This is a genomic window from Sphingobium sp. SA916 (genome assembly GCF_002894065.1).
In the GTDB taxonomy this organism is placed as follows: Bacteria; Pseudomonadota; Alphaproteobacteria; order Sphingomonadales; family Sphingomonadaceae; genus Sphingobium; species Sphingobium fuliginis.
Map to the genome: position 1 here is coordinate 1 of NZ_LXYF01000049.1, position 52894 is coordinate 52894.

A 52894-nucleotide genomic window follows, 5' to 3' on the forward strand; every position below is an offset into this window, starting at 1 on the left:
CTGGGCCGGTCGGACCGCCGGGGCCCACGGGACCGGAGGGGCCGGTCGGGCCTGCTGGGCCGGTTGGGCTGGTGGGACCGGCGGGGCCGCCCGGACCCGTGGGGCCGCTGGGACCGGAGGGACCGGACGGGCCGGATGGACCCGAGGGACCGGACGGGTTGGTCGGGCCGGTGGGACTTGTCGGACCTGTCGGGCCGCTGGGACCGGAGGGGGACTGGCCGCCGCCCGCCCCTATGTCGAAGCCCACGCCGTCGGCGCAGGCGCTGAGCAAAAGAAGAGGTATCGCCGTGGCGCACAGCAGATAGTGCCGTCCCGACCGGACCGATCCATAACGTGGCATTGCAAGACTCCCTGTTTTCCTGCGAGCAGATCGCAACGGGAGCAAGTTAGGCCCGGCAGTCCTTATCGCCGCGTCAAGAAGAAACCGGTCTGGTCAGAACGGCCGGCTTTGCCGATATTGGTCCCGGTTCAGCGCGCAAAAGCCTGTTGCCGCCTGCGCAAAGCTGGTCGAAAGATCAGGGAATCCGCATATCCGGCGGCTTTTGGCGGCATCCTTAAGGTCCCTCGTCCGCAAAGCCGGGTTCAGGGCAAGCAAATCGTCCTTCGCGGAATTGCTTCCGATATGGTCCATTTTCCTTCGAAGCGGCGACGGAAGGCATGGGTTGCGGCTGCGGTCGGCGCGCATCCATGCGGGCCGCGCCGATCGTGGTTCGATCGCCGGAAGATCAGAGATCGGAGGATCGGACCGTCAGCGGCGGCTTAGAGCCAATCGACATTCAGATGATGACGAGCCGAGCCGAAGGCCACCGAAGGTAAAAGGGTGGTTTTCCGTGACCCGGAGCGCAGCCTACTCAAGGTAGGTAAGCACCGGAAGCACGGAAAAGCGTCATTTGCAGGCCGTCAGGGCTGAATGTCGATTGGCTCTAGCGCCACCGGGGCCCTTCGATCCAGCTCACCAGGCTGCGGCGGACGCCTCTGGTCACCGGCAGGACGCGATGCTGGAGGAAGGAGGGGAAGATCAGCATGCTGCCGCGTGGCGCGAAATTGACGCCCGGCTGCTGAAGGCCGAAAAATTCGAAGGCGCCGCCCTCATACTCATCCGGGTCGGACAGTTGCACCACCACCGACAGCTTGCGGTCGAAGGGGCGGGAGGATTCCAGCCACACATCCTGATGCCAGTCATATTTGCCCTGAGCCCGCCCATGATATTCGGTATATTGCAGTTCATAGGGGCCGGCGATGTCGATCCCGAAATTGGTGCGGTTGGAAGAATGGACGAACTGCATCAGCCGGTCGACAATGTCCTTGTCGCGATGAACGTCCAGCCAGCTTATGGTGGACGAGCGATATGCATGATCGCTGCGCACCGCCTGCGCGAAGCCGACGGTCGCGCTTTCCGGCTGATAGAGCGCCGCGCGCTTGACGATGGCGTCGCATTCGGCCCCGGTCAGGGCCGAGGGCCATACCTCCCACACATTGTTCATGTCTTGCTTCCCATTTTCTTGTTTTTGCGTATTCGCAAAAGGACGGATCAAAATGCCCGCCCCACCCCGAAGAAAAACCGCGCCTTGCGGCTGAGGGTCGGGTCGGGCCGCTTGACCGGCACGGCCACTTCCGCGCTGACCCGCCATTTCGCGCCCAGGCCCAGCCGCAGCCCGCCCCCCGCCGATGCAAGGCTGTAGTCCCGCGCCGCGAGGCGGTAGGCGGGCCGCGCCGTGCCATGCGCCAGCGCACCGTCAAGCGCGACGAACAGCGCGCTGGCCTTCAGCACAGGCGACCGGGCGGGCAGCGACCAAGAGAGTTCGGCGCTGCCGGCAAGGGCCTGTTCCGCCGTCAGCGTTCCGGTGCGAAAGGCCATGCCCGCGCCCCGGCCGCCCAGCGGAAAGCGCTCCGTCACCGGAAGATCGTCTTTCGAATATTGGCCCTTGACCGAAGTCCGGAGGCTGAGCCTGCTGCTGATCCCCTTCACTGCGATGGCCTGAACATTGACCTTGGTGAAGCCGGTTTCGGAAAAGCCGGTGAAGGGCCGGGCGCCCAGCGCGTCGATCCCCTGGCTGACGACCGTGGAAACCGCATAGCCGTTCCTTGCGTCGGCGCGGGACCAGGAGGCCCCCAGGCGCAGCGCCCGCGACCGGTAATCCCCGAAGCGGATGTCGAGGAAATAATTGTCGCTGTCGATGCCGTCGAGGGACGCCGTGACGGACAGTTGGGACTTTGTCGACCGCAGCACGGGATAGCTGAGCGTCAGGCCGGCCAATGTCGCCTCACCCGTCGTCCTGCTGTCGCGCGAACGGGTTTCGACATGGGCGGCCTGCGCGGCCAGGGTCAGGCCATTGCTGCCGATGGGCGTGCTGTGGCTGAGCGAATAATATTGATAGCGGTCGGGATAGAAGGGCAGGTAGCCGGCGATGCGCGTGCTGTCGCCTTCGCGCGCAAGGCCGTTGACCGTGACCGACATCTGCGCCTGCACGCCCTGCACGACATTGCTGACCCCGCTATTGTCGATCGTGAGGCCGATCTGCACCTGCTTGCGCTTGACGATGAGGTCGATCAGGAGATCGCCGGGCGCGCCCGACTGGCGCAGCCGGGCGTCGACCGTCTGCCCCGGAATGTCGCGCAGCAGCGCCAATGTCCGTTCCAGACGGCTCCTGCGCAGCGGCGCGTCCCGCATCAGCCGGCGCATATGCGCGGCGATCAGCCCGGCGGGCATGCTGGGCGACATGCCCGCGAGGCGATAATCCCTGACCCGCCCCTCGACCAGACGGACGGTCAGGACGCCGCCGCCAGGCAGCTGGGGCGGAATGGAGACGGAATAGAAGGCGATGTCGCTCTTCGCATAGGTCGCACTGATCGCATGAGCGATGGCCTGGAGCGTTTCACCGGTCAGCGGCCGACCGATAAAGGGGGAAGTGGCGGCATCGAGCCGGGATTTGGGCAGCGTCGTTCCGCTATAGATAAGCCGCGTCAGCAGCGTCTGGGCCGCGGAGGAAGCCGCGGGCGCGACCTGGACCGAGGGCGCCGGGCGCGGCGCGGCGACAGGCGGAGGCGCGATCTGCGGTTCGAGCCGGTCGGTGCGGTCGCGGTCGATGATCGGGGCGGCGCTTTGCTGGCCGGGCGCTGCGTCCTGCGCCGCCGCAGGGACCGCCAGCATCAGCCCGAGGCCCACCGCGACCGCCCGCGCCGCGCGCCTGCACCACCCCATCCCCGCCATGCTCTGCCGCCACATCGTCCCACGCCATTCCGGCCGCAAGGGGCCGCCGTGCAGGAAGGATGGGAGAAAATGACGCGGCCTTCATCTGCAACCGCGACCGGATCGGTTCTATCCGCAAGCTTTTGTAAAAGGGCTGCGCCGGGCCAAAGTCCCGCCCTTGGCGGTCCACCCCCGGCACGGCGCGGGCGGGGCGCGCGACAATTGCGACCATTTTGGCGGAACAGCCGCCCGGAGGGCCCTTTTCACGGGCGAAATGCCTGCTCGTGCGGCGGATCGGAACCCGGGCGGAGGAGTTGCCGCCGGCGGGAAAGGCGGCCCGAAGGCTCCGGTCGGGGTCATTTTCCCATCCGAAAGCGCCAATAACGCGATTTTACTGCCGATTTTCGCTGTTCGCCGGTCGCAAAGGGGCTAGTTGAGTGCGAAGAGACAGGTTAAGACCATCCGTCCACGAAAGGGAGATCATCATGAACAATACTGAACTCGCCGAAGCACTGGCCGCCGACCATGGCCTGACCAAGGCCGACGCGCGCAAATATGTCGACGGCGTCTTCTCCGCCATCGCCGGTGCCGCCGCGAAGGGCGAGGAAGTTTCGCTGAACGGATTTGGCAAGTTCAAGGTCAAGGACCAGCCCGCTCGCGAAGGCCGCAATCCGTCGACCGGCGCCGTGATCCAGATCGCCGCCTCGAAGAAGCTGACCTTTACCCCGGCCAAGGCCGTGAAGGACCAGCTGAACGGCTGAAGACGATCTTCGGCGGCCGCGCCTGGCCGCCCAAGTCTTCATCGATGCAAGATCGGAAGGATCGGCCCGGACGAACGGGCCGCCATCCCTTCCTTGATCGAATGGCGCGCCCCTGTCGTACCGGCGGGGCGCGCGCCAGTCTGGCGGGATGGACCCCCGCCCTGCCCTTTTCAGACATATGCGCGATCTTTGCCGGGTGCGTCGCACGCGGCATGGACGTTCGTCGCGAAGCGTTCGCCCTGAACGATGCGCCGTCCGTGGCAGGGCATTCCGACATGGTGCGATATGAAGCCGGCGCCGGGAATTGCGCGCAACGCAATCACATCGCCGCGCTTCGCATTTGCCATTGGAAGTCCGGCGCGCCATTTGGCGGGTGCCTTTCAGGCATCCTCTCCTAAACTCAGTAGGCCGGTCGAAAGACCGGCCTTTTTTTTGTGCAGAACAGGTTTCGCTGTCGACAAATATTGTCGCCCGCCGGTCGAACACTGGTACTGGGCAGGCGAATATAGATGAGCGCCCTGCCTATGCTGTTCAAGGCGCCCTGCCTTCGCGCCGTTGACTGGCGAATGATATGGCGAAGATGGTTCCACCCCGGCGGACGGAATTGCGCGGTCAGGCTGTCCCATCTCGAAACAAAATGAGCTTGTTTGTTCCTGTTCGACAGCATGCGGACGGGCTGTCAAGTCGTTTCGGATTTACATTTAACGCAAAACCGCGCAAAAGGCCGCTTCTATTACTCAAAGATGGGAAGCGGGGCCAATGTCTGAAAACAACCAGCCTGACATCACGACGCTCACTGTTCAGCTGGTGAGTGCCTTTGTCTCCAACAATAATGTAGCGAGCGAAGGTCTTGCCGACCTCATTCGGACCACGCGTCTGGCCTTGACTGATGATCTTGCCGCAAAGCCCCAGGAGGAGGCGGCGCCGACTTACACGCCGGCCGTGTCGGTCCGCAAAAGCCTGTCTTCGCCCGAACATATTCTGAGCATGATCGACGGCAAGCCGTACAAGACGCTGAAGCGCCACCTGGCCAGCCATGGCCTGTCGCCCAATGACTATCGCGAACGCTATGGCCTGCCGAAGTCCTATCCGCTGGTCGCGCCCAACTATTCGGAAGCGCGGCGCGCCGTCGCGACGAAGCTTGGCCTTGGCCGCAAGCCGGTGAATGCCAAGAAGCCGGCCGAAGCGGCTCCGAAGGCGGCCGCTGCTCCCAAGGCTGCGCCTGCAACGGCAGCACCTGCAAAGGCAGCGCCTGCCAAGCCGGCGGCGGCCAAGGCCCCTGCGAAGACGTCCGCTCCCAAGCCTGCGGAAGCGAAAGCCCCGGCGGCAAAGGCCCCTGAGGCAAAGGCGCCCGCAACGAAGCCTGCCGAGGCGAAGCCGGTTGCTGCCAAGGCGCCCGCCGCCAAGGCTCCGGCTGCCAAGCCCGCCGCATCGCGCAAGCGCCTCTCCATCGCTACGCCATCGGCGCCCGCGCCGAAGAAGGACGCTGCCGCTCCGGCTGCTGCCAAGCCTGCGGAAAAGGCAGCGGCGGGAAGCAAGGCGGCAACGCCTGCCAAGGCGCCCGCCAAGGCCGCTCCCAAGAAAAAGCCGGCAGCCAAGTCCGCCAAGGCGCCTGTGGCCGAAAAAGCCTGATTGTACGTCTGGCCGGTTCGGACGATCCGGACCGCCGACCAAGATCACGCCCCGAACGACGCAAATGTCGTTCGGGGCGTTTTCCTTTCAAGGATGCGGCCGATGAGGGCTGGACTTTATTGATGGCGGCGGGGTCAAGGCTATCGGAAAATCGCGCTGTGCAATCGCAATTACCGGGAGGCGGCGAGAATGGTGGCAGCGGCTTGAACTGTTGATCTATCCATCTCCATTACCACAATTGAGACGCCCTTGCCTTGCGATGCAATGTTCGAGCTTTGCCAGCAATGCAAGATGATCCGATGGGTGAAAGTCTTCGCTGGATGATATCGCTCCGTGCCTCTCGGGATAACGGGCTCTTCGATTGGGATGCCCTATAATGGTCATGGACGGGCTTTGGTCGTGCCTGACTCCGTTTTGCGATTGTCAAAGGCCGGATGCCGGTGAAGATTGCTGCACTGGATCATGAATATATCCCATGATCCTCTGCGGGGACTTTCAGTTGTCCGGTCGATCAGGCGGTGCCCTTGCCTGCTCCCGTCGGGGGCGATCGAATATAGGCCGGGCGTGTTGCGGCATCCGTTCCTGTTCCTTTGATATGATGATGAGTTTCTCCGCAGCAGGTCATCGTGGGGTGAATCGATGCCGCCCTATCCATCGCGTGCGGCTCTATGACGTTCGCGATCCCCAGCAGGATAGGAGCTACGGCAGCCGGCGCATTGTTCCTGTGGGACGGGAGAACAGATCGATGGGCCTAGTGCCTAAAATTTGGGCAGGCTGGGAAGCTCTCTGAAAGGCAAAGGGCGGTGTCGATGAGCTTGTCTATATTTGACTGCCCACCGGTGCCTGACGGGCTTCCCAGGGCAAAATAGCACTATTTCCTCTTTTGTTCCCGTTTTGCGGATCGGTTGGATGCCCTCCCCTTTCGCCTTTACCCGACGGACGTGTCCGAGAGGGGCGTCGTCTTATTTCAGGGCTTTTGTTCGGGTCCCCACTTTGGATGTTCGATTGACGCTGGCGGGCGTTACTGCATTATGGCATAAGAAAGAGCGTGGCCATTCGCCGTCGATCAGACGGAGCAGCTGCCTTCCCCACCATCATAGCATATACAACCAACTCGCCTCTTTGGTTGTAGTCCATCTTGCGCTATCCATGGGAAATGCAGGATTTTTCAGCTTCGCCGGATCATGCCCTGCTTCTTCTCGGGCAGCTCGACGGGCGGCTTTGCAACAGCCCGGCGACCGATGTCTGGCTGGCCAGGGCAAGGCTGAAGGGCGCCTCCATGCTGTCGGGCTTTGCCGGCGTGCCGGTGTCGGTTGCGGAGCTTCAGAACTGGATTTGCGGGCGGACGCCGCCGCCGCGCCATAGCGAGGGGCTCAACGATCCGCTTTCCGTCGCCGCGCTCTTCCATTTTGCGCTGTCGGCAGGCGATGACCGGGACCCGGTCGCGCGCGCGACCCTCAACATCTCCCGCACCTTGCTTGACGACCGCAAGGAGGTGGGATTGTGGGCGCCCGAGGATCTGGTCCGCTTCGGCCCGGCGTGGCGCATGGCCCAGATGCTGCTGGACGCCCCCTACGCTGCCGGCACCCTGCCGGCGGTCGCGCAGCGGCTGATCGATGCGAGGGGGAGCCTCGATACGCCCGTCACCGAGGGGCATCTGGTGACGACGGCCGACGGGCGGCAATGGCGCATCGATCCGCGACGGTTTGATATGGGCTGGGTGCTTGCCTGCCACCTTCCCGGCGCCTTCGTGGCGGCGGGGCTCAGCCTGCGTCACCTGCCCTGCCTTGTCGGGTTGCCGCGCTTCCTGCCGGACGATGCCGCTTCTTTGGCGGGAGAGATTGCCGCCATGGTCGCGCGCCAGGCGGCGCAGGGGTTGATAGAACTGGATCGGCTGGAGGCGAAGCTGGCTCGGCTGCCGGTGGAACTGGAGGTGACGCGGCGGAGCAAGGCCCCGTTGCTGATGCGGCTTGAGCTGGCCTATCCGGGGCTGAGCAAGATGGCGGTCGCGCGGCTGCTGGGCGTTTCGCACCAGGGCGCGACGAAACTGGTAGCGCAGGTCGAAAGACTGACAGGGCGGCATTAGACGGCGCTGCCCAAGGCTTCTCATCCAGTTTCTTGCCAAAAATATGTCTCGCCCAGGTTATAAGGTTTCTAGGAAAGTTAAAGAGTTACTGGGCGGGGATGCGGGAGGCGAATCGCCATAAGAGCACGAGTCGGCGTTGGATCGCTGTTCCCATAGGATCGTTGGTCCGTTCCTATAGTGTCGACGCTGGCGTTCCTGAAATGTCGGGGAAACGTTCCTAAAGGGGCGAAGGGTGTTCCCGGAGTGTCGAAGCATGCGATTTGCTGTTGTCGGTGGGTGGGGGATTGAATCATATTGGAGGGGGGTGTTGGAAAGGACGTTCAAATTCCGGGGCGGATTGAGGTCCGCTATCGGGGTGTTTGACGGGTTGTCCTTTCCCATCAGCGCTACCCGACACTTCGGGAACGCCCTCCCCGGCATTTCGGCGTTGCATGGGCATGGGGTGCGTCGGCTGAATTGCAGGGTCGGGATATGGCGCGAGTTTTGGGCCGGTTTTGGTCAAGCGGTTTGGCCTTTTGGGATGCGGCTCGGCATCGCAGGGCCGGTTTTCTGCTTGAAAGGATGTGACGACCTGCGTCCGGTTAATGCAGCGCGCTCTGGAGCGATTTCCAGGCGACCGGTTCCGAATCTGGCGGGAATCGCGGAAGACGGGGAATGTGGAGCGGCGACCTGATGGAATCGGAGCGAAACCCGCTCTGGAGCGCGCTGCGTTAAATCATACGCAGGCCGCGCGCTCCAGGCTTTTGTTGTCGTATCCTTTTAAGCGCAAAACCGGTTCCCGCTTTTGCGCACGATGCTCTAGAGGCGGTGGCGGTTCTTCTCGTGGAAGCGGCGGACGAAGCCGATGAACGCCTTCTGATAATTGACAGGCGTGCGGGTGGGGTCGGCTTCGAGCCAGTCGCGAAACTCCTGATGGAGCGTCTGATAGTCCCAGCCGGGATAGTCGGCGCGCAGGGTCGCCATGGTCGCGTCCGTGATCTCCCCGGCGCTGGCCTTGGCGGACATTCCGGCCAGGGTCCGGCGGATCATGCTGCCGGCATCGACCAGCATGTCGGCGTCGGTTGGTGCGGGGGACGGCGTTGTCTTGGGAGGGGTGGATTGCGAGGCCGTCGCCGGTCGGCGGGCGACGGTTGCCGGGAGCGGATCGGCCTGGGGGCAGCGGCGCATGCGGAGCGACGGTTCACGCTTGCCGTCGGGCTGTTCCAGTTCGACCGTATAGCCGGGCAGGGGATCGCGTTCGGCGATCTTGGCGATTTCGAATTTGAAGCGGCGATAGGCGCCTTCGGCCCCAGACTTTTCGAAGAGGGTGGGCATGGAGATGGCGAAGCCCCCCTCCCCTGCCCCGCCGGCATGTTTGCGCGCGACCTTGTAGAGCCAGCGTTCGCGGCCGCCGGTCAGGTCGAAATAGGCGCGGTCGATGCTGAGCACCCCGCCCTGCATCAGCACGCCTTCATAGAACCAGTTGCTGAGTTCGATGGTCATGCCGCGGGAGCGTTCGGTGCGTTCGTCGACCAGTTGGGTCCAGCCGTCGAGCCAGCTGAAGGTCGCTTCGCGGCGGTTTTCGGCGCGGATGTTGGTCTTGATCGTGGTGGAGACGAGCCGGTCGAGCGACTGGCCGAGCAGTTCATAGGCGCGGCCGGTCGTCGGGCGGTGGATGGCGCGCAGCAGGTCATAGGGCATGAGGTGCAGCTTGCGCGGGATGTCGTTGAGGCCGCGGCGCGCCATGTCGGCCAGGACGGAGGCGCAGTAGATCAGTATGTCGGCATCCCAGATGGTGGCCATGCCATAGTCCGGATTGGCCGAGACATGGACCCAGGCCTTGCCGTCGGGGGAGGTGTAGTCGATCGGCTTGACCCGCTTGGACTTGGCGAGGCTGAAGAAGGGGCGCTCCATCATCTCGCGCTGGTCGCGCAGGGGCATGTCCGCGATATAGGGGAGGAAGAGTTCGAACTGGTCGGTGATCTCGGTCCTGGAAGCGCGGGTCATGGGCGGGTCCTGAAGATGAGCGTCAGCCCATGGCGTGATGCGGCAGAGGAGGGGAGGGGCGCGCGGGGGCTATTCCAAGAACGTTCCGGAGAATGGACGGGAGTTATGGAATGAGGGGCGCATGTCGGGATGGGAGCCGATGCGTGGCTGCGGCCGTGCGGCGACCAGGCCAAGCTGGCGGCGCTGGCGGCGCTGGCCGGGGATGCCGGCGAGGGCGGGCTGGTGGCCGGGGGGATGGGGGATCGGCTGTTTCCCCGGGGAAACAGCGGACGTGTTTCCCATGGGGCGGCGGGGACAAGGGGCTGATGTTTCCCCGGGGAAACGGGGGGCAGGGCGGAAGCCGCCGGTTCGACCGGCCTTTCGCTTCCGTCATATGTCCTGTGCCCCCCGCTTTCCATCAGCGCTGGAGCCCCATGCCCTGCCGTTCGAGATGTTCGAGCGTGTCGCGCAGCGCGGTGGCGAGCGTTTCCATGTCCGCGCCCGAACCGGCGTGGAGGCGGATGGTGACGCCCTGGCGGTTGACCGACTGGACCGTCAGCGCCGGACGGCCATAGTGGGTGGTCCAGGTGAAGGGTTCTTCCCTGGGGGCCGACTGGGCGGCGCGGGGGGCGTCGAGCAGGCGTTTGAGCACATCCGAGGCCGGGATGGGCGCGGCGCCCGCCGACCGCAGCGCGCGCTGTTCGGAGGCGAGGCGGTTCGCCTCCGCGCGGATGGCGGGCGCGCCCTTGGGGTCGTCGAGCGATTGGGCCAGCGCATAGGCGGGCTTCAACTGGACGTCGGCCGGGGAGGCGAAGGCGTCGATCACCGCGTCCTCGATGCCCGCCACCTTGATCATCTTGCTGAGCCATCCCTTGGAGAGCTTCAGCCGTTCGGCCATGCGGGTCAGGTGGCTGCCATAATGGGCCTTGAGCGCATCGGCATAGTTGCGCGCGCGTTCGAGGTCCGAGACGTCCTTGCGGGCGCGGTTTTCGAGGTCGGCGAGGCGGAAGGCGGCCTCATCGTCGAGCTGGGCGACCTGCGCCACGAACATCATGTCGGAATAGCTGTTGGCGCGCAGCCAGCTGATCGACCAGTGGCGGCGGGTGCCGGCGATCACCTCATAATCATGATCGGGATCGCCCTCTATCCGGCGGACCACGGCGGGCACCTTCTGCCCGCCCTCCGCGATGATCGAGTCGATCAGTTCGCGGCAATTTTCCTCATTGAGATGCGCATAGAGGCGGGCATTGCCGCTCCAGATCCGGACTTTCGCCGGGTCGAGCAGCAATTGCGTGACCTGCCGCACCTCGCCCGAGGCCAGGCGGGCAAGGGCGGATTCGCGGCCGAGCAGGGTGGTGCCGCGGGCGCGATCCTGGCGCGGCGCGGCCGGGCCAGAGGAGGGGGAGGAGGAGGGGGAGAGGGGCGATGCGGGCGGGCCTGCCTCCTCCGGCTCGACGGGCGTTGCCGCTGCCGCCTCGGGCTCGTCGGAGAGAAGGGCGGCCAGATAGTCGGATTGCTTACGCGCCATGGCATTCCCTTTCGGCAAACCGGGAACATATCATGAACATGCGGAAAGGGGCTTCATGCCGCATTGACGATGTCCTCTTCCCGCGCAGGGGCGACGCGGCCCCAGCCCTGACGCACCAGCGCCTCGATCTGGCCCATGGCCTCGTCCAGATTGGCGCGGCAGCGCTTGTGGGTGCGCGGCGTGCCGATCGGCTTTTCCAGTTCATAGACGGTCATCATGCGCAGCGCGGCATGGCTGATTTCCGCGCTGTCGAGGATCGGAATGGGCAGGAGAGCCGGGCCGAAGCTCTGTTCCATGATCGCGCGGACCATCGAATGGCTGGGATCGTTGCTGTCGAATTTCGAGCAGAGCAGGCGGACGAACTGATAGTCGACCTCTATCCCCGCCTGCTGCAGCTGGCCGATCACCTGATCCATCATCGAGAGGAACTGGACGGTCGAGCAGAAGTCGGGCGTGGTCGCGGCCAGCGGCACCAGCAGGGCATTGGCCGCCTGCATCACGGCGAGGCTGATCGTGCCCAGCGCCGGCGGCGGATCGAGCAGCACCACGTCATAATGGCGGGCAAGGTCCATCAGGCCCTGCTTCAGCTTGCGGAAGCGCGCCGCAAGGACGGAGCCGCCGTCGCTGCCCGCCGCCGCCAGCTCATATTCCACGTCGAACAGTTCGAGATTGGATGGGATGAGGTCGACATTGGGCCAGGCGGTGTGCTTGACCGCGTAGAGCAGGTCGACCTGCGTCGGGTCGATGGAGAGATAGGGGTAGAGCGTTTCTTCCCGCTGGATGTTGAAATGCGGGTTGAAGCCGAACAGCGTGGTGGTGGTGGCCTGGCTGTCGCAGTCGACCACCAGCACGCGATAGCCCTGCACCGCGAAATAATGGGCGAGATGGGTGGTGACGGTCGACTTGCCGACGCCGCCCTTGAAATTCTGCACCGCGATGATGGCGGGAATGTCCAAGGGGGCGCGTTCGGGCGAGGCGCCCAGCACCTGCCGCATGTTCAGCAGTTCCTCCACCTTGTAGCCGGGGCGGCGGCCGTTTTCGGTCGGCGGGGCAGGGGGAAGGCGTCCGTCCTCCTCCGCCATGCGGATGCGATTCGTGGAGCAGCCGAGCAGTTGCGCGGCTTCAGCGATGCCGAAGCGGATGTTGAGTTCCTTGCGGCTATCCGGCAGAAAAGCCTTGCGCCGCAGGCGTTCGACCATCTTTTCGCCGGCCTCCGCCAGATCGCCGATCTGGGTTACCACTGCGTTCATTCCTGCCCTCTTGCGCGAAGTTGAAGCTTGTTTGGGATAGATGTGGCATAAATAGTTCAAATAGGCAAATGAGGGCGGGGTGGGATGAGGATCGGCATGGAGGAAGCAGCATGAACCGGTTTTCCTGCGCCTGCGCGGGAGAAGCGGCCTATATTCCGGCCAAGCGACAGGCGGTCGGGATTCGCCGGAGAAGAGTGGCATGAACTGGTATGAACGGCAGGAAAACTGGCAGGCGCAGAGCGAGGACGCCCGCAATGAAGCGGATGTCGACTATGCGCGGGTCATCCATTCCGCGTCCTTCCGCCGCCTGCAGGGCAAGACGCAGATCCTGAACCTGGGCGACAGCGATTTCTATCGCACGCGGCTGACCCATTCGCTGGAGGTCGCGCAGATCGCGGGCGGCATAGCGCGGCAGTTGCGGCAGGATTTCCCCGACCACCCGGCGATCCCGCATCTGCCCGACCACAGCCTGATCCAGGCCATCGGCTTCACCCATGACTTGGGCCATCCGCCCTTCGGCCATGGCGGGGAAGTCGCGCTGAATTACTGCATGCGGCAGGCGGGCGGGTTCGAGGGCAATGGCCAGACGCTGCGCATCCTGGCCCGGCTGGAGAAATTTTCGGCCGGGGCGGGGGCCAATCTCATGCGGCGGACGCTGCTGGGCGTGCTCAAATATCCGGTCCCCTATGCGCAGGCCTGCAATCCCGCCTGCGCGCCCCGGCTGAGCGGCAGGCCTTCTTCCATCCGCATCATCGACCGGGCCGCCAGCAAGCCGCCCAAATGCTATCTCGATACGGAGCGGCAGGCGGTGCAATGGATATTGGCGCCCTTGTCGAGCGCCGACCGGGAGGCGTTCACGGCGATCGAGCCGCAGGTCGGCAGGCACCACCGGGCGATCCACAAATCCTTCGATTGCAGCATCATGGACGTGGCCGACGACATCGGCTTCGGCGTCCATGACCTGGAGGGTGCGCTGGCGCTGCGCCTGATCGGGGAGGAGGCCTTTCGCAGGCTGGTGCCGGAGGAGGAATGCGCGTCCTTCCTGGTCCACCTCAAGCGGAAATATCCCGGCGAATCCGAGAATAATGTCTATGAGCGGCTGGTCGGGACGCTGTTCGGCGAGGGCGGCGGGCGCAAGCGCTGCATCGGACGGATGGTGCATCACCTGATCACCCATTGCCGCATCGACACGCGGGAGGAGTTCGAGGAGCCGCTGGTCCGATACCGCGCGGGGATGCAGGAGGGGCCGGCGCGGTTCCTGGGCGCGCTGAGGAACGCGGTCTATCAGGAGGTGATCCGCAGCGCCGGGGTGCAGCAACTGGAGTTCAAGGGACAGAAGATGGTGGTGTCCGTCTTCGAGGCGCTGGCGTCGGAGCCGGAGACCCTGCTGCCGGCCGAGCAATGGGCGCTGGTGCGGGCGGGGGAGGAGGCGCCGCGGGTGATCTGCGACTATATCGCCGGGATGACCGACGGGGCCTTGCTGAAGGCCTATGACCGGCTGTTCAGTCCGCGCATGGGGTTGATCTTCGATCAGTTCTGAGGGGCGCGGTCTTCCCTATCCGTCGCATGCTCCCGCGCGGGGCGGGAGCATGAAGGCGGAGGGGTTGCCGAATATCCGTCGGGCCCGGAACGGGGGTGGGATGGTCGGGCCTGGCCGCGCGACGCCTTCGTTCAGCCCCCGTCCGCATAGACCTTGATGTCGCGGACGATCATGTCGCCGGTGCCGTCCGCATAGTCGCCGGTCGTCTTCACCGCGACGTTCATGATCGGGTACCAGCGGAAGCCGGCGAAGGGATTGACCGCCTGATAGGTCTCCTTCCCGTCGATGAACCAAGTGATATAGTCGGGCTGGATGTCGACGGCGAAGCTGTGGAAGCCCGTGGTGAAGCCGCCGATGCCGTAGACCTCTTCGGTGTTCATGAAGACGCCCTGCTGGAAGGTGCGGGTGATGTTGGCGCCGCCGTGCAGCGTGTTGGCGGTGTAGCGGTCGAAATCCCACCAGCTTTCGAAGCCGAACCCTTCGTAAATGTCGATTTCCGGCGGCCAGCCGGCGGTCGAGATCAGCCAGAAGGCGGGCCAGGAGCCGCGCCGGTTCGGCATCTTCGCGGTGAATTCATATTGGCCGTAGCCGATCTGCACCGGCCGGGTGTTGTGGCCGCTGAGCACGACCGCGCCATAGTCATAGGGGACGCCGTCCCAGGCGATGGGCTGCTTCAGCTTCTGCGTGTGCATGACGAGCCCATCGTCCGTGTAGCGCAGGGGCGCCTCTATGCCATAGTCGCGATAGACCCAGCCGTCGAGATAGATGCCGGTTTCCTGATTGCCCGGTTGCGAGCGGCCATTGGGCAGCTTGGTCGACCAGGCCTTGTCATGGCCCGCGTCGGACCATTTGAGGGTTTCGCGGCTCATCCTCCACTGGAGCGTGCCCGTGGGCTGGAAGGCGCGGGGTTCGCGCCCCGCGACCTGTTCCGCCGTCGGTTCCTGCTGGAAATCGCATTGGACGAAGGCGCGGTCGGTGCCCATCTTGCCGCCCCATGGAGCCTCCACGAAGCGGACGATGAAGTCGGCCTGCGGCACGCCGAGCAATATGGGGACGGAGACCGTCTTGGTCAGCGGGTCGCCGGGGCGGAAGATCACCGCCTTGTAGATGCTTCGATAGTTGATGCCCGCCACGCCGCGGACGAGGCCCGGTCCATCCTCCGTCATCACCCGCGCGATCACGGTGTTGGGCGTCGGGCGGTCGAGCGTGATCGGCACATAGGCGACGGTCGCGCCGGGGCGGTAGAAGGCGGGGCCGACCGACGCGGTCGCCTGTTCAGGGTAGCGGGTGCCGCCGGCGAAGTCGAAATTGGCGAAATCGCCTGCCTGCGCGGCGGTGGCGGCGGTGGAGAGGGCCAGCATGGTGCTGACCGGCGCCATCGGTCCGGCGGCGCGCCCGGCCGGGCCGCCGGTTCGGGCGGCGGCGGCGGTGGTGGGAAAGAGCGCGGCGGGATTGCTGCTGCCCAGCGCCGTGGTCCAGGGGCTGGGGGAGGGGCGGGAGAAGTCGATCTGTGGCGTCGGGTTGGCGGTCCGGCCGAAAAAGCCGTTGGTGAGGATGGAGGCGATGCCCGGCGGGTCTTTCGCCGCTGGCGTGGGCGCGGAGATTTTTTCCGTGTCGGCGGTGAGGGACAGGCCCCATTCGCTCATGCAGAATATGAGCACGCACGCGAACAGCACGCCCGCAAGCGGGCGAAGAGAGAAAATGCGCATGGTACGACCCCGTTGTTGAGCGGCCCTGTGCCGCCTTTGTTGAACCTCCTTCCCGGAACGGCGGATTGCCCCGGCGCCGTTGCGGGTTCGCAAGATGGTTGGTGCGGATTCGTCCGCTATGGCTTTGAATAATAATGGATTTTCATGGCCGTGAAAAGGCTGCGGACGTCATGTGTCGATGTTCATGCACATATCGGCTCAAGGGGGATGGCGGTCATGCGCGGGGGCGCGCCACCGGCGGGCCGGTTGTGCGGCGCGCCGATGGGGGGGCTTGCGGTGGGGTTTGGGGGTGGGGGGAAGAGCGGCGGACGGCTATGGCGCGCGATGGCTCAAATCGGGCGCGGGCCGCGCGCTGCGGGTTTCTGTCGCATCGGTTTGAGCGGAAAACCGGTTCCCACTTTTGCGCACGATGCTCTAATTATTGCCGCCGATCAGGTCGCCTAGGCCGCCGAGCACGGAGCCTTCGCCGCGATTCTGGCCGCCGCGGCTGCCCGCCGCCGCCAGCATGCGGCCGGCGAGGCGCGAGAAGGGCAGGGACTGTATCCACACCTTGCCCGGCCCGGTCAGGCGCGCGAAGAACAGGCCTTCGCCGCCGAACAGGATGCTGCGCACGCCGCCCGCGCGCTCCAAGTCGAAATCCACCGTGTCGGTATAGGCGGCGACGCAGCCGGTATCGACGTGAAGCTGTTCGCCGGGGGCCAGTTCGCGCTCCACGATGGTGCCGCCCATCTGGACGAACACCCAGCCGTCGCCCTCCAGCTTCTGCATGATGAAGCCTTCGCCGCCGAACAGGCCGGTCATGATCCGCTGCTGGAAATGGACGCCGATCGATACGCCCTTCGCGGCGGCGAGGAAGCTGTCCTTCTGGCAGATCAGCCGCCCGCCGACCTGGTCGAGGCGAATCGGCAGGATCGCGCCGGGGGTGGGGGAGGCGAAGGCGACCCGCGCCTTGCCCCGGCCATTATGGGTGAAGACGGTGGTGAACAGGCTTTCCCCCGTCACCAGCCGCTTTCCCGCGCCCAGCAGCTTGCCCATGAAGCTGCCGTCGCTGCCGCCGCTGCCGTCGCCGAAGACGGTGGTCATGCCGACGGCCGCGTCCTTCCAGACCAGGGCGCCGGCCTCCGCCACGGCGCTTTCGCCGGGATCGAGTTCTATTTCCAGAAATTGCAGTTCCTGGCCCTTGATCTCGAAATCGATGTCGTCGGCCAGGCCGGCTTGACGATGATGTTGCCAGGGACTGGGGTTCGGCATGGTCGCGGGCTCCTGAATGGTTCCGGCCGATCATAGCCGTTCCCGGCCGGGTTGGGCCAGTCTTTGCGTGTACGCAAAGCTCTGCCGGGGGAGCGTGGCCCGGAAGGCAGGCGCGCGGGATTACCGGTCGAAGATGATCTTCAGGCTCTTGATCAATCCGGAAGTCTCGCTGAATTCGAAGAGGTCGACAAGATCGGTGTCGATCCTGACATCGTCCTTGCGTACCCATTCATAGGCGAAATGGGCGGCCCAGCGGCCCGGCAGTTGGAGCCGACCTTGCAGAGCGGCTTCCGTCCGGGCAGCTTGTTGCTGGAGGTGGAGGTTTTCGGCTGCCATTCTGCCGATCTAGACGTTCGAGGCGGGGGCGGCGCGATCCGGCTGGTCAATGACACCGAATATCGGCTGGTCGCCTAATGTCTTCAATCCGATCTGGCCCGGATGCAACGATTGACAGCGGAGTAGGTCGCTCCTTGGGAAAACCCCTTGAACTGAACGGCCATAATATTATGTTGGCTGCAAACAGTCATTTGGGAAAGAGGCGCGTTTTTTCCTGTAAGCGGCTGTGGTCAGGTCACTTATGGGATTATGCATGAGATATCCAAGCGACCATAAGGCGCGTACGCGGGAGCGCATCCTGACGGAGGCTTCGCGGGCGATCCGTTGCCAGGGTATTGACCGGGTGGCGGTGGCGAATGTGATGTCCGCGGCCGGGCTTACCGTCGGCGGCTTCTATGCCCATTTCGCGTCCAAGGACGATCTGGTCGCCCATTCGGTCGAGCATATGTTCCACGAACGCTATGAGCGGTTCTTGGGCCTGCTGGATGTCGGAGAGCCCCGCGCGGCGATCGCCAAATTCTTCGACGGCTATCTGTCGATGACCCATCGCAGCCATCCGGAGACGGGGTGCCCGATCCCGTCGCTCACCAGCGAGCTGGCCCATCTTTCGGAGGATGGGCGTGGGCGGCTGAGCAATGGCATGCGCGGACTGATCGACGGCGTGACCCGGCTGCTGGAGCGCGCCGGGGTCGACGATCCCGAGGAGGCCGCGAACGCCGCCTTTTCCGAAGCGCTGGGCGCGCTGGTAATGGCGCGGATGACGACCGACCTGAAAACCGCGGAGAAAATCCTCCAGCGGGCGCGGAAATCCGTCAAGGAACGGCTGGGCGTCGCGGATGTCGATACCCGCATTCCCTTGCGTCGCCGCTTCGCCAACAGTTCAGAGGCGGAGTCGGGAAAGACCGAAACGAGCAACTGAAGAAGTCAGGGTGGCTTGCCTTCGCCTTCTTGGCCTTCTTGCTCCGCCAGATGGGAACTGCCCATCGGGGGAAGCTTTAGCCGCGGGAAGGCAATGGTCTCCACCGCGCCCGATTCCTTCCGGGTGATCGCCGCCACGCAGTGAAGTTCCGGCCCGCCCGCGATCCTCGCGTCATATTCCGCGAAGCTCCTGTTGCCGATCGCTTCATGATAGGTCGGACGCATATGGTCATAGGACGCGCCGGCCGCCTGGATCGTCCGCAATATCCTGTCGCGGCCGACAATCGGTTTGCGCGTGACCGTGGAGTGGAGGACGGACTGATCGTCCAGATCGTCGCGGAACGGATGCTTCGGTTCAGCATGCGATGCTCCTGAAAGATGGTGCGCCCCGCGTTCAGCGGGGAACGACGCAGGTGGACGTGCCGTGCGCGAAGATCCGGTTGTCGAGGCTTTCGATGCGTCCGTCCAACGCGACAAGGGACCGGCCGCGCGAGATGACGGTGCCGATCACCCGCATTTCCCCGATATTGGCGGGGATGGGCCGCAGGAACTTGACGCTGGTTTCATAGGTGGGGGCGAAACCGCCCTCGTCCAAGGTGGTTGCCGCCGCGAGGCCCATGGCGGAATCCAGCATGGTCAGCGCCCAGCCGCCATGGACGACGCCGCCAAGGTTGAGGAAGCGTTCGCCCGGCGTCGCCCTCAGCTCCACGCGCCCCATTTCGGGCGGAAGAAGGGTGAAGGGCACGGTATCGGCCATGGGCGGGCGGGGCAGTTCGCCCCGCGCCAGAGCGCTTATCGTATCGAAACCGTTCATGACCGATCTTTCCCCCGCATCCGTGCCGCCGTCACAGCGTTTCCAGTGCGAGCGCTATACCCTGGCCGCCGCCGATGCAAAGCGTGACAAGGCCCCGCCGCACGCCGTCCCGCTTCATCGAATGCAGCAGCCGGGTCGTCAGCACCGCGCCGGTCGCGCCGATGGCATGGCCATGGGCGATCGCGCCGCCCTCCACATTGACGATGTCCTCCGGCAGGCCGAGTTCCTTGATGATGGCCAGGGGTACGGCGGCGAAGGCTTCGTTGATCTCGAACCGCTCCACGTCCGGCAGCTTCCAGCCGGCGCGTTCGACCGCCTTCACCACGGCAGGGACCGGCGCGAGGCCGAAGAGGCCCGGCTCCAGCGCGGCGACGGCGTAGGAGACGATCCGGCCCGCCGGTTCGACGCCGTTCGCCTCGGCCCAGGCGCGGGTGGCGACCAGCATCGCGGATGCGCCGCTGTTGAGGCCGGGGGCATTGCCGGCGGTGATCGTGCCGTCCGGGCGGAAGGCGGGCTTCAGCCGGGCCAGTCCCTCCAGCGTCGTATCGGCGCGGGGCGCCTCGTCGCTGGCGAAGCTGACGTCGCCCTTGCGGCCCTTGATGGTGACGGGGGCGATCTCCGCCGCGAACCGGCCTTCCGACTGCGCCTGCACGAAGCGCTTCTGCGAGCGTTCGGCCCAGCGGTCCTGCGCATCCCGCGAAATCTGGGAGCGGGTGACGAGATCCTCCGTATGCCAGCCGGAATGCTGGCCGGAAAAGGCGTCGTTCAGGCCGTCATGCAGCATGGAATCGATGATCGCGGCGTCGCCCATGCGATAACCCCAGCGGCCGCCGGTCATCAGATAAGGCGCGCGGTCCATATTCTCCATGCCGCCGGCGATGGCGACGTCGTGCAGGCCAAGCTGCACTTCCTGCGCGGCGGTCACGATCGCCTGCGCGCCCGATCCGCAGACCCGGTTGACGGTGAGGGCGGGGACCGAGACCGGCAGCCCGGCGTGGATCGCCGCCTGGCGCGCCGGGTTCATCCTGTTGCCGGCCTGGATCACATTGCCCATGGTGACCGCGCCGACGGCATCCGGCGACAGCCCTGCGCGGCGCACGGTTTCCCGGATGGCGACGGCGCCCAGTTCGGCCGCCGGCACGTCCTTGAGCGTGCCGTTATAGCTCCCGATCGGGGTGCGGACGGGATGGGCGAGGATGATTTCCGCGGTCACTCTGGCATTTCCTTCTCTTGTCGTCCGCACCGGTAGCGGCGGACCATCACATGATGTCTATAATATCATTGATCGTGATCGTCGCCTGTCTTTTCAAGGGCGGGGCGCGAATCGAGCCACGGATTCCGGGCCGGCCGATCCGGCGCTATCGACGCGCGGGCATCAGAAGGCGACCTTGTCCCCGCCCTTGAGGCCGAGCCGGGCGCGCGCTTCATCGGCGGTCGCTATCTCCAGGCCCAGATCTTCGATGATCGCGCGCACCTTGCGCACCTGTTCGGCATTGCTGGAGGCGAGCCGCCCCTGGGCGATGTTCAGATTGTCCTCCAGCCCCACGCGCACATGGCCGCCCATCAGCGCCGCTTGCGTCGCGAGCGGCATCTGATGGCGTCCCGCGCCCAGCACCGACCAGTGATAATCCTGTCCGAACAGGCGATCGGCGGTCCGCTTCATGAAGAGGAGGTTGTCGACCTCCGCCCCGATCCCTCCCAATATGCCGAAGATGAACTGGATGAAGACCGGCGGCTTGAAGAAGCCGCGGTCGATGCAATGCGCCAGATTGTACAGATGACCGACGTCATAGCATTCATGTTCGAACTTCACGTCATGGGCATCGCCCAGCGCATGGGCGATCTTGCCGATGTCGCGGAAGGTGTTGCGGAAGATATAATCGTCCGATTCCCGCAGATAGGGCTCCTCCCAGTCATGCTTCCATTGCCGGTAGCGATCCGCCATCGGATAGAGCGCGAAATTCATGCTGCCCATGTTGAGCGAGCACATTTCGGGCGACGCCAGCAGCGGCGCGGCCAGGCGCTGCTCGACCGTCATGGTGAGGCTGCCGCCCGTGGTGATGTTGCAGATGGCGTCGCAGCCCTGCCTGATGCGCGGCAGGAATTCCATGAACAGGGCGGGGTCCGCCGAGGGTCGGCCGTCCCTGGGATCGCGCGCATGGAGATGGAGGATGGCGGCGCCGGCCTCCGCCGCCTCTATCGCCTGTTCCGAGATTTCGGACGGCGTGACCGGCAGCGCGTCCGACATGGTCGGCGTGTGGATGGAGCCGGTGACGGCGCAGGAGATGATGACCTTGTCTTTCATGCTTGATCCCGATTCCAGCCGACGAGTGGTCGGCCATGTCATGCCATTTGCCCGTTCGCGGTCCCGGCCCGAAACCGGCCCCGGGGGAGGCGGGCGGTCGCGCGGACGATGTGCGAGTATTGTCCATGAGTCAACAGAAAGTGCACTTTTTGTTGTAACGGTTGTAGATGGGGGAAAAGTGAACTATCAAGGGCGAATGGCAGAGAAATCACCGGCGCCCAGCCGCACCCACCGCGTTTACGAGCAGATCCGGTCCCGGCTGCTGAACGGCGCGCTTCCGCCCGGTCAGAAGCTCGTCATTTCCGACCTGTGCGAGAATCTGGGGGCGAACCAGAGCGCGGTGCGCGAGGCGCTGGCGCGGGTCACCGCAGAAGGGCTGGTCACCGCCGAACCGCAGCGCGGCTTCCGCGTGAGCGAGATCGCGGCCGAGGACCTGCATCATCTGACGGATGTGCGCCTGTTGATCGAGGAGCCCTGCATCCGCTCCGCCATCGCGAACGCCACCATCGCCTGGGAAAAGGGGATCGTCGCGGCGCTGCACGGCCTGCTGCGGACGCCGCGCAACGACGATGACGGCAAGGTGACGCAGGAATGGGCGGACGCGCACCACGCCTTCCATCACGCGCTGGTCGCCACATGCGACAATCCCTGGCTGCTCCGGGTGCGCGACATGCTGCTGCTGCAGAGCGAGCGCTATCGCTGGCTCTCCATCTCCTCGCCGTCCAAGCGTTCGAATCTGGAGAAGGAATATAGCAAGCTGGCCGACGCCTTTCTGGCGCATGACGCCGATCTGGCGATCAAGCTGATGCGCGAACATTATCTGATGACGACGAAGATCGTGCTGGGCAAGGACCAGAAGCCTGCCCGGACCCGCAAGGCCTCCGCCAAGGTGACGGAAGGGGCGTAGGGGATTGCGGCCGGGCGCGCTTCCCGCCCTGCCGCCCCCGCGCATGACAGGAAGAGGAGAGGACCGTCCATGCCCGCTTATGTCGTCATGATCCGCGACCGGCTGAACGATGCCGGGGAGATGGCCGCCTATGCCGCGCTGGCGGTCAAGGCGCGGGGGGAAAAGCCGGCCCGGCGGCTCGCCTTCTATGGGGAGCATGATGCGGTGGAAGGGCCCGATCCCGACGGCGTCGCCATATTGGAGTTCGACGATCTGGATGCGGCGCGGGCCTGGTACCACTCGCCCGCTTATCAGGAAGCATTGCAGCATCGGCTTGCCGGTGCGGAATATCGCGTGATCCTGGTCGACGGCGCTCGCTGAAGCGCCGCAAGGCACGCCCGCCAAGAGGCGCGCCGGACAGGACTTATTGTGGGAGGATGCCGATGAAGGACAAGTCGCATATTTTCCGCGCGCTTTTCCCGGGGGGCTGGCAGGCGGTGCGGTCGCTGGAAAGCCTGCTCGCCGGCTATGGCGACATCATGCTGCTGCTGGGGGAGGAGGAACGGCCCCGGAAATGGCGGCGGCCGGGCGCGCGCCGCTGACGAAATCCCGCGCCCCCGGTTGGCCCACCCGGGCAGTCCCATCCATTCACCCGAGCGGATGCACAGCCGGACAGAATCCCATTGTCCGGAATCCGGCGCTCGGCTTGGGACGGGGACGGTTCGTTAACTATAAGGAGAATGGAGATGTCGCGGTCTTTCACGAAATTCGCGCCTCTGGCGGTGATTTTGGTGGGTTCGCTGGCGCTGGGGGGCTGTGCCACCAAGGGCTTCGTGCGGGAACAGGTCGCCGCCGTGAACCAGCGCGTCGATGCGCTCGACTCGCGCCTGCAGGCGACGGACGCCACCGCGAAATCGGCGCTGGCGGAGGCGCAGGCGGCATCCGGCCAGGCGCAGAACAATGGCCAGCGGCTGGACCAGATCAATGCCCGCGTCGACGGCATCGAGCAGCGCATGCAGGAAAATCAGCGCAAGCGGCCGCGCAACTGACGCCCGGAACGGGGCCGAATCCGGTGTTCCCGCGCCGGCGTCCGTCCTGGGCGCCGGCGCTTTCCTTCGAGTGCATTGAGCGATGATCCCACTGTTCCTGGCGCTGGCGGTGCTTGCGCCGGCCATTCCCGCGACGGAGGGCGTCCGGGCGGCGGAGCCGGCGAAACCGCAGGCGGACATGCCGCAGGAGGCGGGAGCGAAGCTGTCCGGGGAAGCGGCGCGCGTGGCCGACTGGATCGCCGCGTCCCGCGACAATGGCGCGCTGCCCTATATCATCGTCGACAAGAAGGCGGCGGTTCTCTCGCTCTATGACGCCAGCGGGAAATCGCTGGGTCATGCGCCGGTCCTGATCGGCGTGGCCGTCGGGGACGAGGCGAGCCCCGGCATCGGATCGAAGAATCTGGCGGAGATCGGCCCGGCGGAAAAGACGACGCCCGCCGGGCGCTTCCTGGCGAAATTCGGGCTGGCGGCGGGGCGGCAGAAGGTGCTGTGGGTCGATTATGCCACGTCGGTGGCGCTGCACCCCATTCCCAAGGGCGCGCCGAAAAGGGAACGCCGCCGCGAGCGGATGCTCTCGCCCACCGGCGACGACAATCGCATCACCTTCGGCTGCATCAACCTGCCCACCGCCTTTTACGGCAAGAACGTCAGCCCGCTGTTCCGGAAAAAGGGCGGCTATGTCTATGTGCTGCCCGACACCAAGCCGCTGGAAGCGGTTTTCCCCCGGTTGCGGGTGCAGGCGGCGATGAATGGCGGCGGGGGTTGAGCGTCCCGGTTTTCCGGCTTCATGGGCAGGCCCGACCCAAGGTCTAATTGTCCATTTGTCCGAAAGGTTCATCCTGTCCCTCAACTTTCAGACGAGTCCGGGAGAGGATGATGTTACAGCAGGCAATGGCGCGGTTCGCGGGGAAGACGCTGATCCGCGATAAATATGAGAATTTCATCGGCGGCCAGTGGGTGGTGCCGGTTCGCGGGGAATATTTCGACAATCTTTCGCCGGTGACGGGGCAGAGCGTGTGCAAGATCGCCCGTTCGACGGCCGAGGACATCGAGCTGGCGCTGGACGCCGCGCACAGGGCCAGGGAAGGCTGGGGCCAGCGTTCGGCGACGGAGCGGGCCAATATCCTCAATCGCATCGCGCAGCGGATGGAGGAGAATCTCGACCTGCTCGCCATGGCGGAGACGATCGACAACGGCAAGCCGATCCGCGAGACGACCGCCGCCGACATTCCGCTCGCCATCGACCATTTCCGCTATTTCGCGGCCTGCGTGCGGTCTCAGGAAGGCTCCATCGCGGAGATCGACCATGACACGGTGGCCTATCATTTCCATGAGCCGCTGGGCGTGGTGGGGCAGATCATCCCCTGGAACTTCCCGATCCTGATGGCGGCGTGGAAGCTGGCCCCGGCACTGGCGGCGGGCAATTGCGTGGTGCTGAAGCCCGCCGAGCAGACGCCGATGTCGATCATGGTGCTGATGGACCTGGTGGGCGACCTGATCCCCGAAGGCGTGCTGAACGTCGTCAACGGCTTTGGCGTGGAGGCGGGCAAGCCGCTCGCCACCAACAAGCGGATTTCGAAGATCGCCTTTACCGGGGAAACCACCACCGGGCGGCTGATCATGCAATATGCGAGCGAGAATCTGATCCCGGTGACGCTGGAACTGGGGGGCAAGTCGCCCAACATCTTCTTCGCCGACGTGATGGATGCGGACGACGATTATTTCGACAAATGCCTGGAAGGCTTTGCGATGTTCGCGCTCAATCAGGGCGAGGTCTGCACCTGCCCCAGCCGGGCGCTGGTGCAGGAGAGCATCTACGAAAAGTTCATCGAGCGCGCCGTCGCCCGCGTGCAGAAGATCGTGCAGGGCAGCCCGCTCGACCCCGCGACGATGATCGGGGCGCAGGCGTCGAACGACCAGTTGGAGAAGATCCTTTCCTATATCGACATCGGCCGGGACGAGGGCGCGAAGGTGCTGACCGGCGGCACGCGGGCGCATCTGGGCGGTGAGCTGGAGCAGGGCTATTATGTGACGCCGACCGTGCTGGAAGGGCATAATCGGATGCGCATCTTCCAGGAGGAGATTTTCGGCCCGGTGCTGTCGGTCACGACCTTCAAGGATGAGGCGGACGCGCTGCATATCGCCAATGACACGCTGTACGGGCTGGGCGCCGGGGTGTGGAGCCGGAACGGGAACACGGCCTATCGCATGGGGCGCAACATCCAGGCCGGGCGGGTCTGGACGAACTGCTACCATGCTTATCCGGCGCATGCGGCCTTTGGCGGGTACAAGCAGTCGGGCATCGGGCGCGAGACGCACAAGATGATGCTGGATCATTATCAGCAGACGAAGAACCTGCTGGTGAGCTATTCGACCAAGGCGCTGGGGTTCTTCTGAGGCGAGGGGCGGATCGCATGCCGAAGGCGGGTCCTTCCCCCTTCACGCCTTCGGTTCGGCGGGCGCCTCTCCCGGGCGTCCGCCTTTTTCTTCTTCCCCCTCCCGCAGGCGGGAGGGGGCCGGGGGGTGGGCGGGCGCAACCTCAGCGCCATTCTGCAATGGCTAAGCTGGAAGCTCCCCCGGATCAAGTCCGGGGTCGCGCCCACCCCTAACCCCTCCCGTTTACGGGAGGGGGACTGGAGATCATTATGAACCTTCCACCCCGCATCCTCGCCACGCCGGAAGCCGAAGTCCTGATCGCCCGGCTGGCGGCCCGGCATGGGCCGCTGATGTTCCACCAGTCCGGCGGTTGTTGCGACGGGTCGGCGCCGATGTGCTTTCCGCGGGGCGAGTTCAGGACCGGCGGGCAGGATGTGCTGCTGGGCCAGATCGCGGGCGACGTGCCGGTGTGGATCGGCGCGGCGCAGTTCGAATATTGGCGGCATACGCAAGTCACCATCGACGTCGTGCCGGGCCGGGGCGCGGGCATGTCGCTGGAAAGCCCGGAGGGGATGCGCTTCATCGTCCGCTCGCGCGTCTTCACCGATGAGGAGAATGCGGCGCTGGAAGCGGCGGGAGAGCCTTTGCGCGGCGGCTGATTCCCATTAGACAAGAAAAGAACAGGGAGAAAATGCGGGGAGAGGAACATGACGGTGCTGGCATCGGAGATCGCCTTTGCGTCAAGCCATGCGGGCGATCCGGCCAAGGCCATGGCGGAAGTCGCCGGTCAATTGGGGGACGAACCGCTGGCCGGGATGCTGCTGTTCTGTTCGCATCGTTTCGACCGGGAGGCGCTGGCGCGGGCGGTCAACCGCCGGACGGAGGGCGTGGTGGCGATCGGCTGCACCAGTTCGGGCGAGCTGACCGAAAATGGCTATGATGAGGACAGCCTGAGCGTCATCGGCTTTCCGGCTTCGGCCTTTCACATGACCTCGCTCTGTTTCGACGACATCGAGAATTTCGATCCCGCCGCCGCGCGGCAGGCGGTGCGCGGGCTGGCCGCGCAGGCGGAGCGGGAGAGCCGCCATCTGGGCGGGAAGGTCAATCATGTCGCGCTGTTCCTGGTCGACGGGCTGTCGCATCGGGAAGAATTGCTGACCATGACGATCCAGGACGCGCTGGGCGACATTGCGCTGATCGGCGGGTCGTCGGGCGACGGCATGGCCTTTCGGGAGACGGCGGTCTTCCATGGCGGGCGCTTCCATGGCCATGCGGCGGTGGTGGCGATCCTGTCCACGCCGCGCCCGCTGCATGTGTTCAAGGCGCAGCACTACCGGCCGAGCGAGGCGAAGATGGTCGTCACCGGGGCGATCCCGAACGACCGGATCGTGACCGAGATCAATGCGGAGCCCGCCGCGCAGGAATATCTGCGGCTGGCGGGTCATGCGGGCGAGGCGCTGGGCGTCGCCTTCTATGCCGCGCATCCGCTGATGGTGCGGGCCGGGGGCGATTATCATGTGCGGTCGATCCAGAGCGCGAATCCCGACGGCAGCCTTACCTTCTACTGCGCCATCGACGAGGGGATCGTGATGACCGTGGGCGAGCCGGTGGACCGTATTGCGCGGATGGACGCGCTGTTCGCGGACATTGCGGCGGAGGTGGGACCGGTGGACCGGATCATCGCCTTCGATTGCGTATTGAACCGCATCGATGCCGAGCAGCGGCAGATCAGCCGCGCCGTGTCGGAGCTGTACGGGCGGCATCGGGTGATCGGCTTCAACACCTATGGCGAGCAATATCATGCGCTGCACGTCAACCAGACCTTCAGCGGCCTTGCCATCGGCCGATGACCGACGCGGCCCTCTCTTCCGCCGAACTGGAGGCGTTGCGGGAAGAGAACCGCAAGTTGCGCAGGATCAATGCGGCGCTGATCGACCGGGTCGAACGGTCGAGCGACATGGCCGGCAACGCCTTTTCGATGTTCGAGACCGCGATCTCGCTGGAAGCCATGGTGCGCGAGCGGACCGTGCAGCTCGAAGACGCGCTGGCGAAGCTGGCGGAGGCCAATGCCGACCTCGCCTCCGCCCATGGCCATGCGGACGCGGCGCGGATGCGGCTGCGCGACGCGATCGATTCGATCAACGAAGGCTTCGTCCTGTTCGACGCGGAGGACCGGCTGGTCCTCTATAACGAGGCCTATCTGGGTTTCTGGCCGGAGATTGCGGACCATATCCGCGAGGGCATGAGCTTCGACGAGATCGCCAAGCTGGCGGCGGCGCATCACCGCCCGGTGGGACAGGACCGATGGGTGTCGGACCGGCTGGCGCGCCATAGCGTGGCGGAGGGCGGGCATGTGCAGGCGCTGTCCGACGGGCGCTGGGTGCAGATCAACGAACTGCGCACCAGCGAGGGCGGCATCGTCGGCATCTATACCGACATCACCGAGGTGAAGGCGGAGGATGCCCGCGACCGCGCGCGGGAACTGGCCGAGCGCAACATTGTGCTGCAGGCGACGCTCGACAACCTCTCCGAAGGCGTGTGCCTGTTCGATGCCGAGGGGCGGCTGGCGGCGTGGAACGAGGCGCTGCAACGGCTGCTGGAACTGCCGGAGGACTGGGCGCAGGAGCGGGATAGCCATGCCGCGCTGCTGGACTGGTGCCGGGGCAATCTGGGGATGGACGACAGGGGCTGCCTCGACCGGGGCGGGGCGCGCCATCGCAGCGAACTGGTCCATGCCGGGGGGCGCAGCTTCGAGATTCGCAGCAACGCCATGGAGCGGGGCGGGCAGGTGATCGGCTTCACCGACGTGACCGACATGCTGCGCGCGCAGGCGGCGCTGCGCGAGACGGCGGAGACGCTGGAGCGGCGGGTGGCGGAGCGCACCTCCGAACTGGAGGCGGAGGTGGCCGAGCGGCGCCAGATCGAGGCGCAGTTGATGGACGCCAAGACGGCGGCGGAGAAGGCGAACCTGTCCAAGACCAGCTTCCTGGCGGCGGCCAGTCATGATCTGTTGCAGCCATTGAACGCGGCGCGGCTGTTCGTCGCGGCGCTGGGCGACCGGCGATTGGCGCTGCCGACGCGGGCGCTGGTCAACCAGACGTCCACCGCGCTGGATTCCGTCGAGGATCTGCTGGAGGCGCTGTTGGAGATCAGCCGCCTCGACGCGGGCGCGATCCAGCCGGAGATCAGCGATTTCCGCATCGATCGGCTGCTCGATACGCTGCGGACGGAATTCGCGCCGATGGCGCGTTCGGCGGGGCTGGTGCTGGCGGTGGAGACGGCCCCGGTCTGGGTCCGCTCCGACATCCGGCTGCTGCGGCGGATTCTCCAGAATTTCCTGTCCAATGCGCTGCGCTACACCCAGCGCGGGTCGGTGCGCGTCGCCTGCGTCGCGGAGGCGGATGGGATAAGGCTGAGCGTCGCCGACAGCGGTCCCGGCATCCCCGTCGACAAGCAGCAACTGATCTTCGAGGAATTCCGCCGCCTCGACACGCCGGGGGGCAGGGGGGCGGGCGGCAAGGGGCTGGGCCTCGCCATCGTCCGCCGGGCGAGCGACATGCTGCGCCATGAAGTGACGCTGGAATCGGTGCCGGGGCAGGGCGCGACCTTCTCCATCCGCGTGCCGCAGGGCGAGGCGGTGGTGGAAGAGGGCGATGGGGGCAGCGCGCCGCGCAGCGACCGGTCGATGCGCGGGCTGAAGGTGCTGGTGGTCGACAATGAGCGGGCGATCCAGACCGGCATGTCGACCCTGCTGGGCGGATGGGGCTGTACCGTGGCGACGGCCGGGGGATTCGCGGAGGCGGTCGCCGCCTTTTCGGAAGGCGAGGCGCCCGATGTCATCCTGGTCGACTATCATCTGAACGACGGCGAGACAGGGGATGCCGTGATCGAGCGGTTGCACGGCCATTTCGGGCGGGCGGTGCCGTCGGTGATGATCTCCGCCGACCGGGGCGAGGCGCTGAAGGCCCGGATGGACGGCTGGGGCATTCCGCTGCTGGGCAAGCCGGTGAAGCCTGCGCAACTGCGCGCCTTGCTGCGCACGATGTTGAAATAGGCGGTTGTTTCTGTCGGGGCTGAAAGTCGATCCGGTCGGATGCTTTAGGTGTTCCCACTGATCGCCCGTCCTTGCCATCGGTGATAGGCTGAATCCCCCACATCATGGAGCGGGCTATGAGCGCTTTCGACGTCGCGACGGCTCGATCCTCACTGATCCGGGATGGGTTCACCGTGATCAGGGACGCCTTTTCCGCCCGTTCCGTGGAGGAGATCGTCGAAATCCACCGCTTGCTGGTCGCGGCGCTCGATGATCCTGTCCGTCCCGGCGACCGTTTCCGGATGGACATGGGGCGCGGGCTGGCGGGCGCCGGCCCTGCGCGGCTCAGCCAGCATGAGATACGCTATGCCTCCAACCTGGCGCCGCGCCTGATGGCGACCGAGGTGTTCGTGCGGAGCCAGCGGCTGGTCGATGCCATTGCGGGGCCGATGCACTTCGCCTTCGACCATATCATCTTCAAGCCCGGGCATTCCGCCACGACCACGCCATGGCATCAGGACATCGCCTATCGGAAGCTGGGCGGCGGGGCGCATGCCGGGGGCCTTGCCCGGCTCCACCTGTGGATTCCGCTTCAGGACACCAGCCTTGAGCAAGGTTGCATGGAGTTCGTCCCCGGCAGCCATCGCGCCGGGGTCATGTTACGCGCATATCGGGCACTTTGGGCCGGGAGGCGGCGGTTCCGCAAGCCGGCGAGCGGGTCGCATGCCCGATCGAGGCGGGTGGGCTGACCATCCATACGCCGCTTACCCTGCATTATACCGGCGCCAACCTTACGCCCAGGGCGCGGGGAGCCTGGATCATCCAGTTCAGCCGCTTCGGCCGGATGGAACGCGCGATCAAGCGCGGGCTGGGGATCGCGCCGCGCACCGTCCTGGCGGAATAGCATGGCGCAGGAGCAAGCGCCGGGGCGATCACCAGTGGCGCGGTTGCAGATGGCGTCTTTCCATTTCGTCCAGCACGGCCTGCTCGAACCCGGACGGGTTCTTCGGGTCGCCCATCCTGCGGCGGATGGCGGCCAGTTCCTTGTCCGTGAGGGCCGCTGCCTCGGCAGCATCCTTCAGATGATCATGCACGGCGAGTCTCCGCATCATGGCGGCGGCACTGTCGCATGAAAAGCGGGCAAGCTCAATTCAGCGAAAGGCTTAGCGTCGACCCCATGCAGGGCGCCGTGGAAAGGGCCGCCCCCGAAGGAGCGGCCCGACCCCTTATGCCGCCAGGTCGAAACGGTCGGCGTTCATCACCTTGGTCCAGGCGGCGACGAAGTCGTTCACGAACTTGTCGCCCGCGTCGGCGGAGGCATAGACTTCCGACAGGGCGCGCAGTTGCGCGTTCGATCCGAACACCAGGTCGACCCGCGTGCCGGTCCATTTCTGTTCATTGGACTTGCGGCAGGTGCCGGTGAAGATGTCCTTGTGACCCTCCACCTCCTTCCACGCCGTGCCCATGTCGAGCAGGTTGACGAAGAAGTCGTTGCTGAGCGTCCCCGGACGGTCGGTGAACACGCCATGGCCGGACCCGCCATGATTGGCGCCCAGCACCCGCAGCCCGCCGACCAGCACCGTCATTTCCGGGGCGCTGAGGGTCAGCAACTGGGCGCGGTCGATCAGCAGTTCCTCGACCGGCACGCTGAACGGCACGGGCAGATAGTTGCGGAAGCCGTCGACCTTCGGCTCCAGCACCTCGAAATTCTGCACATCCGTCTGTTCCTGCGAGGCGTCGGCGCGGCCGGGGGTGAAGGGCACCTCGATGCTGCGCCCGCCATCCGCCGCCGCCTTCTCGATCGCGGCCGATCCGCCCAGCACGATCAGGTCGGCGAGCGAAATCTTCTTCGCGCCCGCACTGTCGAACTCGGCCTTGATCTTCTCCAGTACGGAGAGGACGCGGGAAAGCTGTTCGGGCTGGTTCACGTCCCAGTCCTTTTGCGGAGCCAGCCGGATGCGCCCGCCATTGGCGCCGCCGCGATGGTCCGACCCGCGATAGGTGGAGGCCGACGCCCAGGCGGTCGTCACCAGTTCCGCGACGCTGAGGCCGGACGCCAATATCTTCTGCTTGAGCGCGGCGATGTCCGAAGCGTCGACCAGTGGATGGTCGACCGCCGGAATCGGGTCCTGCCAGATCAGGTCTTCGGCGGGGACTTCGGGGCCGAGATAGCGGGCCTTCGGTCCCATGTCGCGATGGCACAGCTTGAACCAGGCGCGGGCGAAGGCATCCTCGAACGCGGCGGGATCGTTGCGGAACCGCTCGGAGATTTTCCGATATTCCGGGTCCATCTTGAACGCCATGTCGGCCGTGGTCATCATCGTCGGCACGCGCCTGTCGGGGCTGTGCGCGCCGGGGGCCAGGTCTTCGGGCTTCTGGTTCACCGGCTGCCACTGCTTGGCGCCCGCCGGGCTCCGCACCAGCTCATATTCATAGTCGAGCAGCATGTGGAAGAAGCTGTGGTCCCAGGCCCGGGGCGTCGGCGTCCACGCGCCTTCGATGCCGCTGGTGATGGTGTGATCGCCCACGCCGCTTTCATAGCCGCTCTGCCAGCCAAGGCCCTGCTGCGCGATGTCGGCGCCTTCGGGTTCCTTGCCGACCTTCGATGCATCGCCCGCGCCATGGGCCTTGCCGAAGGTGTGGCCGCCGGCGGTGAGCGCGACGGTCTCCTCATCGTTCATGCCCATGCGCAGGAAGGTTTCGCGAATGTCGCGGGCCGATTGCAGCGGGTCGGGGTTGCCGCCCGGCCCCTCCGGATTGACGTAGATGAGGCCCATCTGGATCGCGGCCAGCGGGCTTTCGAGGACCATGTTCTTTTCCGGCTGGATGCGGGTTTCATTGCCCTCCTGGCCGACCCAGAACTCCTCCGTGCCCCAATAAACGTCCTTTTCCGGCTCGAACACGTCGGCGCGGCCGCCGCCGAAGCCGAAGACCGGGCCGCCCATCGATTCAATGGCGACATTGCCGGCCAGGATCATGAGGTCCGCCCAGCTCAGCTTCTGGCCATATTTCTGCTTGACCGGCCACAGCAGGCGGCGGGCCTTGTCGAGATTGGCGTTGTCCGGCCAGCTGTTGAGCGGGGCGAAGCGCTGCGAGCCGGAGGAGGCGCCGCCGCGCCCGTCGCCGGTGCGGTAGGTGCCCGCCGAGTGCCAGGCCATGCGGATGAAGAAGGGGCCGTAATGGCCATAGTCCGCCGGCCACCAGGGCTGGCTGTCGGTCATGAGGGCCGTCAGGTCCTTCTTCACCGCGTCATAGTCCAGCGACTTGAAGGCGGCCGCATAATCGAAATCGTCGCCCAGCGGATTGCCGGACAGGCCGTTCTGCTGAAGGATGTCGAGCGAGAGCTGGTTCGGCCACCAGTCGCGGTTGGTGCGCCCCAGCAGGGATCGCAGCGCCGCAGGCTCCTTCACGGGGCAGGCCAGCGGATCATTGCTCGTCTTTGCGTCCATTGCACGATTCCTTTCAGCTTCTCCGGGACCGGATTCTAGGCCATGCCCCGCGAAGGGGGAACTGCGAAGGCCATGTTATTTTTCCGATAACAGTGTGGAATTTATTAGATGAAAGGGGACCATGACTCCCCTCCCGCCGCGGGAGGGGGCACCCCTTCCTCTCTAAATACTGAACGCGAAATGCCCGGAGCCCTTTTGCAGCCGCCGCCAGTTTTCCGCATTCATATGAACGAGGGTGTGATGGTCGCCGCCCTCGAACCAGACATCCTGATCCATCAGCATGTCGTCGTCGATGATCGTCTTCAGCCCATAGGCCGCGCCGACCGGCGGAAGCGCGCCCAGTTCGCAGTCGGGGAACAGCGCCGCGGTCGTATGTTCCTCCGCCAGCGAGACGTCGCGGGCCAGCCATTGCTGCAGGAAGTTGAAGCTGACATGCTTGGAGGAGGGCAGGACGGCCAGCAGATATTCGTCGCCGGCCTGCACCAGCACCGCTTTCGCCACCTGCCGGCCGGGGACATGCGCCGCCTGCGCCGCCCGCGCCATCTCCGCCGAGGGTTCATGCGGCCATTCGTCGAAGCTGGTGCCGCAGCGGTCCATATAGCCGCGCAATCTTTGGGAAATCGCCATGACATCCTCCATCGGCCTGTGCCCGCGGACATGGGTCAGGGGGGCGTCGTGCGCGGTGCCGGGAACGGGTGCCGGCACAAGGGCGGGCGGCGGGTCTGGCCAATGCCGTCGATAGGATCAGGAATAGCAGATTTGCGGCCGATAACCAATCGCCCCGGCTGCCCCCTCCGCCGCGCGGTTACGGCCGGGCGGCGTCGGGCGCGGTGGCATTGCCGCCGCCCAGCGCGATCTGCATGTAGACGGTGTCGAGCCAGCGGCCCGCCTTCCAGCCCATGCCGGTGAGGCGGCCCACCTGCCGGAAGCCGCAGGCGGCGTGGAGCGCGACCGAAGCGGGTTCGCCGCCGCCGATCACCGCCACCATCTGGCGGAAGCCGAAAGCCCCGGCCGCGTCCAGCAGGGCATCGAGCAGCGCCCGGCCGATGCCGCCGCCGCGCCGGTCCTGCGCCACATAGATGCTGTTTTCGCACGCAAAGGCATAAGCGGGCCGGTCGCGGAACTGCGTCGCATAGCAATAGCCGACCACCTCCGCCCCGTCGCACGCCGCGAGGAAGGGCCAGCCCCGGCCGGTCACGCGCTCGATCCTGGCCACTGTCTCCGCAACGGACGGCGGCACGAGCTCGTAGCTGGCGGTGCCGTGCAGGACATGGTGCGCATAGATGGCGGCGATGGCGGCCGCATCCCCGACCGTCGCCTTCCGGACCGTGACGCTCATTGCCCTGTCGCCTCCACCATTTCGCCATCCTGCCCGACGCCGGGCGGCGACACAACCGGCCACCGGCTGGAGAAGAAGGGAAGAAATCGGGGAAAAGGGCTCAATCGGCGCGGAAATGCACCTGATTGGCCTTGATCACCGCCTGGGTGCGGCTGAGCACGCCCAGCTTCTGGAGGATGGCGGAGACATGCGCCTTGATCGTGGTCATCGACACGCCCAGATCGTGCGCGATCTGCTTGTTCAGCCGCCCGCGCACCAGATGCGCCAGCACCGTCTTCTGCTGCGGCGTCAGGCTGTCGATGCGGCGGGCGATCTCATCCTCCTCCGCCGTGGGCGCGACATTCTCTCCCATGGCCTCCGGCAGATAGATTTCGCCCGACACCACCCGATGGAGCGCATCGACGATGGCGCTGCGCTTCAGCGATTTGGGAATGAAGCCCGCCGCGCCGGCGGCCAGCGCCTCCTGCACGATGGCGCGGTCGAAGGCGCCCGACACCATCACCACCGGCAGGATCGGGAAACGGTCCCGCAGCAGTTTCAGGCCGTCCAGGCGGCGGACGTCGGGAATGTTGAGGTCGAGCAGGATGAGGTCGAAATTATCCTGCTTCTCCAGCAGCGAGACGGCCTCGTCCATGCTTGCCGCCTCGAAGATGTCGCAATTGTCGAAGCTGATCGCGATCACGCTGCGCAGCCCGTCGCGCACGAGGGGGTGATCGTCGACGATCAGCACCCGCTCCATGATTGCCTCGCCACCCATATACTGGCCCACCCCTCGACCCGGATCATCGGACAAGTCATGGGCCGTGGCAAGCCGCATCGCGCCGGGCGGAACCGCCGGAATGGAGTGCATGTGGTTGCCGCGTCCCATGACGATCATCGTTCTTGTCCTCTTATCTGGGCAGCTTGAACACCCAGAGCGCGCCGCCCTGGTTTATGTCCTTGAAGCTCTTGGCGACTTCGCCGCCCCAGAGCGGCACCGCGCCGCCCCAGCCGGACATCACCGCCACATATTGCTCGCCATCCTGTTCCCAGGTGACGGGGCTGCCCACCACGCCGGAGCCGGTCTGGAACTTCCACAATTCCTGGCCCGTCTTCGCGTCGAAGGCTTTCAGATACCCCTCCGGCGTGCCGGTGAAGACCAGGTTGCCCGCCGTCGAGAGCACCCCGCCCCAGAGCGGCGCCTTGTTCTTATATTCCCAGACGATCTTGCCGGTCTTGGGGTCCATGGCGCGCAGCGCGCCGATATGATCCTCGGCAATGGGCTTAATGGTGAAGCCGGCGCCCAGATAGGCCGCGCCCTTCTTGTAGGCGATGGGCTCGTTCCAGATGTCCATGCCCCAGTCGTTGGACGGAATGTAGAAGAGGCCGGTGTCCTGGCTGTAGGCCATGGGCATCCAGTTCTTTCCCCCCAGGAAGCTGGGGCTGGCGAAGACCGACTGGCCCTTGGCCGCTTCGCCCGGCGCGCCGGGACGGTTGGCGTCGTTATAGTTCGGACGGCCATTTTTGTTGAAGCCATTGGCCCAGGTCGTCTGCGCGACGAACTTGTTGGCGCTGATGAACTTGCCGTTGGTGCGGTCCAGAACGAAGAAATAGCCGTTGCGGTCGGCCTTCGCGCCCAGCTTCATCGGCTTGCCGTTGATCGTGGCGTCGAAGGGGATGAATTCGTTGACGCCGTCGAAGTCCCAGCCATCATGCGGGGTCGTCTGGAAATGCCATTTGATGACGCCGGTGTCGGGGTCGATGGCCAGCGTGGAACTGGTGTAGAGATTGTCGCCGGGGCGCAGATGGCTGTTCCAGGGCGCGGGGTTGCCGGTGCCGAAGAAGAGCAGGTTGGTTTCCGGATCATAGGTGCCGCCCAGCCAGGTCGCGCCGCCGCCGGTCTTCCACAGGTCGCCCTGCCAACTGGCGTTGGTCTTGCCGGTGATGCCGTTATCCTTGCCGTTGAGGGTGCCCATATTGCCCTCGATCGTCGGGCGGCGCCAGATCAGTTCGCCGGTGTTGACGTCGCGGGCCTCCACTGCGCCGGTGATGCCGAATTCGCCGCCGGAGTTGCCGTAGATCACCTTGCCCTTGACGATCATCGGCGCGGCGGTGGCGGAATAGCCCGCCTGATAATCGGCGGTCTGCTTGTTCCAGATGACCTTGCCGGTGTGGCGGTTGAGCGCGACCATGTGCGCGTCCAGCGTGGCGAAGATGATCTTGTCGCCATAGATCGCCGCGCCCCGGTTCACCACGTCGCAACAGGGCATGATCGCTTCGGGCAGGCGGGCGTCATATTGCCACTTTTCCTCGCCGGTGCGCGCATCGAAGGCGAAGAGGCGCGAATAGCTGCCGGTGACGTAGATGGTGCCGTCATAGACGATCGGCTGCGCTTCCTGCCCGCGCTGCTTTTCCCCGCCGAGCGAGGAGGCGAAGGCGGGGACCAGCTTCGCGACGTTGGAGGCGTTGATCGCCTTCAGCGGGCTGAAGCGCTGCGCCTGCGGACCCATGCCATAGGTCAGGACGTCGCCGGGCGTCGCCGCGTCGTTCATCAGGTCCGCATCGGTGGGGCCTTCGGCCAGCAATGGCGCGGCGGCAATCGCCAGGCCCAGGATCGCGGCGCCGGACAGGGCTCGCGTCAAACGTCCTTTCATTCCATCCTCCCTCTGTTGAAAGGGCGTGCTCCGCGCCCCCGACTGTTTCAGATTATTGCACCCGTTGTGCGCAGCAATTGGACCTTGGGTCGGTCCTTCCGTCTTTGGCTCCTTCCCCTCCAGAGGAGGGAAAGGGCAGGGTTCATCCTGCCGCCAGCGCGGGCGTCCACTGCACGCCATAGGTGGCGAACAGCGCCTTCATCTCGCCGCTTGCGGCCATGGCGGCGACAATCTCCTCCACCGCATCGCCCAATGTGCGGCTGTTTTCCTTGACCGCCATGCCGATGTCCCAGCCGGGCGAGGTGAAGGCGGGCAGCGGCCCCTTGCGCAGGGTGAGGCCCTTCGCGCCGCGGTGCAGCCCTTCCTCGATCTGGGCGCGGCTGGCGAGCACGGCGTCCGCCTTGCCCGCCGCCACCGCCGCGACCGCGTCGGAGCCGCTGGGATAATGCGCCACATCCTTCGCCAATATGCCGCCGAAGGAGCCGATCAGGTAGAAATCGGGGATGGAGTCGAGTTCGGCCGCCAGCCTGTGCCCGCGCCAGCCGGGGGGCGGCGCTTCCAGATCGATGGCGTTTTGCGTACCCGCAAAACGGAAGCTTTCGCGATAATAGGGCGCGATGATCGCCACCTGGTCGTTGCGGGCGGCGAAGGTCCGGTCGAAGGGGACGTGCAACATCAGGTCGCCCGGCGCGAAGCCCAGCAGCCCGCCCTTCCACACGCCATGGCGCAGATCGTCGTCGGCGCTTTCATCCGCTACGAGCTGGGCGAGGTCGGCGCGCACGCCCAGTTTCCCGGCAATGGCGCTCGCCAGGTCGGCGTCGAGGCCGACCAGTTTCCCGCCCTCCTCCCAGGACCAGGGGCGGTTGTCCTTGTAGACCACCACGCGCAGCACGCCCAGTTCCTTGACCTTGCCCAGCGGCGCGGCGTGGGTCATGCCGGGGCAAAGCCCCAGCGCCATCGCCGCGCCCGCTCCGCCGATCAGGCCACGCCGGCTGAGCATGGCCTTTAGCCCTGGAACTTGGTTTCGAGCCAGGCGCGGATCGCCCAGCCGGCCTTCTGGCCCAGCACGTCGCCGAAGGGCGGCATATAGACCTTCCCATCATGGCTGGAGCCGTGGCGGAAGCGTTCGACGAACCACTGGTCGCCCGATTCGCCCTGTTCGAGATAGCGCAGGTCGGGCGCGATGCCGCCGCTTTCCGCGTCGAGCCCATGGCAGCGGGCGCAATTCTGGCCATAGGCGGACTGGCCGATCTCTATCGCCTTGGCATTGCCGCTATAGGGGTTTTTCGCAAGCCATTCCTCGCCAATGTCCGGCAGGGCGGAGGTGTCGACGGCCTGTGGCGTCACATTGCCGTGCGCCATCAGGCCGGTTGCCGTGGTCGCGCCCAATATGGCGATGGCGCCCAGCAGCGAAATGCGTCCCAGATTCATGCTCGAAATCCTCACCCGAATTGATTGGGGCGAGTGTAGGGCAGCGCGCTTTGCGTCCCTATTGGCCGTTGGTACAATCCCGGTGACGCTGTGCGCGCTATAGAGCCATAAGCGCTTATGCGCAGGAACATGACGCATAACGAGGCACGGCGGAGAGGATCGGGGCATATGAAGCGCATCATTCTGGCGGGGTTGATGCTGGTTCCGATGAGCGCGCAGCCAGTGAGCGCGTGGGCGGAGACGCTCTATGTCTCCAACGAGCGGGGCAACAGCGTCACCGTGATCGATGCGGCCAGCGCGAAGGTGATCGCGACCTGGGCGGTCGGCGGCCGGCCACGGGGGATCACCGTGTCGAAGGACGGCAGATATATCTATCTCTGCGCATCGACAGATCATGCGGTGCAGGTGATCGAGCGGGCGACGGGGAAGGTCGTGGCGGAGCTGCCGTCCGGGGAGGACCCGGAGCAATTCTTCCTCTCGCGCGATGGCGGGACGCTGTTCGTCGCCAATGAGGACAATGCTGCGCTGACCGCCATCGACCTGGCGAACCGGACCGTCGCCTTCCAGGTCGACGTCGGCGGCGAGCCCGAGGGCGTGGCGCAAAGCCCGGACGGCCGGTGGGTCGCGGTGACTTCGGAGGAGGAGAATGTCGTCAACTGGGTCGATGTGGCGAAGAAGGAGATGATCGACGCGACGCCCGTCGACCTGCGCCCGCGGCATGTGGAGTTCACGGGCGATGGCGCGCAGCTGTGGGTCGCGGCGGAGGTGGGCGGGACGGTGCAGATCGTCGATACGGCCTCCCGCAAGGTGGTGGAGACCCTGCATTTCGCCATTCCGGGCGTGGCGGAGCATCGCATATTGCCCTGCGGCATCCGTTTCACGCCGGACGGCCGGACGGCGGTGGTGGCGTTGGGGCGGGCGGATCATGTCGCGCTGGTCGACGTGGCGAGCCGCAAGGTGCGCGCCTATGTTCCCGTGGGCAAGCGGGTGTGGCATGTCGCGGTCAGCGGCGACGGGGCGCGGGCCTATGCGGCCAATGGCCTTTCGGACAATGTGAGCGTGATCGATCTGGCCAGGGGCGAGGTCACGGGAACGATCCCGGTGGGGGCGGCGCCGTGGGGGATCGTGGCGGTTCCCTGAAATGGCGGCTGCGCCGGCATTCGGAGGAGAGTTTTGGCCCATTAGAGGCTGATCGCACAAGGCAGTCCCGGGAAGCGGCGCTGAGCCACTGCCTTCGCAGGAGCCATACCGACCCGTGGCGACAATTGGCCAAGCACGCCATGCCCAGCTGCATCCAAAACGGTGAGGCCCGGTCCTGCTTGCGCAGGCCGGGCCTCATTCCCTCTCCAAACTGGTGACTGGATCAGCCGTCGTAGTCGCCGCCGATATTCTGGTTGCGCGGCGGGGCGGCGGCGGTCAGGCGCAGGGCCTCCGCCGACTGGGCGATCGAGCCGATTTCGTCCGGCGTGTCGTCGTCATCGATCTGCACCTTCTGCAGCGAGGCGACGAGCGAATCATGCAGATCCACCGGCAGGACGGTCTCTTCCGCGATCTCGCGCAGGGCGACGACGGGATTTTTATCGCGATCACGGTCCAGAGTCAGCTCGGCGCCGCCCGAAATCTCACGGGCGCGCTGCGCGGCAAGCAGGACGAGGTCAAAACGGTTGGTAACCTTGTCGACGCAATCTTCGACGGTAACGCGGGCCAAACGGGCGCTCCTGAACCAAGAGAAATGGTGAAATGCGCGCCTAACAGCGCAGGCCTTAAGAGTCAATGAAAAGCCCATAAACTGTGGCCAGCCGCCCCGAATGCGGGCATGAACGGAATATGGCGAGCATCCAGCAGGCAGGGCCGGGTGATGGCGGGTGGGAGGGCGAGGGACAGATCGGCCTGTCGCTGCACGCCGACCGCCTGCGCGTGATCGAGACGGGACCGGCGTTGCGGCAGGCCCTGGTCGACCTGATCGACGGCGCGCGGGAGAGCCTGAAGCTTTATTATTATATCTTCGCCGCCGACGGCAGCGGGCAACTCATCCTCGACCGGCTGATCGCGGCGCGGGGGCGCGGCGTTGCGGTCACGCTGATGATCGACGCCTTCGGATCGGGATCGACGCCGCTTGCCTTCTTCGATCCGCTGGTGGCGGCGGGCGGGCATTTCGGCCGCTTCGGGGCGCGGCGCTCGACGCGCTACCTGATCCGCAACCATCAGAAGCTGGCGATCGCCGACGACCGGCGGCTGCTGACGGGCGGCTTCAACGTCGAGGACGGCTATTTCGGGATTCCGGCGGAGGATTGCTGGCACGACCTGGGCCTGCTGGTGGAAGGGCCGCAGGTGCAGGCGATGACAAGCTGGTACGGCCAGCTCTGGCGCTGGGTGTCGACGCGCAAGCAGCGATTCCGCACGCTGCGCCGCATGGTGCGCAACTGGCACAGCCCTCTCCACACCGCGCCGGGCGAGCCGATGCGCTGGGTGATCGGCGGTCCCACCCGCCGGCTCAGTCCCTGGGCGCAGCTTGTGAAGCATGACCTTGAGCGGGCGCGGCGGCTCGACATGGTGGAGGCCTATTTCTCGCCGGGTCGCGGCATGCTGAAGCGCATCGCCCGGGCGGCGCGGCGAAAGGGGTCGCGCCTCGTACTGCCCTCCAGGTCCGACAATGGCGCGACCGTCGCGGCGGCCCGCCTGCTCTATGGCCCGCTGCTGAGGCGCGGGGTGGAGATATGGGAATATCAGCCCTGCAAGCTGCACATGAAGCTGATCGTGGTGGACGACGCGGTCTATATCGGATCGGCCAATTTCGACATGCGCAGCCTGTTCCTCAACCTGGAGATCATGCTGCGCGTCGAGGACGCCGGTTTCGCGCAGGATATGCGCGCCCTGATCGACCGGCGGGTCGCGCAAAGCCGCCAGATCACGCTGGAAACGCACCGCGCCCAGCGCAGCCTGCCGACGCTGGTCAAGCAGTGGATCAGCTATTTCCTGGTCGGCGTGCTGGACTATACCGTGACCCGCCGGCTCAATTTCCGCGATCCGGATGCCGACTAGGGCCAATCGACATTCAGATGATGACGAGCCGAAAATGGTGGTTTTCCGTGACCCGGCGCGCAGCCTACTCAAGGTATGTGAGCACCGGAAGCACGGAAAAGCGTCATTTGCAAGCCGTCAGGGCTGAATGTCGATTGGCTCTAGCATCGGAACCGGCCTCTTGTCCGGGGCGAGTCCGTTTCGGTTCCCCCCGTCCCCGAAGCGCGCTAGGGTGGCGGCGTGACAAGGGATAAGGACCCGGCGGCCCATGATCTTGCCGTGATCGGCGGCGGCGTCAACGGCTGCGGCGTGGCGCGCGATGCGGCCGGTCGGGGTGCGCGGGTGCTGCTGCTGGAGCGCGGCGATCTGGCGCAGGGCACCTCCTCCGCCTCCACCAAGCTGATCCATGGCGGGCTGCGCTATCTGGAGCATCGGGAATTCGGGCTGGTGCGCGAATCGCTGGCGGAGCGCGAGCGGCTCTGGGCGATCGCGCCGCATATCGTCCATCCGTTGCGCTTCGTGCTGCCCTGGGTGCCGGGGCTGCGGCCGCGCTGGATGCTGCGGCTTGGCCTCTTCCTCTATGACCATATCGGCGGCCGACGCGCCCTGCCGCCGACCGAGAGCGTCGACCTGCGCCGTCATCCGGCGGGCCGGCCCCTGAAAACCGGCTTCGGCACGGCCTTCGTCTATTCCGACGGCTGGGTGGACGATGCGCGCCTGGTCATCCTGAACGCCCGCGATGCCGCCGACCGGGGCGCGGAGGTGCACAGCCGGACGGAGGTGCGGCGGCTGGAACGGGAAAGCGGCGGCTGGACCATATATGCGCGGGCGGCGGACGGAACGATGCCGCGCTTCCGCGCGCGCGCCGTGGTCAACGCCGCCGGGCCGCTGGCGCTGGACCTGCTCCATCGCGCCCATGGCGAAACGGACCGCCACATGCGGCTGGTGCGCGGATCGCATATCGTCGTGCCGCGCCTGTTCGACCATGGCTTCGCCTATTTCTTCCAACTGCCCGATGGCCGCATCTTCTTTGCGCTGCCCTATGAGCGGAACTTCACCCTGATCGGCACCACGGATCGCGATCATCGGGGACCGGTCGACGATGTCCGGCCCGATCCCGACGAGATCGCCTATCTCTGCGAAGGGGCGAACCGTTATTTCCGGAAGAGCATCGCGCCGCAGGATGTGCTGTGGTCCTATGCCGGGGTCCGCCCGTTGGTCGACGACGGTTCGGGAAGACCGGAGGCGGCGACGCGCGGCTATCGGCTGGAGCTTGATGCGCCGGACGGAGAGGCGCCGCTGCTGAGCCTGTTCGGCGGCAAGATCACCACCTACCGCCACCTCGCCGCGGAGGCGGTGGCGATGCTGAAGCCCTTTCTCCCCAGCCTGTCGGGCGGCGACTGGACCGCGAAGGCGGCGCTGCCGGGCGGCGACTTCCCGATGCAGGGGCGCGACCGGCTGATCGCGGACCTGGGCTGCGACTATCCTTTCCTGGACTATGCCTCGGCGGAGCGGATCGCCTGCGCCTATGGCACCCGCGCCTGGGAGTGGCTGGACGGGGCGCGGGACATGGCGGCGCTGGGCGCGCATTTCGGTCATGGCCTGACCGAGGCGGAGCTGCGCTATCTGGTGGCGCGGGAATGGGCGATGACGGCCGACGACATATTATGGCGCCGGACGAAGCTGGGGCTGCGTCTGGATGCGCGCCAGACCGCGCATGTCCGGGAATGGCTGGGGGAGAAGGCATGAGCGAACGGCCGATATTGGTGCTGGACGAGGGCACGACGTCGACGCGGGCCATGCTCTATGCGCCGGACGGGCGGCGGCTGGGCATGGCGCAGGCGGACCTCAGCCAATATTATCCGCGGCCCGGCTGGGTCGAGCATGATGCGGCGGAGATCTGGGACAGGACCCTGGCCTGCGCGCGCGACATGGTGGCGCTGGCGGGCGGGGCCGACCGTGTCGCCGCCATCGGCATCACCAACCAGCGCGAGACCGTGGTCGCGTGGGACCGGCGGACGGGCGAGCCGCTGGCCCCCGCCATCGTCTGGCAGGACCGCCGCACCGCCGATCATTGCGCCGCCCTGCGCGAGGCGGGCAAGGAGGAGGCGATCCAGCGGCGGACGGGGCTGGTGATCGATCCCTATTTCTCCGCGACGAAGATGCGCTGGCTGCTCGATCATGCGCCCGCCGTGGCGGCGGCGGGCAGCGCGCTGGCCTTCGGCACGGTCGAAAGCTGGCTGATGTGGAAGCTGACCGGCGGCCTGCATGTCAGCGATGCCAGCAACGCCAGCCGCACCCAGTTGATGGCGCTCGACGCCGCCGATTGGGACCGGGGGCTGTGCGACCTGTTCGGCGTGCCGCCGCATGCGCTGCCGGAGATCGTCGACAATATCGGCCCCTTTGGCGAGACGCAGGACCAATGGTTCGGCCGGCCGATCCCGATCCGGGGACTGATGGGGGATCAGCAGGCGGCGACCATCGGCCAGGCCTGCCTGACCCCCGGCGACGCCAAGGCGACATTGGGCACCGGCGCCTTCGTCCTTGCCCATATGGGGAGTAGCGTGCCGGTATCGCGGCACCGCCTGCTCGGCACATTGCTCTGTCGATTGCCGGGCGAGACGAGCTATGCGCTGGAAGGGTCGCTGTTCGTCGCGGGCAGCCTGATCCAGTGGCTGCGCGACGAACTGCGCCTGATCGCAACGGCGGAGGAAAGCGAAGCGATGGCCCGTTCGGTGCCGGACAGCGGCGGCGTCGCCATGCTGCCCGCGCTGGCGGGGCTGGGCGCGCCGCACTGGCGCGCCGACGCCAGGGGGGCGATCCATGGCCTGACGCTGGGCACGAAGCGGGCGCATATCGTGCGCGCGGCGCTCGAATCGCTGTCGCACCAGCTTCACGACCTGGCTGGCGCATTCGCGGCCGACGGCATGCCCTGGCGCGCCCTGTGCATCGACGGAGGAATGAGCGCCAATGACTGGATCGCGCAGGACCTGGCGGACATTCTGCAGTTGCGCGTGGATCGCCCCGCCGATGTGGAGACGACCGCCCGGGGCGCGGCGATGCTGGCGGCGGTGGGCGCGGGCCTGTTTCCCTCCCTTGCCGAGGCGGCGGGGGCCATGGGGGCGGAACGGCGAAGCTTCGCCCCGGCCCTGCCGGACGATGTCAGAGGCGAAAGGCTGGGGCGATGGCAGGCATTGCTGGCGTCGGCATGATTTTCCCCTGTGTAAAATCATCATCGTGAGTATATCTTAACGATAAGCGTCTAGGGCGGGGCGAACATGCAGACGTCTCTTCGACATCCTTCTTCCCGCGTGGAACCGGTTGCCCTGGGTTGCGCCTATTTCCTGGCGGCGTCGCTGGCGCTTGCCAGTTCACGATTCGAAGGGGGATTGGCCTTCATCTGGGGCGCCAACGCGCTGTTGATGGCCTATCTGCTGACATCGCGAACCGCTTCCTGGCCGTGGGCGCTGATCGCCTGCGGCATGGCCAGCGCGCTGTCGACCGCGCTGTGGGGGATGGGGACGCTCGCCGCCGTGCCGATGGCGGGCATCAACCTGCTGGAAGCGCTGATCGTCGCGTTGATCTGCCGCCGCTTCGCGCGAGGCGGGAAGTTCGCCGGTTCGATGCAGCCGCTGTTCGTCTTCATCCTGGCGCTGTGCGGTCCGGCCAATCTGATCGCGGGCCTGGCCGCCGCCACTGTCGCGTCGGCGCTGACGACGGTGTCCTTCGGCGCATCGCTGCTGCAATGGTATACCGGGCATGTGCTGGGCGCGCTGACCTGCACGCCGATCCTGATGATGCTGATGCAGGGCGAATTGCGGCGCTGGTTCGGCCAGACTTCGCGCAGGGGCAAGTGGGAAGCGCTGGCGCTGCTGCTGCTGTTCGCGCTGGCGACCGCCTTCGTCTTCTACGCGGCGCGCTATCCGATGCTGTTCGCGCTGCTGCTGCCGATGGTCGCGATGGTCTTCCGCCTGGGCAATCTGGGCGCGGCGGCTTCGGTCATGATCCTGGCCATCATCGGCGGCATGGCGACCATGACCGGTCATGGGCCGCTGTACATGATCCCCGGCACGCTGGGCGAGCGGATGCAGTTCTTCCAGCTCTTCCTGGCCTTCAGTTTCCTGCTGTCGATGCCGATCGCTGCGGAGCTGAACAGCCGCCGCCGCCTGTTCCAGATGTTGCAGGAAAGCGAGGCCCGCTATCGCGCCATTGCGGAAAATAGCGGCGACGTGGTGCTCAACATCAGCGTTGGCGGCGTGATCGAATATGCCTCCCCCGCGGCGGCCGAACAGATCGGCTGCGCGCCGGAACTGCTGGTCGGGCAGGACGCGGCCAATCTGGTCGACCCGGCGGACCGGGAACAGGTGATCGCGACGCTGGACCGGGCGCTGGAGCAGCCGGGCGAGGTGCAGACGGTGGAATTCCGCCCCTTCATTTCCGCGCAAGGCAGCGACTGGTGCGAGATGGTGGCCCGCGCCGTGGTCGACGAGCGCGGCCTGCCCACCGGCCTTGTCAGCACGATCCGCGACATGTCCCGGCACAAGGCGCGGCAACGCGCGCTTCAGCAGGTGGCGGCGCTGGATTCGCTGACCGGGGCGGACAGCCGCCGGGCCTTCCTCGAAAAGCTGGAGGAGGAGATGCTGCGCGTCCGGCATGGCGCGCGGGCCTGCCTGCTGCTGATCGACATCGATCATTTCAAGGCGGTCAACGACGGCTACGGCCATGGCGCGGGCGACCGCGTGCTGGCGGGCTTCGTCGAGCGGTTGCGTCCCGGACTGCGCAGCGTCGACAGCATCGGCCGTCTGGGCGGGGAGGAATTCGCCATCCTGCTGAGCGGCACCGACGTCGTGCGGGCGAGCATGATCTGCGAAAGGCTGCGCGAAATGGTCACGGCCCATCCGGTGCAGATCGATTCGGGCGAGGTGATCCCGGTGACGTTCAGCGCGGGACTGGTGGCGCTGGGCGGCCAGAGCGAGGGGCAGGCCGTGCTGGAGGCCGCGGACAAGGCGCTCTACAACGCCAAGCATAGCGGACGCAACTGCCTGCGATTGGCGGCGTAAGGTCAAGATCCTGACCCTTGCCGCGGATGCTCTCCGCGCGAACATCCATGCGCCCTTCGACCAAAGTAGTGCCTGATTCCTCCTGTCTGAACCGGGCTCTTGCGCGCCGCGCCCTTGCTTCGAGCGTCCGCGCAGGCGCCGCCTGCGGCCTGGAGCCATGCGTCCCTTCCTCCCAAGGGAGGAGGCCCTAAGTCCAATTTCCGCCGCGCCCTGCCGGCCTCAATCTCTCTTCAGCCGGGGGCATTGACCGGCACAAAAGAGGGAGGATGTTATGAAAAGGACGCTGCTCCTCGCGAGCGCGGCCATGGGGCTGCTTTGCGCGACTGCCACGCCGGCGATGGCCGGGACCACCGCCGATCTGCTGAAGCGGCTGCATGAAAAGGGAATCCTCTCCGACGAGGAATATCAGGAACTGCTGAAGAATGAGAGCGCGGAGGCCGCTGCCGCGCCGGCCGCGCCGCCGGTGACGCCGGATGCGTCGGGCGGCGGTCGGAGCGTCCGCATGACCGACAGCGGTGTCGGCTTCGAAATGGGCGACGTCACGCTCAAATTCTCCGGATCGGTCAATGGCTTCTACGTCCATGACAATGGCGAGGCGCCCAGCGCCACCAACAGCGTCGTCGGCGGCGTGGCGACGGTGGGTGGCAAGAGTTCGGCCATCCGCAACGGTCTGCTGCCCGGCTTCCTGAAGGTGGAGGTCATGACCAGGCAGGGCGGCTGGGACGTCGGCGCGCATTTCGGCATGTATCCGGGCATCAACTCCGTCAGCTATGCGGGCAGCGGCGCGAACAGCCCCGGCAATCCGCGCGGGCTCCAGACGGCGGGCATCGATTTCCGCCAGACCTACCTGACCTTCGGCCGTCCGGGCTTTGGCGAGGTGAAGATCGGCCGCGACATCGGCCTGTTCGCCTCGGAGCAGATCCTGAACGACATCACCCTGCTGTCGTCGGGCACGCCGGCGGGCAATGTCGCGCCGTCCAACACCACGCTGGGGCGGATCGGCGTCGGCTATATCTACACCGATTTCCAGCCGCAGATCACCTATACCACGCCCAGCTTCAGCGGCTTCACCGCCAGCATCGGCATTTTCGAGCCCTTGTCCTCGCTGACCGGACCGGACGAGGCCAACAAGGAGCCGGGCTTCCAGGGCAAGCTGGTCTATGACGGCAAGTTCGGCGGCGTGGGCACCCGCCTGTGGGCGGCGGGCATCCGGCAGAAGCATGATGTGATCGCCGGGCCGGCCTATACGAGCTGGGGCTGGGACGCGGGCGCGAAGGTGACGGTGGGGCCGCTGACGCTGGTCGGCACCTATTATGACGCTTCGGGCCTTGGCACGACGGCGCTCAACCTGTTCGACACCGATGGGCTGGGCAACAAGCGCGACAGCCATGGCTTCTATCTGCAGGGGCTGGCGAGCTTCGGAAAATTCTCTGTCGGGGGCAGCTATGGCGAGAGCAATCTCGACTATGCCAATGCCGCCGACGCGCTGGCGAACCCGACGCTGGTGGACAAGAATTCGAGCTGGGTGGGGCAGGTCCGCTACGGCCTCACAAGCTGGGTCACGCTGCTGAGCGAATATGTCCACACCAGATCGGAAGCGCATAACGGCAATCAGGCCAGTTCCGACGCCATCGCGGCGGGGGCCATCCTGTTCTTCTGATCCCGACCGAAGGAACAATGTCACGGGGCGGGGCCGCATCCTAACAGGGATGCGGCCCCATTTTCATGGCTGGACAATGGCCTGGCCGTTGGGGAACAAAGAAGAAGAGGCACGGGGATGAGGAAGGGCATGTGGCTGGCCGGCGCGGCATGGGCGATTCTGGCGGGGCAGGCCACCGCGCAGAACGCATGGGCGGATACCGCCGGCGCCGATGCGGACCGGCAGCCGATCGTCGTCACGGCCCCCGGCGGCGCGATCGATGCCGACGATGCGCTGCGCCTGACCGGCGCGGACATCAGCCGCGCGGGAACGCCCGATCTGCTGGGCGCGCTCACCCGGTCCATCGCCGGCGTCACCCTGCAGGACGCGCAGGGCAATCCGTGGCAGCCCAATCTGGTCTATCGCGGCTTCACCGCCTCCCCGCTGCAGGGGCAGGCGCAGGGGCTGGCGGTCTATCTCGACGGCGCGCGATTCAACCAGCCCTTTGGCGACACGGTCGCCTTCGACCTGTTGCCGGAGGCGGCGATCCGCAGCCTTACCCTGTTCGACAGCAGCGCCGTCTATGGCCTGAACGCGCTGGGCGGGGCGATGGTGATCGACACCAAGACCGGGACCAGCGATCCGGGGCTGGAGGCGAGCCTGACCGGCGGACGCTTCGGTTCGCGGGAGGCGAGCGTGGCGGGCGGGTTCCGGAAGGGCGATTTCAGCGCATTCGGCGCGTTCCAGTACAGCCATGAGGATGGCTGGCGCGACCATTCGCCCTCCACCCTCCATAATGGCTATGCCGATCTGGGTTTCGACACCGCGAGCGGCGGGCTGCATCTGAAGTGGATCGGCGCCGACACGGACCTGACGGGCAATGGCGTCGCGCCGGTCGAGTTGCTGGCGGTGGACCGGCGCGCCGTCTTCACCTGGCCGGACAATGCCAGGGCGCGCTATGGCCGGATCAGCCTGCATCCCTGGGTCGCGCTGGGGGAAGGGATGCGGATCGAGGGCACGCTCTATGCGCAACGGTTGAAGCTGCGCACGGTGAACGGCGACGCCGCCGACATAGAGGGGTGCGAAGACGGGCTGCTCTGCCTGGAGACCGTCGAGGGGGCGGACGAGGCGTTGCTGACCGATGCGGACGGCCGCACGATTGCCGATGTGCTGGGCGGCGAGGGCTATGGCGTGCTCAATCGGGGAAGGCTGGACAGCCGGGCGATGGGCGTGCTGGTCCAGATGATCGACGAGCGGCCGCTGTGGGGCGGGCGCAATCACCTTGCCATCGGCATGAGCTATGACACGAGCCGCAGCCGCTTCGGCGCCTCGACCGAACTGGCTGCGCTGACGGAGGATCGCGGCGTCGAGGGGCTGGGGCCGGCCATCGTGCAGGCGGACGGCGCGATCGGGCCGGTGGGTCTGGTCGCCCATGCCGGCTATTGGGGGCTGTTCGCGCAGGACCGGCTGCCGCTGACCGACCGGCTCTCGGCGGAGATCGGGTTGCGCTACAATCATGTGGTGATTGCGATGCGCGACCGGATCGGCACGGCGCTCAACGGCGATCATCGGTTCAGGCGGCTGAACCCCGGGCTGGAACTGGATTACCGGCTGACGGAGGGGCTGAACCTGAGGGTGGGCTATGCGGAGAGCAATCGCGCCCCGACGCCGGCCGAACTGTCCTGCGCCGACGAGAATGCGCCGTGCAGCCTCGCCAATTTCTTCATCGCCGATCCGCCATTGAAGCAGATCGTCGCCAGGAGCTGGGAAGCGGGCGCGGGCGGGCGGGGCCGATGGGGCGGGTTCCGACTGGAATGGCTGTTGTCCGCCTATCGCACGCGCAACCGCGACGACATTCAGTTTGTCGCGTCGGCGATTCGGGGGCGCGCCTGGTTCCGCAATATCGGCGCGACCCGGCGGCAGGGCGTGGAATTCACCCTGAAGGCGGTGCGCGGCGGCCTTTCGGGGGCGTTCAGCTATGCCTTCACCGATGCGACCTACCGTCATGACCTGGCGCTTTCCAGCCCCGCCAATCCGGCGGCGAACGGGGACGGGGTGATCTTTGTCCAGCCGGGGGACCGGTTGCCCGGCATTCCGCGCCACAGTGCGACGCTGTCGCTGGATTATGCCGGGCGCGGCTGGTCGGTCGGCGGCGACCTGATCGCGCGGACGGGGCAATATCTGGTGGGTGACGAGGGCAATGACCAGCCGCGGCTGAAAGGCCATGCGCTGGTCAACCTGCGCGCCGGGATCGACATGGCGCCGGGGGTGACGCTGTTCGGGGAACTGCACAATGCGTTCGACCGCAAATATGCGACCTTCGGCACGTTCAGCGACGTCGGGGAGGTGGAGATGGCGCAGGCCCCCGATGCGTCCAATCCGCGCGCCTATGGGCCGGGCGCGCCGCGCCGCTGGTATGCGGGGGTGAAGGCGCGGTTCTAGGCCTTGATGACTGGCTGGTCGACGAGGGCTTCCGGCTGCGGCGTGGCGACGAGGCCGATCGTCATCATCTCCGCGAAGTTCGCGTCGTCATGCCATTTGCGCGCGGCGGCCAGGGCGGCGTCCTGCGCGTGGCGGGACATTTCGGCGCCCGCGCGGCGTTCCCACAATTCCGCCTGTTCCCTGAAGAATTCCGACGTGGGCATCGCATCCTCCCCCCTTTTTAACCAGCGCCCGAACGCGCGAACGGGGCGTTAGTTCCGGGGGCGGATCAGCCGGGCCGGTCGATGCGGGGCAGCAGCCGCGCCTCCAGTCCCGGATAGAGGTGGGAGACGCTGCGTTGCAGCTCATAGCGCGCCGCCGCCATGGTGGAGAAGCGCGCCGGTATCGGCAGTTCGCCCGCCTCCACCATGTCGAGGCCCGACTGCACCGCCTGCGTCAGCGCCTCGTCCAGCCAGTCGATCCAGTCGCGGGTCTGGGCAATGGCGGCCCGGCCGCTGGGATCGAACGGGCCATGGCCGGGGATCAGGCCGCCATGCGGTTCCCGCGCCAGCCGGTCGAGACTGGCGCGCCAGCCGGGGAGGTCGGCGGTCGGGGTGCTGGGCGCGCGGTCGTGGAAGACGAGGTCGCCGCCGATCAGCACGCCGCTGCGTTCGTCGAGCAGCGCCAGGTCCGCGCCGCTATGGCCTGAAAGCGCCAGCAGCCGCAGCCCTCGCCCGCCGAACTCCTCCCGTCCGGCGGCGATCGGCCGGCCCGGCAGCACCAGTTCGGTGCCGCGCATCCAGTCGTTCAGCAGCCGGTACATGGCGTCCGAATAGCCGCGCCCCTCACGCGCCAGAGCCTCTATCGTGCCGGGCAGGGCCGCGACGATCCGGGGATCGAAGGCGGCGATGCCCATGCCATGGTCGGGATGCAGATGGGTGACATAGACGCGGACCACCGGCTGGCCGGTCAGTCCCTCCGCCACCTTGCGCAGCGCCTGTCCATAGGCGAGCGACGGGCCGCAGTCGCACAGCACTGTTCCAGCGGGCGTGGCGATGATGGCGATATTGGCGATGGCGCCGCCATTGGCCGGTTCTATGGGGGCGTCCGCGCCGTGGATCATCCAGATGCCGTCCGCGACCGGGACGGGGGCAATCGCATAGCTGCGCCGCGCCTGCGCGGGCATGGCGGCCAGCGCCATGCTCCCCGCGATCAGCCTGCGCCGGGTCAGCATCATCGCGGCAGGGGCGACTGGCGCGCGACGGCCAGCGCCGCGTGATAATCGCGTCCATTGGTGTCGCGGGCATCGACGGCCAGCATGTCGCCCGCCGCCGCATGGGGGATCAGGGTGATGGCCGGATCTTCCGCGACCGAGGCCCAGATTTCCATCCGGCCCAGTTCGCGACCGGCGGCGTCGCTGACGGTCAGTCGTTCCAGATGATAGGTGGGAATGGCGTCGACCAGCCCGGTGTCCATCGGGTGCCGGAAGTTGAGGCGAAGGCGGCTGGCGTCGACCGGCCCCGCGACGGGCCAGGCCTCGCCCCTGATCTCGCCCAGATGGTCCGCCCAGTCGCCCTTGACCCGGCTGACCGGGGGCGTCGAGCAGCCGCCGCCCGCCGCGTCGATCCAGCCGCCCGACACCAGCCATTCGCCGCTCGCCAACTGCACCGCGCCGCGCACGGGGGTGCGCTGGTCCAGCTTGATGCGGGTGGCGAGATAGGCTTCGCTGTCCGTCGGGCGATAGTCGACCGCGATCGGGATCGGGTTGAGGTCCGCCATCAGGACGATGCGCCGGACGCCGGGGATCGCGCGGGCGTCGATGGCGACCGGGAAGCTGCGCTGGTTCTCCGCGATCTGGGGGAAATCGACCTTCACCCGCGGGTCGAAGCGGACCGGATCGTTGCCGAACAGCAGCTTTGCATGGGCTTCCCACATCGGCGATTCCAGCGGATCGGCGGGCGTGGATGCGCCCGCCCCCGCCGCCAGCGCGAGCAGGGCCAGGGTCATGGCTGCGTAGCTTCGCCTTTTCACATCCTTCTCCCTTGGTGCAGGTCTAAAGGCTGGCGCAATGCGCTACCATTGGTCCTTGGGTCGGATGGGGAGGGAAGCGGGATGAGGAGGACGATCTGGGCCGGTGCTCTGCTGCTTTGCGCGGCGCCCGTGGCGGCGGAGCCGTTGTTCGCGCCTGACGGCTATCGGATCGCCGCCTATCGCGCGCCGGTCTCCCGCCCGCCCGCCGGGGTCGGGCGGATCGCGCCGGCCGCCGCCGCAG

At 66.3% G+C, this 52894-nt stretch carries 49 protein-coding genes and 1 pseudogene; 26 read left to right on the top strand and 24 right to left on the bottom strand.

The window, feature by feature from the left end; genetic code table 11:
* Positions 1 to 305: hypothetical protein (locus A8G00_RS15375; RefSeq protein WP_216365624.1), on the top strand; the 305-nt coding region annotated here is incomplete at its 5' end.
* Between the two features lie 618 nt (positions 306 to 923).
* On the opposite strand, the gene A8G00_RS15385 is transcribed toward A8G00_RS15375, so the two are convergent.
* Together A8G00_RS15385 and A8G00_RS15390 are read right to left on the bottom strand one after the other, a co-directional pair.
* Positions 924 to 1484 (bottom strand): 2OG-Fe(II) oxygenase, encoded by a 561-nt coding sequence (locus A8G00_RS15385; protein ID WP_025550470.1) that lies wholly within the window; start codon positions 1482 to 1484, stop codon positions 924 to 926.
* A gap of 47 nt (positions 1485 to 1531) precedes the next feature.
* Positions 1532 to 3226, bottom strand: coding sequence for a ShlB/FhaC/HecB family hemolysin secretion/activation protein (locus tag A8G00_RS15390; protein ID WP_242495899.1), 1695 nt, complete (start codon positions 3224 to 3226; stop codon positions 1532 to 1534).
* Between the two features lie 449 nt (positions 3227 to 3675).
* On the opposite strand from A8G00_RS15390, the gene A8G00_RS15400 reads away from it, so the two are divergent.
* From A8G00_RS15400 to A8G00_RS15410, 3 genes are all read left to right on the top strand, one after another.
* Positions 3676 to 3951, top strand: coding sequence for an HU family DNA-binding protein (locus A8G00_RS15400; protein WP_007684484.1), 276 nt, complete (start codon positions 3676 to 3678; stop codon positions 3949 to 3951).
* A gap of 759 nt (positions 3952 to 4710) precedes the next feature.
* Positions 4711 to 5583 (top strand): MucR family transcriptional regulator, encoded by an 873-nt coding sequence (locus tag A8G00_RS15405; RefSeq protein WP_037483436.1) that lies wholly within the window; start codon positions 4711 to 4713, stop codon positions 5581 to 5583.
* A 1156-nt stretch (positions 5584 to 6739) separates the two neighbouring features.
* Positions 6740 to 7669, top strand: a complete 930-nt coding sequence (locus A8G00_RS15410) for a hypothetical protein (RefSeq protein ID WP_103001090.1) — start codon at positions 6740 to 6742, stop codon at positions 7667 to 7669.
* 798 nt (positions 7670 to 8467) lie between these two features.
* Here A8G00_RS15410 and A8G00_RS15415 read toward each other — a convergent pair.
* Positions 8468 to 9655: a replication initiator protein A gene (locus A8G00_RS15415; protein WP_103001091.1), complete on the bottom strand. Its 1188-nt coding sequence runs from the start codon at positions 9653 to 9655 to the stop codon at positions 8468 to 8470.
* Positions 9656 to 9784: 129 nt separating this feature from the next.
* Here A8G00_RS15415 and A8G00_RS25230 point away from each other — a divergent pair, with 129 nt between their 5' ends.
* Positions 9785 to 9961, top strand: coding sequence for a hypothetical protein (locus A8G00_RS25230; RefSeq protein WP_172451871.1), 177 nt, complete (start codon positions 9785 to 9787; stop codon positions 9959 to 9961).
* 91 nt (positions 9962 to 10052) lie between these two features.
* Here A8G00_RS25230 and A8G00_RS15420 read toward each other — a convergent pair whose 3' ends face one another.
* Together A8G00_RS15420 and A8G00_RS15425 are read right to left on the bottom strand one after the other, a co-directional pair.
* The gene (locus tag A8G00_RS15420) at positions 10053 to 11162 is read right to left on the bottom strand and encodes a ParB/RepB/Spo0J family partition protein (RefSeq protein ID WP_044661012.1); all 1110 of its coding nucleotides are present in this window, start codon (positions 11160 to 11162) and stop codon (positions 10053 to 10055) included.
* A gap of 53 nt (positions 11163 to 11215) precedes the next feature.
* Entirely contained in the window at positions 11216 to 12412 is a 1197-nt protein-coding gene (locus A8G00_RS15425; protein WP_013054122.1) for an AAA family ATPase, read from the bottom strand.
* Positions 12413 to 12611: 199 nt separating this feature from the next.
* On the opposite strand from A8G00_RS15425, the gene A8G00_RS15430 reads away from it, so the two are divergent.
* A complete protein-coding gene (locus A8G00_RS15430; RefSeq protein WP_103001092.1) occupies positions 12612 to 13952 on the top strand; it encodes an anti-phage deoxyguanosine triphosphatase in 1341 nt (446 codons plus the stop codon).
* A 131-nt stretch (positions 13953 to 14083) separates the two neighbouring features.
* On the opposite strand, the gene A8G00_RS15435 is transcribed toward A8G00_RS15430, so the two are convergent.
* The 3 genes from A8G00_RS15435 to A8G00_RS15445 form a co-directional block, all read right to left on the bottom strand.
* Positions 14084 to 15661: a family 16 glycosylhydrolase gene (locus A8G00_RS15435; RefSeq protein ID WP_025551435.1), complete on the bottom strand. Its 1578-nt coding sequence runs from the start codon at positions 15659 to 15661 to the stop codon at positions 14084 to 14086.
* A 414-nt stretch (positions 15662 to 16075) separates the two neighbouring features.
* Positions 16076 to 16912 (bottom strand): TIGR00266 family protein, encoded by an 837-nt coding sequence (locus A8G00_RS15440; RefSeq protein WP_025551437.1) that lies wholly within the window; start codon positions 16910 to 16912, stop codon positions 16076 to 16078.
* A 120-nt stretch (positions 16913 to 17032) separates the two neighbouring features.
* Entirely contained in the window at positions 17033 to 17248 is a 216-nt protein-coding gene (locus tag A8G00_RS15445) for a hypothetical protein (protein ID WP_025551439.1), read from the bottom strand.
* A gap of 253 nt (positions 17249 to 17501) precedes the next feature.
* Between A8G00_RS15445 and A8G00_RS15450 the strand changes: the two genes are divergently transcribed.
* Positions 17502 to 18167 (top strand): TetR/AcrR family transcriptional regulator, encoded by a 666-nt coding sequence (locus A8G00_RS15450; RefSeq protein ID WP_025551441.1) that lies wholly within the window; start codon positions 17502 to 17504, stop codon positions 18165 to 18167.
* 5 nt (positions 18168 to 18172) lie between these two features.
* Here the strand turns inward: A8G00_RS15450 and A8G00_RS15455 are convergent, their stop codons facing one another.
* From A8G00_RS15455 to A8G00_RS15470, 4 genes are all read right to left on the bottom strand, one after another.
* Complete coding sequence (locus A8G00_RS15455; protein ID WP_044661013.1) at positions 18173 to 18430, bottom strand: hypothetical protein; 258 nt, start codon at positions 18428 to 18430, stop codon at positions 18173 to 18175.
* Between the two features lie 130 nt (positions 18431 to 18560).
* Positions 18561 to 18980 carry a PaaI family thioesterase gene (locus tag A8G00_RS15460; protein ID WP_226870507.1) on the bottom strand — a complete coding sequence of 140 codons (420 nt, stop codon included), beginning with the start codon at positions 18978 to 18980 and terminating at the stop codon, positions 18561 to 18563.
* A gap of 31 nt (positions 18981 to 19011) precedes the next feature.
* On the bottom strand, positions 19012 to 20193 hold the full coding sequence (locus tag A8G00_RS15465) for an acetyl-CoA C-acetyltransferase (RefSeq protein WP_025551447.1): 1182 nt from the start codon (positions 20191 to 20193) through the stop codon (positions 19012 to 19014).
* A gap of 162 nt (positions 20194 to 20355) precedes the next feature.
* Positions 20356 to 21285, bottom strand: coding sequence for a 3-keto-5-aminohexanoate cleavage protein (locus A8G00_RS15470; protein WP_103001093.1), 930 nt, complete (start codon positions 21283 to 21285; stop codon positions 20356 to 20358).
* A gap of 196 nt (positions 21286 to 21481) precedes the next feature.
* On the opposite strand from A8G00_RS15470, the gene A8G00_RS15475 reads away from it, so the two are divergent.
* From A8G00_RS15475 to A8G00_RS25915, 11 genes are all read left to right on the top strand, one after another.
* The gene (locus A8G00_RS15475) at positions 21482 to 22192 is read left to right on the top strand and encodes a GntR family transcriptional regulator (protein WP_025551449.1); all 711 of its coding nucleotides are present in this window, start codon (positions 21482 to 21484) and stop codon (positions 22190 to 22192) included.
* 69 nt (positions 22193 to 22261) lie between these two features.
* Positions 22262 to 22552, top strand: a complete 291-nt coding sequence (locus A8G00_RS15480) for a DUF1330 domain-containing protein (protein WP_044661015.1) — start codon at positions 22262 to 22264, stop codon at positions 22550 to 22552.
* A 62-nt stretch (positions 22553 to 22614) separates the two neighbouring features.
* Positions 22615 to 22773, top strand: coding sequence for a hypothetical protein (locus A8G00_RS25235; protein WP_157009794.1), 159 nt, complete (start codon positions 22615 to 22617; stop codon positions 22771 to 22773).
* Between the two features lie 144 nt (positions 22774 to 22917).
* Complete coding sequence (locus tag A8G00_RS15485; RefSeq protein ID WP_025551453.1) at positions 22918 to 23220, top strand: hypothetical protein; 303 nt, start codon at positions 22918 to 22920, stop codon at positions 23218 to 23220.
* A gap of 82 nt (positions 23221 to 23302) precedes the next feature.
* Positions 23303 to 23986 (top strand): hypothetical protein, encoded by a 684-nt coding sequence (locus A8G00_RS15490; protein ID WP_025551455.1) that lies wholly within the window; start codon positions 23303 to 23305, stop codon positions 23984 to 23986.
* A 110-nt stretch (positions 23987 to 24096) separates the two neighbouring features.
* Positions 24097 to 25617, top strand: a complete 1521-nt coding sequence (adh, locus tag A8G00_RS15495; RefSeq protein WP_044661016.1) for an aldehyde dehydrogenase — start codon at positions 24097 to 24099, stop codon at positions 25615 to 25617.
* A 248-nt stretch (positions 25618 to 25865) separates the two neighbouring features.
* The gene (locus A8G00_RS15500) at positions 25866 to 26255 is read left to right on the top strand and encodes a DUF779 domain-containing protein (RefSeq protein ID WP_044661017.1); all 390 of its coding nucleotides are present in this window, start codon (positions 25866 to 25868) and stop codon (positions 26253 to 26255) included.
* Between the two features lie 48 nt (positions 26256 to 26303).
* Complete coding sequence (locus A8G00_RS15505) at positions 26304 to 27446, top strand: FIST N-terminal domain-containing protein (protein ID WP_044661018.1); 1143 nt, start codon at positions 26304 to 26306, stop codon at positions 27444 to 27446.
* Entirely contained in the window at positions 27443 to 29650 is a 2208-nt protein-coding gene (locus A8G00_RS15510; protein WP_103001095.1) for a NahK/ErcS family hybrid sensor histidine kinase/response regulator, read from the top strand. Before A8G00_RS15505 ends, A8G00_RS15510 begins: the two co-directional genes overlap by 4 nt.
* Before the next feature lie 116 nt (positions 29651 to 29766).
* The gene (locus tag A8G00_RS15515; RefSeq protein WP_172451872.1) at positions 29767 to 30378 is read left to right on the top strand and encodes a phytanoyl-CoA dioxygenase family protein; all 612 of its coding nucleotides are present in this window, start codon (positions 29767 to 29769) and stop codon (positions 30376 to 30378) included.
* Positions 30309 to 30533 (top strand): phytanoyl-CoA dioxygenase family protein, encoded by a 225-nt coding sequence (locus tag A8G00_RS25915; protein WP_103001097.1) that lies wholly within the window; start codon positions 30309 to 30311, stop codon positions 30531 to 30533. Before A8G00_RS15515 ends, A8G00_RS25915 begins: the two co-directional genes overlap by 70 nt.
* Before the next feature lie 28 nt (positions 30534 to 30561).
* On the opposite strand, the gene A8G00_RS15525 is transcribed toward A8G00_RS25915, so the two are convergent.
* The 8 genes from A8G00_RS15525 to pedF all read right to left on the bottom strand — a co-directional run bounded on the left by A8G00_RS15525 (position 30562) and on the right by pedF (position 38481).
* Positions 30562 to 30741, bottom strand: a complete 180-nt coding sequence (locus A8G00_RS15525) for a hypothetical protein (RefSeq protein ID WP_037483860.1) — start codon at positions 30739 to 30741, stop codon at positions 30562 to 30564.
* A gap of 114 nt (positions 30742 to 30855) precedes the next feature.
* A complete protein-coding gene (gene katG / locus A8G00_RS15530; protein ID WP_025551352.1) occupies positions 30856 to 33078 on the bottom strand; it encodes a catalase/peroxidase HPI in 2223 nt (740 codons plus the stop codon).
* Positions 33079 to 33240: 162 nt separating this feature from the next.
* Positions 33241 to 33783, bottom strand: a complete 543-nt coding sequence (locus A8G00_RS15535; RefSeq protein ID WP_238320150.1) for an aminoacyl-tRNA deacylase — start codon at positions 33781 to 33783, stop codon at positions 33241 to 33243.
* Between the two features lie 100 nt (positions 33784 to 33883).
* A complete protein-coding gene (locus tag A8G00_RS15540; protein WP_025551356.1) occupies positions 33884 to 34417 on the bottom strand; it encodes a GNAT family N-acetyltransferase in 534 nt (177 codons plus the stop codon).
* Positions 34418 to 34517: 100 nt separating this feature from the next.
* Positions 34518 to 35294 (bottom strand): response regulator transcription factor, encoded by a 777-nt coding sequence (locus A8G00_RS15545; RefSeq protein WP_025551358.1) that lies wholly within the window; start codon positions 35292 to 35294, stop codon positions 34518 to 34520.
* Positions 35295 to 35307: 13 nt separating this feature from the next.
* The gene (locus tag A8G00_RS15550; protein ID WP_044661020.1) at positions 35308 to 37050 is read right to left on the bottom strand and encodes a methanol/ethanol family PQQ-dependent dehydrogenase; all 1743 of its coding nucleotides are present in this window, start codon (positions 37048 to 37050) and stop codon (positions 35308 to 35310) included.
* 142 nt (positions 37051 to 37192) lie between these two features.
* Positions 37193 to 38050, bottom strand: coding sequence for an ABC transporter substrate-binding protein (locus A8G00_RS15555; protein WP_103001098.1), 858 nt, complete (start codon positions 38048 to 38050; stop codon positions 37193 to 37195).
* 5 nt (positions 38051 to 38055) lie between these two features.
* A complete protein-coding gene (pedF, locus tag A8G00_RS15560) occupies positions 38056 to 38481 on the bottom strand; it encodes a cytochrome c-550 PedF (protein ID WP_025551362.1) in 426 nt (141 codons plus the stop codon).
* A gap of 168 nt (positions 38482 to 38649) precedes the next feature.
* On the opposite strand from pedF, the gene A8G00_RS15565 reads away from it, so the two are divergent.
* A complete protein-coding gene (locus A8G00_RS15565; RefSeq protein WP_025551364.1) occupies positions 38650 to 39621 on the top strand; it encodes a PQQ-dependent catabolism-associated beta-propeller protein in 972 nt (323 codons plus the stop codon).
* Between the two features lie 223 nt (positions 39622 to 39844).
* Here A8G00_RS15565 and rpoZ read toward each other — a convergent pair whose 3' ends face one another.
* A complete protein-coding gene (gene rpoZ / locus A8G00_RS15570; protein ID WP_007688625.1) occupies positions 39845 to 40189 on the bottom strand; it encodes a DNA-directed RNA polymerase subunit omega in 345 nt (114 codons plus the stop codon).
* 119 nt (positions 40190 to 40308) lie between these two features.
* Between rpoZ and A8G00_RS15575 the strand changes: the two genes are divergently transcribed.
* The 6 genes from A8G00_RS15575 to A8G00_RS15600 all read left to right on the top strand — a co-directional run bounded on the left by A8G00_RS15575 (position 40309) and on the right by A8G00_RS15600 (position 50643).
* Positions 40309 to 41523, top strand: coding sequence for a phosphatidylserine/phosphatidylglycerophosphate/cardiolipin synthase family protein (locus A8G00_RS15575; RefSeq protein WP_025551366.1), 1215 nt, complete (start codon positions 40309 to 40311; stop codon positions 41521 to 41523).
* Between the two features lie 219 nt (positions 41524 to 41742).
* Positions 41743 to 43251, top strand: coding sequence for a glycerol-3-phosphate dehydrogenase (locus A8G00_RS15580; protein ID WP_103001099.1), 1509 nt, complete (start codon positions 41743 to 41745; stop codon positions 43249 to 43251).
* Positions 43248 to 44714 carry a glycerol kinase GlpK gene (locus tag A8G00_RS15585; RefSeq protein WP_044661021.1) on the top strand — a complete coding sequence of 489 codons (1467 nt, stop codon included), beginning with the start codon at positions 43248 to 43250 and terminating at the stop codon, positions 44712 to 44714. The genes A8G00_RS15580 and A8G00_RS15585 overlap by 4 nt, the downstream gene beginning before the upstream one ends.
* A 66-nt stretch (positions 44715 to 44780) precedes the next feature.
* Positions 44781 to 46562 carry a diguanylate cyclase gene (locus tag A8G00_RS15590; protein WP_025549454.1) on the top strand — a complete coding sequence of 594 codons (1782 nt, stop codon included), beginning with the start codon at positions 44781 to 44783 and terminating at the stop codon, positions 46560 to 46562.
* A 271-nt stretch (positions 46563 to 46833) separates the two neighbouring features.
* Positions 46834 to 48222, top strand: a complete 1389-nt coding sequence (locus A8G00_RS15595; RefSeq protein ID WP_103001100.1) for a porin — start codon at positions 46834 to 46836, stop codon at positions 48220 to 48222.
* Positions 48223 to 48339: 117 nt separating this feature from the next.
* Positions 48340 to 50643, top strand: a complete 2304-nt coding sequence (locus A8G00_RS15600; protein ID WP_025549453.1) for a TonB-dependent receptor — start codon at positions 48340 to 48342, stop codon at positions 50641 to 50643.
* Here A8G00_RS15600 and A8G00_RS15605 read toward each other — a convergent pair.
* From A8G00_RS15605 to A8G00_RS15615, 3 genes are all read right to left on the bottom strand, one after another.
* Positions 50640 to 50846 (bottom strand): hypothetical protein, encoded by a 207-nt coding sequence (locus A8G00_RS15605; protein WP_025549452.1) that lies wholly within the window; start codon positions 50844 to 50846, stop codon positions 50640 to 50642. The two genes, A8G00_RS15600 and A8G00_RS15605, sit on opposite strands and share 4 nt — an antisense overlap.
* Before the next feature lie 65 nt (positions 50847 to 50911).
* Positions 50912 to 51859 (bottom strand): quinoprotein relay system zinc metallohydrolase 1, encoded by a 948-nt coding sequence (locus tag A8G00_RS15610; RefSeq protein ID WP_044661025.1) that lies wholly within the window; start codon positions 51857 to 51859, stop codon positions 50912 to 50914.
* On the bottom strand, positions 51856 to 52629 hold the full coding sequence (locus A8G00_RS15615) for a quinoprotein dehydrogenase-associated SoxYZ-like carrier (protein ID WP_037482691.1): 774 nt from the start codon (positions 52627 to 52629) through the stop codon (positions 51856 to 51858). The genes A8G00_RS15610 and A8G00_RS15615 overlap by 4 nt, the downstream gene beginning before the upstream one ends.
* Positions 52630 to 52734: 105 nt before the next feature.
* Here A8G00_RS15615 and A8G00_RS25670 point away from each other — a divergent pair.
* Positions 52735 to 52894, top strand: a pseudogene (locus A8G00_RS25670) (rhodanese); the annotation flags it as partial.

What these genes read in the sequence shown, in the direction of transcription:
- A8G00_RS15405 (WP_037483436.1), top strand. Translation starts at nt 4,711, where the DNA reads ATGTCTGAAAACAACCAGCCTGACATCACGACGCTCACTGTTCAGCTG.
- A8G00_RS15420 (WP_044661012.1), bottom strand. Translation starts at nt 11,162, where the DNA reads ATGGCGCGTAAGCAATCCGACTATCTGGCCGCCCTTCTCTCCGACGAG.
- A8G00_RS15390 (WP_242495899.1), bottom strand. Translation starts at nt 3,226, where the DNA reads ATGTGGCGGCAGAGCATGGCGGGGATGGGGTGGTGCAGGCGCGCGGCG.
- A8G00_RS15475 (WP_025551449.1), top strand. Translation starts at nt 21,482, where the DNA reads ATGGCAGAGAAATCACCGGCGCCCAGCCGCACCCACCGCGTTTACGAG.
- A8G00_RS15490 (WP_025551455.1), top strand. Translation starts at nt 23,303, where the DNA reads ATGATCCCACTGTTCCTGGCGCTGGCGGTGCTTGCGCCGGCCATTCCC.
- A8G00_RS15500 (WP_044661017.1), top strand. Translation starts at nt 25,866, where the DNA reads ATGAACCTTCCACCCCGCATCCTCGCCACGCCGGAAGCCGAAGTCCTG.
- A8G00_RS15435 (WP_025551435.1), bottom strand. Translation starts at nt 15,661, where the DNA reads ATGCGCATTTTCTCTCTTCGCCCGCTTGCGGGCGTGCTGTTCGCGTGC.
- A8G00_RS15485 (WP_025551453.1), top strand. Translation starts at nt 22,918, where the DNA reads ATGTCGCGGTCTTTCACGAAATTCGCGCCTCTGGCGGTGATTTTGGTG.
- A8G00_RS15555 (WP_103001098.1), bottom strand. Translation starts at nt 38,050, where the DNA reads ATGCTCAGCCGGCGTGGCCTGATCGGCGGAGCGGGCGCGGCGATGGCG.
- A8G00_RS25230 (WP_172451871.1), top strand. Translation starts at nt 9,785, where the DNA reads ATGGGAGCCGATGCGTGGCTGCGGCCGTGCGGCGACCAGGCCAAGCTG.
- A8G00_RS15410 (WP_103001090.1), top strand. Translation starts at nt 6,740, where the DNA reads ATGCAGGATTTTTCAGCTTCGCCGGATCATGCCCTGCTTCTTCTCGGG.
- A8G00_RS15460 (WP_226870507.1), bottom strand. Translation starts at nt 18,980, where the DNA reads ATGAACGGTTTCGATACGATAAGCGCTCTGGCGCGGGGCGAACTGCCC.
- A8G00_RS15595 (WP_103001100.1), top strand. Translation starts at nt 46,834, where the DNA reads ATGAAAAGGACGCTGCTCCTCGCGAGCGCGGCCATGGGGCTGCTTTGC.
- pedF (WP_025551362.1), bottom strand. Translation starts at nt 38,481, where the DNA reads ATGAATCTGGGACGCATTTCGCTGCTGGGCGCCATCGCCATATTGGGC.
- A8G00_RS15415 (WP_103001091.1), bottom strand. Translation starts at nt 9,655, where the DNA reads ATGACCCGCGCTTCCAGGACCGAGATCACCGACCAGTTCGAACTCTTC.
- A8G00_RS15545 (WP_025551358.1), bottom strand. Translation starts at nt 35,294, where the DNA reads ATGATCGTCATGGGACGCGGCAACCACATGCACTCCATTCCGGCGGTT.
- A8G00_RS15510 (WP_103001095.1), top strand. Translation starts at nt 27,443, where the DNA reads ATGACCGACGCGGCCCTCTCTTCCGCCGAACTGGAGGCGTTGCGGGAA.
- A8G00_RS15400 (WP_007684484.1), top strand. Translation starts at nt 3,676, where the DNA reads ATGAACAATACTGAACTCGCCGAAGCACTGGCCGCCGACCATGGCCTG.
- A8G00_RS15430 (WP_103001092.1), top strand. Translation starts at nt 12,612, where the DNA reads ATGAACTGGTATGAACGGCAGGAAAACTGGCAGGCGCAGAGCGAGGAC.
- A8G00_RS25235 (WP_157009794.1), top strand. Translation starts at nt 22,615, where the DNA reads ATGAAGGACAAGTCGCATATTTTCCGCGCGCTTTTCCCGGGGGGCTGG.
- A8G00_RS15525 (WP_037483860.1), bottom strand. Translation starts at nt 30,741, where the DNA reads ATGATGCGGAGACTCGCCGTGCATGATCATCTGAAGGATGCTGCCGAG.
- adh (WP_044661016.1), top strand. Translation starts at nt 24,097, where the DNA reads ATGTTACAGCAGGCAATGGCGCGGTTCGCGGGGAAGACGCTGATCCGC.
- A8G00_RS15615 (WP_037482691.1), bottom strand. Translation starts at nt 52,629, where the DNA reads ATGACCCTGGCCCTGCTCGCGCTGGCGGCGGGGGCGGGCGCATCCACG.
- A8G00_RS15385 (WP_025550470.1), bottom strand. Translation starts at nt 1,484, where the DNA reads ATGAACAATGTGTGGGAGGTATGGCCCTCGGCCCTGACCGGGGCCGAA.
- A8G00_RS15590 (WP_025549454.1), top strand. Translation starts at nt 44,781, where the DNA reads ATGCAGACGTCTCTTCGACATCCTTCTTCCCGCGTGGAACCGGTTGCC.
- A8G00_RS15440 (WP_025551437.1), bottom strand. Translation starts at nt 16,912, where the DNA reads ATGCCGAACCCCAGTCCCTGGCAACATCATCGTCAAGCCGGCCTGGCC.
- A8G00_RS15425 (WP_013054122.1), bottom strand. Translation starts at nt 12,412, where the DNA reads ATGAACGCAGTGGTAACCCAGATCGGCGATCTGGCGGAGGCCGGCGAA.
- A8G00_RS15550 (WP_044661020.1), bottom strand. Translation starts at nt 37,050, where the DNA reads ATGAAAGGACGTTTGACGCGAGCCCTGTCCGGCGCCGCGATCCTGGGC.
- A8G00_RS15605 (WP_025549452.1), bottom strand. Translation starts at nt 50,846, where the DNA reads ATGCCCACGTCGGAATTCTTCAGGGAACAGGCGGAATTGTGGGAACGC.
- A8G00_RS15505 (WP_044661018.1), top strand. Translation starts at nt 26,304, where the DNA reads ATGACGGTGCTGGCATCGGAGATCGCCTTTGCGTCAAGCCATGCGGGC.
- katG (WP_025551352.1), bottom strand. Translation starts at nt 33,078, where the DNA reads ATGGACGCAAAGACGAGCAATGATCCGCTGGCCTGCCCCGTGAAGGAG.
- A8G00_RS15575 (WP_025551366.1), top strand. Translation starts at nt 40,309, where the DNA reads ATGGCGAGCATCCAGCAGGCAGGGCCGGGTGATGGCGGGTGGGAGGGC.
- A8G00_RS15585 (WP_044661021.1), top strand. Translation starts at nt 43,248, where the DNA reads ATGAGCGAACGGCCGATATTGGTGCTGGACGAGGGCACGACGTCGACG.
- A8G00_RS15445 (WP_025551439.1), bottom strand. Translation starts at nt 17,248, where the DNA reads ATGGCAGCCGAAAACCTCCACCTCCAGCAACAAGCTGCCCGGACGGAA.
- A8G00_RS15610 (WP_044661025.1), bottom strand. Translation starts at nt 51,859, where the DNA reads ATGATGCTGACCCGGCGCAGGCTGATCGCGGGGAGCATGGCGCTGGCC.
- A8G00_RS15480 (WP_044661015.1), top strand. Translation starts at nt 22,262, where the DNA reads ATGCCCGCTTATGTCGTCATGATCCGCGACCGGCTGAACGATGCCGGG.
- A8G00_RS15600 (WP_025549453.1), top strand. Translation starts at nt 48,340, where the DNA reads ATGAGGAAGGGCATGTGGCTGGCCGGCGCGGCATGGGCGATTCTGGCG.
- A8G00_RS15450 (WP_025551441.1), top strand. Translation starts at nt 17,502, where the DNA reads ATGAGATATCCAAGCGACCATAAGGCGCGTACGCGGGAGCGCATCCTG.
- A8G00_RS15540 (WP_025551356.1), bottom strand. Translation starts at nt 34,417, where the DNA reads ATGAGCGTCACGGTCCGGAAGGCGACGGTCGGGGATGCGGCCGCCATC.
- A8G00_RS15515 (WP_172451872.1), top strand. Translation starts at nt 29,767, where the DNA reads ATGAGCGCTTTCGACGTCGCGACGGCTCGATCCTCACTGATCCGGGAT.
- A8G00_RS15470 (WP_103001093.1), bottom strand. Translation starts at nt 21,285, where the DNA reads ATGAAAGACAAGGTCATCATCTCCTGCGCCGTCACCGGCTCCATCCAC.
- A8G00_RS15565 (WP_025551364.1), top strand. Translation starts at nt 38,650, where the DNA reads ATGAAGCGCATCATTCTGGCGGGGTTGATGCTGGTTCCGATGAGCGCG.